Origin of the sequence: Pseudoduganella namucuonensis (genome assembly GCF_900116645.1) — a bacterium.
Classification (GTDB): Bacteria; Pseudomonadota; Gammaproteobacteria; order Burkholderiales; family Burkholderiaceae_D; genus Rugamonas; species Rugamonas namucuonensis.
Genome location: NZ_FPBO01000005.1, coordinates 230687 through 288225, shown reverse-complemented (window position 1 = coordinate 288225; position 57539 = coordinate 230687). Strand labels below are relative to the sequence as shown.

Here is a 57539-nt window from a genome sequence, read left to right as displayed (position 1 = left end):
AGGCGGACCCCGGCCAAAGCCAGGGACGGCGGATGTTCTGCGGCGTGGCCGCCGGCGCGTCGCCATCGACGGCCGGCGTCAGGCGCAGGCGGCGCGGCACGTACAGGCGCGGGTCCAGCGCGGTGGCGTAGACAGGCTTGCGCGGCGGCGCGGCGGGTGGCGCCGAGAACACCCGCAGCGACCAGCGCGCGTCGCCGCCCGCCAGCGCCAGTTCGAAGCGCTTGCGCAGCAAGCCCTCGTGGCGCAGCGCGTGGCGCGCAGCGCCGTGCGGCTCGAACTGCCGGTCTATCTCGTAGGGACCGAGCTTTTCCAGCACCGCCCACCAGGGCCCGTTGGCCGGCGCGCGCGTGAGCGCGTCCAGCCAGGCCAGGCCCAGCGCGAGCCGGTGGCGCAGGCGCGCCACCTCGACCGTGTCGGCCGGCTCCAGCGCGCGCGGCAGCGGTGCGTTCACGCGGTCACCCGCAATGGAATCTGCGCGTCGGTGACCGGTGGCACCGGGCGGCTTTCGCGGCTGTCGATGCGCACCACGCGCGCCACATAGGGGACGGACAGGCGGTAGTCGGTGGGCAGCGAATCGAAGGTGCGCATCAGCGCCTCGGTGGAGATCTCCTCCATCACCACCTGCACCGACTCGGTCGGCGCGCTTTCCGGCTCGTCCGGATACGGCAGCGAGGGCTGGTACAGCAAGGGGCCGGACAGGATGGGGGTGTAATCGAGCGCCTGCATGGCGCGGCCCAGGATCATGTGTTCGTGTTCGGCGTTGTCCGCCCACGGGGTGAGCAGGAAATGCAGGTCCAGCGGCAAATGTCCCTGGCCGTCGACCGAACCCACGGCGGACCAGGCGGCGCGCATGGTCTTGTTGAAATCCACCCGGTACAGCAGCAGCGACAGCGCGTAGGGGCCGATGGCGGTGGGCACGTTGCTCGACTTGAGGTCGTCGGTCTTGATCAGCACGGCGCGCGTCACCTTGGTGGGCACCGGCTGGCGCTCGTTGAACGCCATGGTCAGCAGGCGCTCCAGGCTTTTTCCAACCGCGGCGATTCCAGCATATCCGGACATATGATTGGGCCATTTCATGTCGCCGGCGGCGCCGGCGCAAAACCTTCAATACCGGCCCAGGCGCGGACCGACGGCGGAGTTGCTCTGACTTCATAGCCCCATAGCAAGATGGGCAAGATTGTGTGGCGATTATAGTTGTCGAAAAAACCCCAATTCTCTCCCATTGTCACTTTGCGTACATTGCGCAACATTTTTTTTCCACCCAAGACACAATTCCCGGCCAGCCGCGCAAACAATTGACAAATAAACATCGGTGTCAGGCGCGACATTCGGACATTTACTCCGACTTGTCCGAATGTCGCGCCTGACACCGATGTTTATTTGACATCTTTGCTGATAGCTAGAAAAGCAACACTATCCCCAGCGCAATATGGGCCTTCTTTCTTTTTTTTGTGTAACATTGCATCGGGCGGATAAACTCCTTCCCAGCACGTGCAGTAGCTTCATCCCGGACACTGCGGCCGCCCACACAAGACACGCCAGATTTGAACTCTAGTTACCGCAGAAAGCTCGTCGTCCTGCTCCCCTCGCTCAGCGCCGTCGTCTGCGCCGGGGGCTGGTGCGCGTCCGCGGCGGCGGCCAGCCCGGAGGCGCTGGCGGTGATCTTTCCGGACATCGGCCAGCCCTACCGCAAGGTGTTCACCGAGATCATCGAGGGCATCGAGGAACAGTCCAAGCTGCGCGTGCGCGGCTATCCGGTGGCGCAGAACGCCGATTTCGGGGAACTGCAGGCCACGCTCAAGCGCAACGGCGGCAAGGTGGTGATCGCGCTGGGCCGCCAGGGCCTGCAGGCGGCCTCCGCCTTCGACGCCTCGACCAGCGTGGTGGTGGGCGGCGTCAGCTCGGTGCCGGACGGCGACAAGCTGCGCGGCATCAGCCTGACGCCCGACCCCGCGCTGTTGTTCTCGCATCTGAAGACGCTGGTGCCGGGCGTGCGCCGGGTGTATGTGGTGTACAGCCCACAGTACAGCCAGCCGATGCTGAAGCTGGCGCGCGAGGCGGCCCGCGGCCAGAACCTGGAATTGCTGGCGATGGACGCGCCGGACCTGGCCACCGCCGTGCGCCGCTACGAGAGCGCCTTCGCCAGCGCGGACGGCCGCACCGACGCGCTCTGGCTGCCGCAGGACCCGGTGACCGTGGACGAGGGAACCATCCTGCCGCTGGTGCTGAAGGAGTCGTGGAACCGCAACGTCGCCATCTTCTCCACCAGCATCCTGCACGTGAAAAAAGGCGTGCTGTTCTCGCTGTATCCGAACAACTTTGAACTGGGCAAGGACCTGGCCAGCCTGGCCATGGGACTGCTCAACGGCGACAATCCCCGCGCCGGCGTGACGCCGCTGCGCGCCGTGCGCACCGCCTTCAACACCCGCACCGCCGGCCACATCGGCTTGAACGTCAGCGCGTCGCAGCAACGGGCCTTCGATTTCATCTATCCGGAGCCATAACAAATTGTTAATTGTTACCGCACGGAAGTAAATTTCTTTCTATTAAGCCAAGCGACAGCATATACTACCGCCTGTATTCAGGCCCCTGCATATCGCCAGTTGGATATATGTCCGCTCTCGGGGCCGCAACGGACAGTATAATGATTAATTTGACAACGAATGCCGGCCGCCGCACGCGCGCCGGCGTCGCCCTGCTTACCGCTTTGGCCACCGCCACCACACCGGCGGCCGCAAGCTCCGGACTGGCGGCAAACCGCGGCATCGATCTGCCCGGCGCGGGCGCCACGGCGCGCTCGACCGTGGGCGCCATCATGGACCGCATCGAATCGGGCGCCGCCCCCGCGCGTCCCGACTTCGTGCGTCCCATCACCCTGGCGCAGCTGGAGGACCAGCTGCGCCGGCCGGAAATGCAGGCCTCCATCGGCAAGGGCACCATCGCGGTGCTGTACCCGAACGTGGACGCGCCCTTCCGCGCCGCCTTCACCAGCATCATCCAGGGCATCGAGGAGCGCACCAGGCTGCGCGTGCGCAGCTATCCGGTCGATCCCAAGGTCGACACGGCCGAACTGAACGCCACCCTCAAGCACAACGGCACCAAGGTGGTGATCGCGCTGGGCCGCCAGGGCCTGAACGCCACGGCCGGCCTGGACCGCGAGATCACGGTGCTGGCCGGCGGCGTGCTGCTGCTGTCGGAGGCGGAAAACGTGGCCGGCATCAGCCTCACGCCCGACCCGGCCATGCTGTTTTCCCGCCTGCGCGCCCTGCTGCCCGACCTGCGCCGCGTGGTCGTGGTGTACGATCCGCAGAAAAGCGACTGGCTGATCAAGCTGGCGCGCGAGGCCGCCCGCTCCCAGGGCCTGGAATTGCAGGCCCACGTCGCCACCGACATGTCCAGGGCGGCGCAGATGTATCCGCAGTTGATCGCCGCCGCCGACAACCGCCGCGACGCGGTCTGGCTGCCACACGACAGCACGACGGTCGAGGAGTCGACCATCCTGCCGCTGGTGCTGCGCGAATCGTGGAACAGCGGCGTGCCGCTGTTCTCCAGCAATGTGCTGCACGTCAAGAAGGGGGCGCTGTTCGCCATGGCGCCCAACAACGTGGAGCTGGGCCGCACCCTGGCCAGTTCGGCCCTGGGGGTCATCGCCGGCGACGGCAAGCGCCGCGGCCTGACGCCGCTGCGCGAGCTGCAGACGGCGATCAACCTGCGCACCGCCAGCCACATGGGCCTGAACCTGGGCCACCAGCAGCAACGCAGTTTCGATTTCGTGTTCCCGCAGCCCTGATCGCGGCCTGGATGGCAGGCCTGAATTACAGTCACCAATTGCAGCTTAAACTCGGTCACTATGTTTCGTAACTACTTGCGTCGCACCGGCTTCCGCCGTCAACTGACAGTCATCGTGTCCGCCGCCATCCTGGGGCTGGCGCTGTTCTCCTCGCTGATGAATTCCTGGGAGGCGCGCGGCCGCATGCGCGACCACTTCAGCGAGCAGGGCCAGCGCATCGCCGACAACCTGGCGCGCCAGAGCACGCTCGCGCTGCTGTTCCACTCGGCCGAGAACGCGCGCGACGTGGTCAGCACCACCCTCGCCTTCCCCGACGTGACCGGCCTGCAGATCAGCGACGCCAAGCACAAGGTGCTGCTGCTGCAGGAAAACCACCGCGGCGGCAAGCTGTCCGCCATGCCCGGCGCCCAGGCCAGCCCGACCCACGCCAGCATGGTCGGCGAGTCGCAGGAGGCCTGGCTGTTCGCCGCCCCCGTGTACGGCGGCCAGAGCGAGGCCTCGCCGTTCGACATGCAGGAGCAGCAGCCACAACTGCTGGGCTATGTGCACGTGCAGGTCGGCAAGGACACGCTGGACCGCCTGACCTGGTCCCTGCTGGTGGGCAACCTGGCGCTGACGGTGTCGTTCGCCTTCATCCTGCTGGGCCTGGTGCGCGTGCTGACCCGCCACATGATCAACCCGCTCAACGCCCTGTCCGACCTGATGCGCCGCGCCGAGGCGGGCGAATCGGGCATGCGCGCCGCGCCGGCCGGCCCGCGCGACCTGATCGACATGGCGCTGGCCTTCAACAAGATGATGAACGTGCTGGAGCAGCGCGAGGCCGAACTGAAGGAGTCGCGCGACGCCGCCGTCAACATGGCCGAGATGAAGGCGCAGTTCGCCGCCACCGTCAGCCACGAGGTGCGCACGCCGCTCAACGGCGTGGTCGGCATGCTGGACATGCTGAAGGAGATGCGCCTGACCCAGCGCCAGCAGGAATGCGTGGAGGTGGCGTGGAACTCCTCGCGCACCTTGATCGACCTGATCAACAACGTGCTGGACTTCTCCAAGATGGACGCCGGCAAGCTGGCGCTGGAGGAGGCCGACTTCGACCTGCGCAAGCTGCTCGAGGAAGTCATCGAGCTGGTCGGCCGTCCGGCCCAGCAAAAGGGCCTGGACGTGGCCTACCTGCTGGAGCCCGGCGTGCCCGAGCGCATCACCGGCGACGCGCTGCGCCTGCGCCAGATCCTGATCAACCTGCTGGGCAACGCCGTCAAGTTCACCGAGAAGGGCGAGGTGTCGCTGCACGTGGCGCGCGCCGAGGGGCCCGTGTTCGGCCTGGCCTTCGAGGTGCGCGACAGCGGCATCGGCATGAGCCGCGAAATCCAGGCGCACCTGTTCGAATCCTATGTGCAGCCGGACCCGTCGACCACGCGCCGCTACGGCGGCACCGGCCTGGGCCTGGCCATCTGCAAGCAGCTGGTCGGCCTGATGAGCGGCGAGATCCGCGTCGACAGCCAGCCCGGCAGCGGCACCACCTTCCACTTCACCATCGTCTGCAGGCCGGCGCCCGACCAGCTCAGCTTCGAGGCCGACCCGGCGCTGGCCCATGTGCGCCTGCTGGCCATCGACGGCAGCGCGACGGTGCGCGCCTTCATCCGCCAAGCCCTGACCCAGCAGGCCATGACCTGCTACCTGGCCGAGGGCGGCCGCGAGGCCATGGTGGAGCTGAAGGCCGCCTCCGAGGCGGGCCAGCCCTACCACGTGGTGCTGATGAACATCGGCGCCGCCGACGACCAGGGCAAGGACATCGCCGAGCGCATCGCCGCCGCCGGGCTGTCGCCGCACCTGCTGCTGATGGACCGCCACGGCCAGGGCGGCGCCGGCGCCGGCGGCGCCACCCACGCCACGGTGGCCAAGCCGCTGCGCCTGGGCCGCCTGCTCAAGGCCCTGCACGAGCTGCTGGCCGGACGGCGTGAAACCGACGACCAGCAGGCCGCCCACGGGGCGGCCGCCTCGGCGCGCCAGTTCCGCGTGCTGGTGGCCGAGGACAACCGCACCAACCAGATGGTGGCGGCCGGCATGCTGGCCATGAACAACTGCGTGTGCGAGTTCGCCTCCAACGGCCGCGAGGCGGTGGAGGCGGCCCAGCGCGGCCGCTTCGACCTGATCCTGATGGATTGCAGCATGCCCGAGATGGACGGCTACGAGGCCACCGCCCACATCCGCACGGCCGAGGACGCGCTGGGCCGCCGCACCCCGCTGGTGGCGATGACCGCCAACACCCAGCGCGGCGACGCCGAGAAATGCATGGCCGCCGGCATGGACGACTACCTGGCCAAGCCCATCACCCTGGTCGAGCTGCGCCACAAGCTGCAGAAGTGGCTGCCGCACGGCCTGGGCGGCGCGACGGGCGCCCTGGCGCTGGCGCAGGCCGTCCCCGGCGAGGCCGCGCAGGAGCCGTCCGACGCCGGCCCGCTGGACCGCGCCGTGTTCGACAAGCTGCGCGAAATCCTCGGCTCGGCGCTGCCGCACGCGGTCTCGCCCTTCCTGGAGGACTCGCCGGTCTACCTGAGCGAGCTGGAACAGGCGGTGCAGGCCGGCGATTGCGAAACCGCGCGCGCCCGCTCGCACGCGCTGAAGGGCTCGTCCGGCAACCTGGGCGCCACCATGCTGGCGCAGCTGGCGCAAAAGATCGAGGAACTGGCCATCAACCGCCGCCTGGACCAGATCGCCCCGCTGCTGCCCGGCCTGCGCGCCGAGTACAACGGCGTGGCCGGCTTCCTCAGCGCCGAGATGAACGGCGACTCGCAGGAACCCCACGTGCCGCTGGAGGAACTGGCGCAGGTGCTGGTGGTCGACGACGACCGCAGCACCCGCAGCACGCTGCGCTACACGCTGCAGCGCGACGGCTTCCAGGTCGAGGAGGCCTCCGACGGCGAGCAGGCGCTGGCCATGCTCAAGCGCTTCCAGCCGGACGTGATCCTGATGGACGCCGTGATGCCCGTGATGGACGGTTTCACCGCCTGCGCCAAGCTGCAGGAAATGCCGGGCGGCAGCACCATCCCGGTGCTGATGATCACCGCGCTGCAGGACAACTCCTCGGTCGAGCGCGCCTTCGCCGCCGGCGCCAGCGACTACATCCCGAAACCGATCCACTACGCCGTGCTGTCGCAGCGGGTGCGCCGCATCATCGAGGCCAACCGGGCCGAGAAGCGCATCCGCCACCTGGCCTACAACGACCTGCTGACCGGCCTGCCCAACCGCACCCTGTTCTTCGAACTGCTGGCGCAGGGCATCGAACAGGCGCGCGCCGCCGACAACCTGCTGGCCGTGCTGTTCATGGACCTGGACCGCTTCAAGTACGTCAACGACAACCTGGGCCACGACGTCGGCGACCGCCTGCTGGTGGCGGTGGCCCAGCGCGTGCGCCACAGCGTGCGCAACGTCGACACCGTGGCGCGCCTGGGCGGCGACGAGTTCACCGTGGTGCTGGGCGAGCTGGACGGCCCGGCGGCGGCGGCCAACGCCGCCCACAACATCTGCCGCGTGCTGGCCGCGCCGTTCCAGATCGACGGCCACGACATCTTCGTCACCAGCAGCGTCGGCATCGCCATGTACCCGCACGACGGCGGCGACGTCGCCACTCTGGTCAAGCACGCCGACAGCGCCATGTACCGCGCCAAGAAGACCAACACCGGTTTCCAGTTCTACGAGGCCTCGATGGAGCACTCGATCTCGGAGCACGTGCGCCTCGAAAGCGACCTGCGGCGCGCGCTGGAACAGCAGCAGCTGGAGGTGTACTACCAGCCGCAGGCGCAGCTGGAGAACGGCCACATCGTGGCGATGGAGGCGCTGGTGCGCTGGCGCCACCCGACCCGCGGCATGGTGTCGCCGGCCGAGTTCATCCCGCTGGCCGAGGAAACCGGCCTGATCAACCCGCTGGGCGACTGGGTGCTGCGCACCGCCTGCGCCCAGTTGAACGAGTGGCTCAAGCAGGGCCTGCCGCCGCTGCGGGTGGCGGTCAACCTGTCGGTGCGCCAGCTGCTGCAGAAGGACTTCATCGAGACCGTCGAGGCGGCGCTGGCCGACACCGGCCTGCCGCCCCACCTGCTGGAGCTGGAGATCACCGAGAGCACGCTGATGGAGAACGCGCAGGACACGCTGAAGGCGCTGCACCGCCTGCACGGCCTGGGCGTGCGCCTGTCGATCGACGACTTCGGCACCGGCTACTCCTCGCTGTCCTACCTGAAGCGCTTCCCGGTCGACATCATCAAGATCGACCGCTCCTTCGTGCGCGACGTGCCGCAGGACGCGGACGACGTGGCCATCGTCACCGCCATCATCGCGCTGGCGCACAGCCTGCGGCTGGAGGTGGTGGCCGAGGGCGTGGAGACGGAGGCCCAGCTGAACTTCCTCAAGGCCCGCGGCTGCGACCTGATGCAGGGCTACCACCTCAGCCCGGCCATTCCGCCCGAGCAGTTCGCGCAATCGATACGACAGCGCGAGGCGGCCTTGCTCAAGCTATAGCGTTCGTCCACGACAGCATCATCGTTGCCTGAGACGCTGGAGCAGGGCTGGCAATTTGCCATAGGAGCGCGTGACCGCCGCCCAGTGCAGTTCGTAGACGGTTCATGCATGCTGCCATGGGCGGCGGCGTGGGCGGATCGACCGCCACCGCTTCGCTGAGCGCCACGCTGTCGGTGGCGCCGACCGCAGCGGCGACGCGCGGGGTGTTCGACGTGATGAGCAGGTGGCTCCGCTGCGGACCCGACCTGGCCGCTTGGCGCCACCACAACACGGCCACCGCCCGCGAACCGATGAGGTGTGGCCCGGCCCCCATGTGCCCAGCTTCACTCCGAACGGCGCCAGCCCCCCGCTGGCGATGCGCCAGTCACTGGCCACGTTGGTCGACATGGATAAGGCCGGCGCCAGGCCGGCGGTGACTTGGCCGCACCAACAGATGGAGCGTGCGCGCGTTCGAGGTTGAGAGTGTTGCTTTTTCACTACCCGCAGCTGCGGGTGAACCACGCGGCGCTGCAAGCGGCCCTGACCACCGACATGGGCCTGTCCGCGTGTGGGCAACAATTGCTGAGCATTGCAGTGCGCCACACCCTGCAGCGGCATCGTCTATGCCGGCCAGGCATCGCGCGCATGGCCGCACTCCTGACTGCTCTCCCGGCGTGCCTTCGCTGTGTTTTTCTGGTCGCGCCATATCAGACATGGTCGCTCTTAGAAATATTATTTCTATCTATAGAATTATTTTTGATAAGACTTGCGCAATTTTCATTGATTTTGGGATAGTATTTCCAACAACATATTTATTAATATTAAGCAAACAATGATCCCATAATGCCGTAACAATCCAAGGAGCCTTGCATGTTGGAGAACGCCCAGATTGAGCAACAAGAACACGCAGTCCACCCCGCGACTGGCTTGCAACCACCGGCCACGGAGCGCGACGAGGACACAGCCGATCTTTTGATCTCGTATCTTGAACAGATGGGTGTTGAGTACGTATTCGGCGTGCCGGGCGGCGCCATCGAGCCGCTGTACAACGCCATCGCGCGCAACCTGCGGCACGGCGGCAATCTGAACCAGATCGTTGCCCGCCACGAGGCCGGCGCGGCCTTCATGGCCGACGGCTACGCCCGCGAAACCGGCAAGATCGGCGTCTGCGTCGCCACCTCCGGCCCGGGCGCCACCAATCTGCTGACCGCGGTTGCCACCGCCTATTCCAACAATATACCGATGCTGGTGATCACTGGGCAGCCGGCGCTGCCATCCTTCGGCAAGCAAACGCTGCAGGAATCGTCCTGCACCGGAATCGACGTGCTGGGAATGTTCCGCCACTGCACACGTTACAACTCGTTGGTATCCCATCCGCAACAGCTCGAATGCAAGCTGCTCGCGGCACTGCAGCACGCCACCCGCAGTCCGGCCGGTCCAGTGCACCTGAGTATCCCGGTCGACGTGTTTCGCGCCCCCGCCACCAAGCGAGCCCCCCCATACGACATGGGATCCCTGCTGCGCCCGGCCGCGCTCATCGACCCCGACGCAGTGGAGACGCTGCGCGGCATCTTGGCGTCAGCGCGCAAAATCCTTATCCTTGTGGGCAACGGCTGCGGCGACTCCATCCACTCCATCCTGCAATTCGCCCAAATCAAGGGCGCCACCTTCATCACCACCTCGGAAGGCAAGGGCTTGGTCAGCCCGCAACACCCGTTGTACCGTGGCGTGTTCGGCTTCGGCGGCCACGCGACGGCGGAGGAGGCATCGCACGCCCCCTCGGTGGACGTGATTCTGGCCGTCGGCACCAGCATGGGCGAATGGGACACCGGCGGCTGGAACGCCAGCCTGCTGAACGGCCGTCTGGTCCACATCGCCGACACTGAGGAGCACCTAGCGCGCACCCCGATGGCGCGCTTTCATCTGCGTGGCAACGTGCGCGCCATATTCGACCGCCTGGTCGAGCGCATTCCCGAACCGGACCAGCGCAACGTCCCATCGGTGATGGGGGCCCGCGCACCCGGCGACCGGCCAGCTCTGGGCTGGCACCCCTCCGACGCACTGGACTCTATGGACGCATATTGCAGCGACGCCACCCCGATCAAGCCACAGCGCCTGATGAAGGAACTGGGCGCGCTGTTCCCGCACGGCACCCGCTTCCTGGCCGATGCCGGCAACAGCATCGCCTGGGCCATCCATTGCCTGGAACCGCGCGATCGGCGCATGGGGGAACGCCGTATGAGTGGCGACCGTCCGCGCGGCCCGGGTAAGCGCCGTAGCGCAGGCGGTTGGCTGCGCCTGACCAGCCAATTCGCGCCGATGGGCTGGGCCATCGGCGCGGCCATCGGCACCGCCGCCGCCAATCCGGACGTGCCGGTGGTGTGCATCACCGGCGACGGCAGCATGCTGATGAACGGGCAGGAACTATCGGTCGCGGTGGCCGAGCAACAGTGCGTGATCTTCGTGGTGCTGAACGACGGCGCGCTGGGCATGGTCAAGCACGGTCAGCGCCTGTGCGGGGCCGAGCAGATCGGCTTCGCGCTGCCGCCGACCGACTTCGCCGCCATTTCGCGCGCGCTCGGCGGCCGCGGCTACACGATCCACTCTGCCGCGGACATACAGGCGCTGGACATCAAGTCCATCTGCACCTATCCCGGCCCGACCCTGCTGGACGTGTATATCGACCCCGAGGAAGTGCCGCCCATCGGCAGCCGCCTGCGCGTCCTGCAAGAGGGGGTCTGATCATGAGCGACAACTTCAGCGAAGTGATCCACACCCGCATCTGGCAGGAGCAAGCCGAGCCGGACAATCCGTTCGCGGCGGCGCTGTGCCGCTGCCATGGCTACGACGTGTACGGGCAGTTGCTGGGCAAGGCCAGCTACATCGAATACCTCTACCTGCTGCTGAAAGGCGAGCGGCCAGGCGCCGCGGCGGCGAGCTCCTTCGAGATCTTGGCGGTGGCCCTGGCCAACCCGGGCCCGCGCGATCCATCGGTGCACGCGGCGATGGCCACCGGCGCCACCGGCACGCCGGCCTCCTCCTCGCTGATGGCCGCCATCGCCGCCGGCGCGGGCGGCGCAGGCGGCGCGCGCGAGGTGCTGCTGGCCATGCAAACCTGGGCCGATTGTGGCACCGACTTGGAGGCTTGGCTGGCACGCCTGGCCGCGCCGGTGCCAAACCATCCGCTGTTCTGGCCGCAGGCGGAGCACGCCCCGGGCTTCGATCCGCACGGCGTGCGCTGCGCCACGCCCGTGCTGCAGTTGCTCGCGGCCCTGAGCGCCATCCTGCCGGAAGGCCGGCTGGCTTGGCTCGCCGAGAACCGCGCCGCGCTGGAACAGGCCAGCGGCACGCCGCTGGCGCAAAATGGCGTGGTCGCCGCCGCGTTCGCGGACCTGGGATTGACGCCGGCCCAAGGGGAAATGTTCACGCTGCTGTGGCGCCTGCCCGGTGCCGCCGTGCATGCGCTGGAACAGACCGAGCGCGGCTTCAAGCAATTCCCCTTCTTCGAGCTTGCGCTCGAGAACGATCCCGGCCCGCAGCGGTCTCCACAACAACAGCGTGAGGCCGCATGAACAAGGGCTGTGTACTCGAGCAATTCGATGGACCGATGCTCACCCGCGCCGGGCGGGTGTTTCCGGGCGAACGCGCCGTCTTCGGCGGCCACGATCTGCACAGCGCCTTCGCGGATGCCGGCTGGGTTGATTTGTATGTGTTCGGCATCAGCGGCCTGCGCCTGCAACCGGCCCAGCTCAAGGTATTGGAAAGCGTATGGGTCTACACCAGCTATCCGGATGCGCGCCTATGGTGCAACCGCGTCAGCGCACTCACGGCCAGCAGCCGCGGCACGGGCGCGCAGGCCCTCGCCGCCGGCATCGTCGCCTCCGAAGCAAGCTTGTACGGCCTGGGGCCGGAGACCACCATCGGCGATTTCCTGGTGCGCGCGCTGGCCGCGAAGTGCGGCGGCGCCGATCTTGACCAGTTGGTGCGCGCCGAGCTCAAGCAGCACCGACACATGATGGGCTATGGGCGTCCGGTGGGCGCCGACTTCGTCGACGAGCGCATCCCGGTTTCGCTGGCCAGGATGGAAGAGCTGGGAGTGGCCATGGGTCCCCACCTGCGTCTGGCCTTCGAACTTGAAGAGGCGCTGGGCCGCGTGACCGGCAAACGTCTGCCGATGACCATGGCCACCATGATGGTCGCGCTCCCGCTCGACTTCGGCCTCTCGGTGCGCCAAGCCTACCTGTGCATTCTGCCGCAGTTCGTGGCCGGCATGCTGCCGTGCTACGCCGAGGCGCTGGCGCGGCCGTCCGGCGCCACTTTCGCCTTGCGCTGCGAACGCATCGCCTACGACGGCGCCCCGCCGCGCGCATGGGATGCGTGTCCAACTTCGCCCCACAAACCAACCTGATGAGTATCCAACATGGATGACAAGCCAAGCAGCCATTACCACCCCCAGCAAGTGCAAGACGTCAATGCCGCATCTGACAGCGTCCGCTTGTCCGACCTGACCGCCGAGGCTCTGATGGCCGCCGCGCGCGAACAGACCGGCCTGGAACGCTTCGGCGACGAGTGCTTCCTGCCGGGCCTGCGCGCCCTGCTCGCCTCGCTCACCACGGAGGCGCCACTCAACGCCTTCGGCCGCCTGCATGTGCAGCAATCCACCATCGGATTCCTGAAAAACCGCCTGTGGGCCAATGCATGCTTCGAGGCGCATCCGGAAATCCTGGAGCGCGAGATCACCGCGCCCATCATCATCGTCGGCCCGCACCGTTCCGGCACCACTCGCATGCAGCGCATGATGTCGGCCGACAGCCGGCTGTCGCATCTGCGCACCTGGGAAGGATTCAACTTCGGCCCACGCCCGGAACTGCCCGAACTGGGCCGCGCCGAACGGCGCCAGGAGGTGAAGGATTTTCTGGGCGCGGCCGACCTGCTCTATCCGGGCGCCCTGGTGGGCCATCCGATGGACGCCGACTGGGCCGAGGAGGAGCTGCACCTGCTCGACAGCTCGTGGTGCGGCTTCTCTCCCCTTGGGCTCTACAGCGGTATCGACAGCTACTATGAATGGTTCATGAAGGCCGACAAGACCGCCGCCTACGAGTACATGGTTCAGCTGATTAAACTGATCTCCTGGTCACGCGGCGAGCCGGAGGGCAAGCGCTGGGTGCTGAAAAACCCGCAGCACATGCTGAACCTGGACACCCTGCTGAAGGTGTTCCCGGACGCGAAAATCGTGTTCACCCATCGCGATCCGCTCAAGACCGTGGCCTCCGTGATGTCGCTGATGTGGCACTTCGCGGTCCAACACACCGATGCCAACTGCCGCGGCCCGGTGCGCGACCTGTGGCTGGATTTCTGCGAACAAGCGGCGCGCCGCTGCATCCAGCAGCGCGAGCTGGTGCCCGCCGGGCAGCAGCTCGATATCTATTATGAGGAAATGAACGCGGACTGGCGCACGGCCATGCGACGCGTCTACGATTTCGCAGGCCTGCCGTGGAGCGCCGAAGCAGAGCAGGCTATGGCGGCGTGGCTGGCGCGAAGCGAAAGCGACAATCTCCACGGCGGCCATCGTTATTCGCTGGAAGACTTTGGCATCACCGAGCAGGAGGTTGACGCGCGCATGCTGTTCGCAAGAAGTCGTCATGGCATTCCCTATGAGTCAAAACGGAGCTAAGGCCATGGACCAATCCACCGAGTTATCCGAGCAGTACCTGATCGCGGCAGCGCGCGCGGCCACCGGACTGGAGCGTTTCGGCGACGAAAGCTTTCTACCTGGCTTGCGCGTAATGCTCGCCGGATTGGCGTCCGAAGCCAGACTGAACCACTCAGGCCGCCTGCGCGCCCAGAGCGCGATCCTGATGTCGCTGAAGAACCGGCTGTGGGCCAACGCCTGCTTTGAAGCCCATCCCGAAATCCTGAACCGCCGCATCGTCGCGCCCGTCGTTATCGTCGGCCCGATGCGGTCCGGTACTACCCGGCTACAGCGTGTCCTCGCTGTCGATGATCGCCTGCAGCACTTGACAGCCTGGGAGGGCTTCAATCCTGCGCCGCGTCCGGGCCTGCCAGACCATGGCCGTCACGAACGCCATTTGGAGGTCAAAACTTTCCTGGACAGGCGGCGTGAAGTCAATCCGGCGGCCTACGCCGCGCATCCCATGGATGCCGATTGGGCCGAGGAGGAAACCTTGCTTTTGAATCACTCATTCTCCGGCTTTGCCTTCCTGGGCACGTACGACATGCCTAGTTACCGCAACTGGTACTTGGCTAGCGATCGTAGCGACAGCTATCGCTACATGGTAAAGCTTCTCAAACTCATCTCGTGGTCGCGCGGGGAGCCCGAGGACAAGCCATGGCTGCTCAAAGCGCCACCGCATATGCTGGCGCTCGACGTGCTGGTCAAGGAATTCCCGGACGCGCGACTGCTGTTTACGCACCGCGATCCGATCAAGACGACCTGCTCAACCATGTCACTGATGTGGGCCTTCTACCACCAGAACACCGAGACGCCCTCGCGCGAGGCGCTCCGCGATATCTGGCTGGACATGTGCGAACGAATGGGCGTCGCCTGTATGCGCGCACGCGACGCCCTCCCGCGCGCGCAGCAGTTCGATGTCTACTATGAGGAAATGGACAGCGACTGGCGGTCCGTCATGCGGCGCATCTACGCTTTCCTTGGCCTGGGCTACGATGCGAGCATCGAAAGGCTGCTCGCCGCCTGGATCGAGGACAGCGCCAGAAGCAATCATCACGGCCAGCACCGCTACAGTCTGGAGGAATTTGGCACCACGGCCACCGAAGTCGATGCCCGTATGATGGCGTACCGGCAGCGCTACGCGATTCCCTACGAAAGCCACGGCCCAGCATAACCTCGTTGCGTTTGGTAGCCAGCCCCGCCAAAGCGGGGTTTTTTTTTGAGTGAATCACTTCGTCTAGGACAATACAAAGCTCCTAAGCTGCAAGGAAAACATTTCTTATAAGAATATAACTTTTCTCTATAGAATATTTCGTCAAATTCTCACACATTGTCACTTTTTATCTTGTTTTTGAGATATGATCTCGCATCGCAACATTTATTGCATATGCACAAACAATATTGCACATATGACAAATAATATTAAGGAGCTTTGCATGTTTGAGAACGTCGAGTTTGAACAGCGGCACGAGCAGTCAAGTCAACCCCGCGCCACCGCGCCCATGCCTCCAGAACACGAGATGGACATGGCCGATCTGTTGGTCGCCTACCTGGAGCAGATGGGCGTCGAATACGTCTTCGGCGTTCCCGGCGGCGCCATCGAGCCGCTTTACAACGCGATCGCCCGCAACCAGCGCAAGGGCGGCAACCTCAGCCACATCCTCGCCCGCCACGAGGCCGGCGCGGCGTTCATGGCCGACGGTTACGCGCGCGAGACGGGCAAGATCGGCGTCTGCATCTCGACCTCGGGGCCTGGCGCCACCAACATGCTGACCGCCGTGGCCACCGCCTACAGCAACGACGTGCCGATGCTGGTGATCACCGGCCAGCCGGCGCTGCCCTCCTTCGGCAAGCACTCGCTGCAGGAATCGGCCTGCACCGGCGTGGATGTGCTGGGCATGTTCCGCCACTGCACCCGCTACAACTCGCTGGTATCCCACCCGCAACAGCTGGAGTGGAAACTAATTACCGCATTGCAACACGCGACCCGCAGCCCGGCCGGCCCGGTGCACCTGAGCGTGCCGATGGACGTGTTCCGCGCCCCAAGCTCCCAGCAGGCGCCGAGCTACGACATGAGCAACCTCTTGCGTCCGGCCGCCCTGGTCGACCACGGCGCCATCGAGACGCTGCGCGGCATGCTGTCGATGGCGCGCAACGTGGTCATCCTGGTTGGCGGCGGCTGCGGCAACTCCATCCACTCCATCCTGCAGTTCGCCTCCCTGAAGGGCGCCACCTTCGTCACCACGCCGGACGGCAAGGGACTGGTCAGCCCGCAGCACCCGCTGTACCGCGGCGTGTTCGGCTTCGGCGGCCACGCCACGGCCGAGGCGGCGCTGAACGACCCGTCGGTGGACCTGATCGTCGCCGTCGGCACCAGCATGGGGGAATGGAACACCGGCGGCTGGAACGCCAGCCTGCTGAACGAACGCCTGGTGCACATCGACGAGTCCGAGGAACACCTGGCGCGCACGCCGATGGCGCGCTACCACCTGCGGGGCAGCCTGAGCGCCATCTTCGACCGCCTGGTCGAGCGCATGCACGAGCTGGGCCAGCACACCGACCCCATCGTCGAACGCCGCCGCGCCGCGCGCGACGAGGCGGCCCGCACCTGGCTGCCCAGCGACACGCTGGAAGCGCCGGACACCTTCCACAGCGACGCCACCCCGATCAAACCCCAGCGCCTGATGAAGGAACTGGGCGAGCTGTTCCCGCCCAGCACCCGCTTCCTGGCCGACACCGGCAACAGCATCGCCTGGGCCACCCACTACCTGCAGCCGCGCGACCGCCGCATGGGCGAGCGCCGCTTCGGCGGCGGCGAGCGCAGCCGCGACCTGGGCAAGCGCCAGAGCACCGGCGGCTGGCTGCGCCTGACCACCCACTTCGCCGCCATGGGCTGGGCCATCGGCGCGGCCATCGGCACCGCCGCCGCCAATCCGGACGTGCCGGTGGTGTGCATCACCGGCGACGGCAGCATGCTGATGAGCGGGCAGGAACTGTCGGTCGCCGTGGCCGAGCAGCAATGCGTGATCTTCGTGGTGCTGAACGACCGCGCGCTGGGCATGATCAAGCACGGCCAGCGCCTGTGCGGCGCCGAGCAGATCGGCTTCGCGCTGCCGCCGACCGACTTCGCCGCCATTTCGCGCGCGCTCGGCGGCCGCGGCTACACGATCCGCTCGGCCGCCGACATGCAGGCGCTGGACATCAAGTCCATCTGCACCTATCCCGGTCCGACCCTGTTGGACGTCTACATCGACCCCGAGGAGGTGCCGCCCATGGGCAGCCGCCTGCGCGTCCTGCAAGAGGGGGTCTGATCATGAGCGACAACTTCAGCGAGGTGGTCCACACCCGCATCTGGCAGGAACAGGCCGAGCCGGACAACCCGTTCGCGGCGGCGCTGTGCCGCTGCCACGGCTACGACGTGTACGGCCAGTTGCTTGGCAAGGCCAGCTACATCGAATACCTCTACCTGCTGCTCAAAGGCGAGCGGCCAAGCGCCGCGGCGGCAGGCGCTTTCGAGATCCTGGCGGTGGCGCTGGCCAACCCGGGCCCGCGCGATCCATCGGTGCACGCGGCGATGGCCACGGGCGCCACCGGCACGCCGGCCTCCTCCTCGCTGATGGCCGCCATCGCCGCCGGCGCGGGCGGCGCCGGCGGCGCGCGCGAGGTGCTGTTGGCCATGCAAAGCTGGGCCGATTGCGGCACCGACCTGGACCTTTGGCTGGCGCGCCTGGCCGCGCCGGTGGAAAACCGGCCGCTGTTCTGGCCGCAGGCCGGGCATCCCCCCGGCTTCGATCCGCACGGGGCAAGCTGCGCCACACCCGTGCTGCAGTTGATGGCCGCCCTGCGCGCCAAGCTACCCGCCGGCCAACTGGCTTGGCTCGACGCCCAACGCTCCACGCTGGAACAAGCATGCGGATTGCCACTCGCGCAAACCGGAGTCGTCGCCGCCGCGTTCGCCGACCTCGGCCTCACGCCCGCCGAGGGCGAGATGTTCACACTGCTGTGGCGCTTGCCCGGCGCGGCGGTTCACGCCCTCGAGCAGACGCAACGCGGCTTTCGTCAATTCCCATTTTTCGAGATGGCACTGGAGAACGATCCCGGTCCCGTCCAACGCAAGGAAACGCCATGAGCAAGGACAATGTACTGCAGCAGTTCGAGGGAACCATGCCCACTCGCGTCGGGAAGGCCTTTCCCGGAGAGCGCGCCGTGTTTCGCGGTCTGGACCTGCACACCGCCTTTGAACAGGCCGACTGGATCGACCTGTATATCTTCAGCATCACCGGGCGCCGGCTCAGCGCGCCGGAGTTGAAGGTCCTGCAAACAATCTGGGTGTACACGAGCTATCCCGACGCGCGCCTGTGGTGCAACCGGGTCGTGGCGCTGACCGGCAGCAGCCGCGGCACGGCGGCTCAGGGTCTGGGGGCCGGGCTGGCGGCATCGGAGGCGGCCATTTTCGGGCGCCAGCCGGAAGCCGGCGCCGCCGACTTCCTGGTGCGCGCGCTGGCGCGCAGGAACAGCGGCGAGGATCTCGAACAGATCGTTCGCGAGGAGTTGGCCCGCCATCCTCGCCTGATGGGTTATGGCCGCCCGGTCGCGGTGAATTTTGTCGACGAACGCACCCCGGTCACACTCGCGGCGATGGAGCGGGAAGGCATTCCCATGGGCCCGCACCTCCAACTCGCCTTCGACATCGAAATTGTGCTCGAACGCATCCTGGGCCGGCGCCTGCCCATGACCTATTCATCTGTCGTTGTGGCCATTCCGCTTGATATGGGCTTGTCGCCGATGGAATGCTACCTCTACATGCAGCCCTCTTTCGTGGCCGGCATGGTCCCGTGCTATCTGGAAGCGCTTGAGCGGCCGACCGGCGCCACCTTTCCGCTGCGCTGCGCCTCGATCGAATACGACGGTGCGGCCAGCCGCGAATGGAAATAAGACCCCTCGTCCACGCCACTCCTCTTCCTTTCCAGAATACCCCATATGGACAACAAGCCAAGTTCCACCTATCACCCGCCTGAGGTACAGGCGATTAACGCCGCAACCCCGGGCGTGCAGCCGGGTGACCTGACGGTTGAGGCCCTGATGGCCGCCGCGCGCGAGCAAACCGGCTTGGAACGCTTCGGCGACGACTGCTTCCTGCCGGGCTTGAGCGCGCTGCTCGCCTCCGTGAAGACCGACGCCTCGCTCAATGCCTTCGGCCGCCTCAGCGTCCAGCAAAACGCCATCGGTTTTCTGAAGAACCGGCTGTGGGCCAACGCCTGCTTCGAGGCCCACCCCGAGATCCTGCAGCGCGAGATCTCGGCGCCGATCATCATCGTCGGCCCGCACCGCTCCGGCACCACACGCCTGCAACGCATGATGGCGACCGACAGCCGGCTATCGCACCTGCGGACGTGGGAAGGTCTCAACCCCGCTCCCCGTATCGGCCAGCCAGACCTGGGCAAGTCCGAGCGCCACGCCGAGGTCAAGCAGGCATTGGCCACTGCGGACATCCTGTATCCCGGCGCGTTTCTTGGCCACCCCATGGACGCCGACTGGGCCGAGGAAGAAATGCACCTGCTCGACAGCTCATGGTGCGGCTTCTCGCCCCTGGGCCTGTACAGCGGCATCGACAGCTATTACCAATGGTTTCTGACCTTTGACAAAACGGCCGCCTATCGCTACATGGCGGACTTGCTCAAGCTGATTTCATGGTCGCGCGGCGAGCCGGAGGGCAAGCGCTGGGTGTTGAAAAACCCGCAGCACATGCTCAACCTCGACACCCTCCTGGCGGTGTTCCCGGATGCGAAGCTGGTTTTTACCCATCGTGACCCCATCAAGACGGTCGCCTCGACCATGTCCCTGATGTGGCACTTCGCGGTCCAGCACACGGACGCCAACTGCCGCCGTCAAGTACGCGACCTGTGGCTGGACTTCTGCGAGCAGGCCGCGGGCCGCTGCGTCGCGCAGCGCGCAACCATGCCGCACGCGCAGCAACTGGACGTCCATTATGAAGCGATAAACCGCGACTGGCGGGCCGCGATGCGCAGTATCTACGACTTCGCCGGCATGGACTTGAGCGCCGAAGCCGAGCAAGCCATGGCGGACTGGCTGACGCATAGCGAAGGCCACCATGGCGGTCATCGCTACAGTCTGGATGACTTCGGTCTCACCGCCCAGGAAGTCGATGCGCGCATGATGTTCGCCAGGGAGCACCATGGGATCGCCTATGAATCGGGGCGAGGCTGACAGGGGCGGGTAGAGGATGCGCCCCACGGCGGCCGAGGTCCGGCCGCCCCCCACACTAGCTCCGCAATCCGCGCCGCGTCAACCCGCCCTGGCTGGCATGTTGTTTTGTCACCGCGTTTACCTATGCACCAGCTTCCTTGTATGCGAGAATCCACGACGCAAGCAGAGGGTGGCTGGACGACTGATCGAGGCGTCTCGCCTTTCTTCGTGCAAAAACTAAAACGATGCCAGCCCTATAAAGCGGAAGCACAACATGCGATTGATCTATTGCGTACCTATCCTCTTCGTTACAACCCTCCCTCTGCAATCGGCTGTCGGCGCACCGACTGATCTCAGCGAAGAAGATGAACTGGCCATGATTTATGGCGACAAGTCATCCGTCAGTATCGCCACCGGCACCGCCCAGCCTCTTCGCCGCGCTCCGGCTGTCGCCACCGTGATCACCGCCGAGGAAATCGCAACGATGGGGGCGACCGACCTGGATCAGGTCTTGGAAACGGTGCCAGGCATGCATGTAGCCCGAGCGGCCCTCAACTACGAACCGCTTTATGTCACGCGGGGCATCTACAGCGCCACCAACGCGCAAATCCTGGTGCTGCAAAACGGAGTGCCAATGACCACGCTGCTGACCGGTAGCCGCGGCCCGTTGTGGGGGGGCTATCCACTCGAGCATATCGCGCGCATTGAAATCATTCGAGGCCCGGGCTCGGCCTTGTACGGGGCCGACGCCTACAGCGGCGTGATCAACATCATCACCAAAGGCGCGGCGGAGACGCAGGGTACCCAGTTCGCCGTCGGTAGCGGCTCGTTCAAGACACGCGACGCCTGGCTGCAGCATGGCGGCAAGCTGGGTTCGGTCGACGTCGCCGCCTATCTGCGCGTTGGCGGCACGGACGGCTTCCGTGAAATCATCACGGCGGATGCACAAACCGCGCGCGACAAGATCTTCGGCACCAATGCCTCGCTTGCGCCGGGTCCTGTCAATGTCGGATATGACTCCATCGATGGCAATCTTGACCTGGGGTTGGACAAATGGCGTCTCAGAGCTGGCTACAAACTCCGGTCCGATATGGGAACGGGTGCCGGCGTCGCCTCCGCCCTCGATCCGGTGGGCAAGGAGCGCAGCGAACGCATCACCACTGACATCGGCTGGACCGACGCCGAGTTCGCCGACGACTGGAGCGTCGGCGTCACCGCCAGCGCGCTGCAATACAAGCAGCGCATCACGACCGACCTGCGCCTTTCGCCGCCGGGCACCCGCTTCCCGACCGGTCTGTTCCCCGATGGATTCATTGGCCACCCGGACACTTCCGAGCGACAGATCCGTGTGTCGGCGTTCGCCATGTATTCCGGTTTCGGCGGCCACAAGGTGCGGATCGGAGTCGGCCACGACAACCTGAACATGTATCACACGGCGACCTTCAAGAACTATATCTTCAATGCCGCCGGTGTCCCGGTCCCGACGGGGCCGGTGATCGACTACTCGCAGATCCAGCCCTTTCTGCTGCCACAACGACGCAAGATCAGCTACATCAACGCCCAGGACGAATGGCGCTTCGCACGCGACTGGACACTGACCGCGGGCGTGCGCCATGACCGCTATTCCGATTTCGGCGGCACCACCAACCCGCGCCTCGCCGTGGTTTGGGATGCGGCGTTGGATCTGACCGCCAAGCTGCTGTATGGCCGCGCCTTCCGGGCTCCATCGTTCAACGAGGAATTCGGCATTAACAATCCGGTCAATCGCGGCAATCCGAACTTGCAGCCTGAAACCATCGGCACGCTGGAAGCGGCGTTCGCCTGGCAGGCAAGCAAAGACCTGCAATTGAACTTAAATGTCTTCAAGTATTCGATGCAAGACATTATCCGCGCCATCGCCAACGCCAACTCGGCCGGTCCTGGAACCACCTTTAGCAATACAGGCAACCAGGACGGCAAGGGCCTCGAGCTTGAAGCCGTATGGGAAGCCTCGCGCTCCGTGCACGTGGCGGCCAGTTACGCCTACCAGCGCTCGATCGACACTGTCACGAACCACGACGCCGGTTACGCGCCGCGCCACCATTTCAACGGCCGTGTCGATATCCGGATTCCTGGCATAGGTGTCCTCAGTCCGCAGCTCAACCGGGTGGCGGATCGTTACCGCTCCGCCGGCGACATGCGTCCCAAAGTACCCAATTACACCACGTTTGACCTGTCGCTCAGTTCCGGCCGGAACATCGCCAACTGGGACTTCTCGATCGCGATTCGCAATATGTTCAACGCGGATGTGCGTGAGCCAAGCGTGGCGCCGGCCGTGATTCCAAACGACCTGCCGATGGCGCCGCGCTCTATTTACGTGCGCGCCATCTACAGGCTTTAATTTGAAACGAAAGAGGCCTCATGAAAAAACTGGAAGGTAAAATCGCTCTGATCACCGGCGGCACCAGCGGCATCGGGCTGGCGGCCGCGCGCCTGTTCCGTGAACAGGGTGCGCAACTGGTCCTCACCGGCCGCGATCCTGGCCGAATCGCTGAAGCCGCCGAGGAATTCGGCGGCGGCGCCTTGGTCCTGCGCAGCGAAGCAGGCAATCTGAAGGATATCGACGACTTGATGACGCGGGTTAGGGAGCATTACGGCCGCCTCGACGTGCTGTTCCTGAACGCCGCCGTGACCAACCCCGCTCCAATCGAGCTTGTCACCGAGGCCATGTTTGACGAGGTCGTCGATGTCAATTTCAAGGGTGAGTTCTTCACCATCCAGAAGGCCCTGCCACTGATGGGCGCCGGCAGCACCATTGTCGTCACCACCTCGATCACCAACCAGACCGGTTCGCCCGCCTTCAGCGTCTACGGCGCCAGCAAAGCCGCGCTGCGCTCGCTGGTGCAGTCACTGTCACTGGCCCTGATCCCACAGGGTATTCGGATCAACGCTATCTGCCCCGGCCCGATCGATACCGGTGGCTTCCAGCGCCTCCCGCTGCCGGCCGAAGTGCACAGCGCCGTCAAGGCCGACATCAGCGGCCGCTCGCCGATCAAGCGCTTCGGCACGCCGGACGAAGTGGCCAAGGTCGCTCTGTTCCTGGCCTCGGAGGACTCAGCCTACGTGGTCGGCGAAGAGATCGTGATCGACGGCGGCATCAGCCACGTCTGCCTGCCCTGACTTCCACGTAGCGGTGCCGACCGGACGGTGTAGCCGCGCAACAAGTCACTATTCAGATGATAGCTTATTGCCATATTGCTTACGCATCACGCTACAATGGCAAAAACATCATCTGGAGATGGAACGTTGAAGTCCTCCCGCGCACTGCGCCTCTACGTCGCGGCCTTGTTCGCCCTGCCCTCCGCCGCGGCGCTCGCCGAGCCTTCCGGCGACGAGGAGGATCTGACCCTGGTGTACGGCGGGGCCTCCAGCGTCAGCATCGCCACCGGCAACGCGCTGTCGCTGCGGCGCGCCCCGGCCGTCGCCGCCGTGGTGACCGCCGCCGACATCGCCAACATGGGCGCGACGGACCTGGACCACGTGCTGGAAACCGTGGCCGGCATCCACGTCGGCCGCAGCGCCAACACCCACGCGCCGCTGTATGTGGTGCGCGGCGTCTACAGCACGCAGGCGCCCCAGGTGCTGGTGCTGCAGAACGGCGTGCCCATCACGATCCTGTTCACCGGCAACAAGGGCAATCTGTGGGGCGGCTATCCGGTGGAACTGATCTCCCGCATCGAGATCATCCGCGGCCCCGGCTCGGCCCTGTACGGCTCGGACGCGTACGCCGGCGTCATCAACATCATCACCAAGGGCCCGGCGGAGGCGGCCGGCACCGAGTTCGGCGCGCGCCTCGGCTCGTTCCGCACGCGCGACGCCTGGGTGCAGCATGGCGGCAACAGCGGCCCGGTCGAGGTGCAAGCGTATGTGCGCGTGGGCGGGACGGACGGTTTCCGCGGCGTCGTGGCGGCGGACGCCCAGACCCGCAACGACGCCCTGTTCGGCACCAGGGCCAGCCTGGCTCCCGGCCCGGTCGACACCGGCAACCGCGCGGTGGACGCCAACCTGGAACTGGCCTACGGCGACATCCGCGCGCGCCTCAACTACAAGCTGCGCGACGACGTGGGTCCCGGCGCCGGCATCGCGTCCGCGCTCGACCCTTCCGGCCATGGCCGGAGCGAACGCTTCATCACCAACCTGGCCTGGACGGCCCCGGAGTTCGGGCCGGACTGGGGCGTGGGGCTCAGCCTCAACACGCAGCAGTACGCGCAGGAGATCCCCACCCCCTACGTGTTGCTGCCGCCGGGCGCGCGGCTGCCGACCGGCCTGTTCCCGAACGGCATGCTGGGCGCGCCCGAAGTGTGGGAGCGCCACGTGCGCCTGGGCGCCTACGCCGACTACAGCGGCTTCGCCGGCCACCACGTGCGCATCGGCGCCGGCCACGACGACCTGCACATGTACCGCACGCGCGAACGCCGCAACTTCAGCTACGCACCGAACGGCACGCCCATCCCGCAGGCGGCGCTGACCGACTTTTACGGCCCCGCCATGTTCCTGGAGCCGCAGCGCCGCCGCATCGACTACCTGTACGCGCAGGACGAGTGGCAGCTGGCCAAGGACTGGAACCTGACGGCGGGCGTGCGCCACGACCGCTATTCCGATTTCGGCGGCACCACCAACCCGCGCCTGGCGCTGGTGTGGGACGCCAGTTTCGACCTCACCGCCAAGCTGCTGTACGGCCGCGCCTTCCGCGCGCCGTCGTTCAACGAGGCCTACAGCGGCGCCAATCCGGTCGCGCTGGGCAACGCCAACCTGAAGCCGGAAACCGACGGCACGCTGGAGGCGGTGTTCGCGTGGCAGGCGCAATCGGAACTGCAGGCCAACCTCACGCTGTACCGCTATTCCATGGGCAACATCATCCGCCTGGTGCCGCGCGCCGTCGCGGGCACCGGCGCCGTCTACCAGAACACGGGCAGCCAGAGCGGGCGCGGGGTGGAGTTGGAAGGCGCGTGGCGCGCCAGCCCCGACCTGCGCGTCACCGCCAACTACGCGTGGCAGCGCTCGATCGACAAGGCCACCAACACCGACGCCGGCTACGCGCCGCGCAACCACCTCCATGGCCGCGCCGAATGGCGGTTCAGCCGCGGCTACATGCTGAGCCCGCAATTGAACTGGGTGGCCGGCAGGCGCCGTCCCGCCGGCGACGCGCGCGCGCCCGTCGCCGACTACAAGACGGTGGACCTGTCGCTGTCCAGCCCGCACGGCAAACGGCACTGGAATGTCACGGTCGCGGTGCGCAACCTGTTCAACGCGGACGCGCGCGAACCGAGCGCCGCCCCGGGCCTGGCGCTGCCGTTCGACCTGCCGACGGCGGGCCGCGCCGTTTCCGTGCAGGCCAGCTACGGCTTGTAGCCGGCCCCGGCGCACGGGCCCGCGCCCGGCGCGCGCCTAGTTGATGGTCAGCTTGCGCGCGCTCTTGTTCGGCAGTTTCGGCAGCGTCAGTTCCAGCACACCGTCGCGGTAGGACGCCTGCGCGCCGTTCTCGTCGACCGGCTGGTCCAGCGCGAAGCTGCGGTACAACTGGCCCACGTAGCGCTCGCTGCGCACCACCGTGTTGCCTTGCTTCTGTTCGTGTTCGCGCCGCGTCTCGGCCGCGATCACCACGCGGTTGCCGTCGATGTCGACCTTGATGTCCTCCTTCTTCAGGCCGGGCATCTCGGCCTTCACGGTATAGGCCTTGTCGTCCTCCTCCACGTCCAGCCGGATCAGGCTGTGCGCGCCGGTGTCGCGCGCCGCGGGATGGCGCATTTCGCGGAAGAACTCGTCCATGCCCCGGAACGGGTCGAGCCGGGCCAGGTCGCTGAAGGATTCAAAGGGGGTCAGATGATGTGCCATGGTGTCACTCCTTTCCCTAAGGCTAAAGTTAAGGGCCGGGAAGAAACAACGGGGCGCCCGGCCGTGGCGCCGGTGTCAAGCTAATTATTAGCTTAGCACATCGCGCGGAAGATGGTGGCACGTTAAAAAAGTTTCAATTGTTCAATTAAATTCAATGTATTTTTTTTACCTGTTATGATCGACGTCTAAAATCACCACCGGAGCGCGCATGAGCAGCCATACCACGGGTCACCTGGCCCAAGTCCTGACCCAGCACCACGACGGCCTGCTGGACGCCTGGATCAGCAGCATGCTGTCGCGCTCGGTGCGGCGCGACAAGGCCGGCGAGGCCGACGTGCGCCACCAGGCGGCGCGCCTGCTGCCGCTGCTGGTGCAGGCCGTCGACAAGGGTCAAAGCTACGACACCGACGCGCCCTCGTGGGCCGAGGTGCGCCAGTTGCTGGTCGAGATCTCCTCCAGCCGCGTGCGCCAGGGCTACACGCCCACCGAAACGGCCACCTTCGTGTTTTCGCTGAAGGAGCCGCTGTTCGCGCTGCTGCGCAAAAACATGGAGGGCGACCCGGGCGCGCTGGCGACGGAACTGATCGACACCGGCGCCCTGTTCGACCGCCTCGGCCTGTTCACCGTGGAGCAGTACCAGAAGAGCCGCGAAAGCGTGATCCTGCGCCAGCAGCAGGAGCTGATGGAACTGTCCACGCCGGTGGTGCAGCTATGGCGCGACGTGCTCGCGCTGCCGCTGATCGGCACCCTGGACAGCGCCCGCACCCAGGTGGTGATGGAGAACCTGCTGCAGAAGATCATCGAGACCGGCGCCTCGATCGCCATCATCGACATCACCGGCGTGCCCACCGTGGACACGCTGGTGGCCCAGCACTTGCTCAAGACCGTGGCGGCGGCGCGCCTGATGGGGGCCGATTGCATCATCTCCGGCATCCGCCCGCAAATCGCGCAGACCATCGTGCACCTGGGCGTGAACCTGGAGGACGTGACCACCAAGGCCTCGCTGGCGGACGCGTTCCAGACCGCGCTGAAACGCCTGGGCGCCTCGGTCGCCTACAACCAAGCCGCCTGAGCCACGCATGGAACGCATTCCGATTCTGAAGATGGGTCCGCTGCTGCTGGTCACGATCCAGGTGGACATGCATGACCGCCTGGCCATGACCCTGCAGGACGACCTGACCGAGCGCATCGTCAAGGACCGCGCGCGCGGCGTGCTGATCGACATCTCCACGCTGGACATCGTCGACTCCTTCATCGGCCGCATGATCAGCAACACGGCCGCCATGGCGCGCGTGCTGGACGCGCACACGGTGCTGGTCGGCATGCAGCCGGCCGTCGCCATCACCCTGGTCGAGCTGGGCCTGACCCTGCACGGCGTGCAGACCGCGCTGAACGTGGAGAAAGGCGTGCAACTGCTGCAGCGCCAAATCGAATGAGCGTGGCCGACGAAGGCGCCCTGGTCCTGCCGCTGCGGGCCGACGAGGACGTCGTGCGCCTGCGCAAGACGGTGCGCGAGCACCTGGTGAACCTCGGTTTCAGCCTGATCGACCAGACCAAGATGGTCACCGCCGCCAGCGAACTGGCGCGCAACACCCTGCGCTACGGCGGTGGCGGCGACGCGCGCCTCGAACGCCTCCAGAACGGCATCCGCGCCGGCCTTGCCCTGTCCTTCATCGACCAGGGCCCCGGCATCGCGGACCTGGCGCTGGCGCTCAAGGACGGCTACACCACCGGCGGCGGCATGGGCCTGGGACTGTCGGGCGCGAAGCGCCTGGCCGACGAATTCGATATCGCTTCCGCCCCTGGCGCCGGCACCACTGTCAGGATCGCCAAATGGAAACCATACTGAACCCCTCGACCGGCCAGCCGCGCTGCCTGGTCTCCGACAACAGCCACGTGGCGGCCGCCCGGCGCGCCGCCGGCGACCTCGCCGCGCGGCTGGGCTTCGACCCGGTGCGCTCGGGCGAACTGGCCATTGTCGTCACCGAGGCCGCCAGCAACATCCTCAAGCACGCCGGCCACGGCGAGATCCTGCTGCGGCCGCTGCGGGTGGGCGGCCACGCCGGCGTCGAGGTGCTGGCCATCGACCACGGCCCCGGCATGGCCAACCTGCCGGCCAGCATGGAGGACGGCCGCTCCACGGCCGGCAGCTACGGCGTGGGCCTGGGCGCCATGCTGCGCCTGTCCTCCACCATGGACGTGTTCTGCGCGCCGGGCCAGGGCTGCGTGATCGCGCTGACCCTGTGGCCGCGCGGCGCCGCCGAGCGCGAGGCGCTGGACGCGCCGCTGCGGCTGGGCGTGGTGTGCCAGCCGATGGCCGGCGAGACCGAGTGCGGCGACGGCTGGGCGCTGGCCCACGACGCCACCTGGGCCACGGTGCTGGTGGCCGACGGCCTCGGGCACGGTCCGCTGGCGGCGGACGCCGCGCGCGCGGCCTTGCACTCGGCGATGGAGCGCCCCGAGCGCACCGCCACGGCGCTGATGGAGGACGCGCACGCCGCGCTGCGCGCCACCCGCGGCGCGGCGCTGGCCATCGTCCGCATCGACATGCTGGCCGAACAGCTGCGGATGGCCGGCATCGGCAACATCGCCGTCCAGGCCTGGCACGACGGCGAGCGGCGCCAGCTGGTGTCGCACAACGGCATCGTCGGCAGCAACATGCGCAAGGTGCAGGAATTCGGCGCCGGCTGGGGCGGGAACGGCATGCTGATCCTGCACTCGGACGGCTTGAACACGCGCTGGAACCTGGACGATTACCGCGGCCTGGCGGATTGCCACCCGGCCGTGGTGGCGGCCGTGCTGTACCGCGATTTCACCCGCGGGCGCGACGACGTCACCGTGCTGGTGCTGCGCGACCGGAGGGGGATGCATTCATGAGCCTGCGCGTCCTCAGCCTGAGCGTGGCCGCCGAGGTGGACGTCGTGGCCTCGCGCCAGCGCGCGCGGCAGATCGCCGCCCTGTGCGGCTTCGGCACCCAGGACCAGGCCAGGATCGCCACCGCCGTCTCGGAGCTGGCGCGCAACGTCTACAACTACGCCAACAGCGGGCGCATCGAGTTCGCCGTCGAGGGCGTCACGGCGCCGCAGGTGCTGGTCATCACCATCGAGGACCGGGGGCCCGGCATCGCCGACCTGGACCTGGTGCTGTCCGGACGCTACCAGTCGCGCACCGGCATGGGGCTGGGCCTGATCGGCGCGCGCCGCCTGATGGACCAGTTCGACATCCGCAGCGCGCCCGGCCAGGGCGTGACCGTGACGCTGAAAAAGCTGCTGCCGCCGGAGGCGCCGCTGCTGTCGCCGGCGGCGGTGGGCGCCATGGGCGCGCAGTTGCACGCCCTGCCCGCCGACGTGGCGCTGTCGGAGATGCGGCAGCAGAACAAGGAACTGCTGGCCACCCTGGCCGAGCTGAAGGCGCGCCAGGACGAGCTGGTGCAGCTGACGCGCGAGCTGGAGGACACCAACCGCGGCGTGGTGGCGCTGTACGCGGAACTGGACCAGCAGGCCGACCACCTGCGCCGCGCCGACGAGATGAAGACGCGCTTCCTGTCCAACATGAGCCACGAGTTCCGCACCCCGCTCAGTTCCATCCGCGCGCTGTCCAAGCTGCTGCTGGGCCGCGCCGACGGCGACCTCGGGGCCGAGCAGGAAAGGCAGGTCGGCTACATCCTCAAGAGCGCGGACTCGCTGTCCGAGCTGGTGGATGACCTGCTGGACCTGGCCAAGATCGAGGCCGGCAAGATCGACGTGCACGCCGAGCACTTTGACGCGGCCGACATGTTCAGCGCGCTGCGCGGCATGCTGCGGCCGCTGCTGGTGAGCAGCCGCGTGGAGCTGCTGTTCGACATGCCGCCCGAGCCGCTGCGCATGAACAGCGACGAGGCCAAACTGTCGCAGATCCTGCGCAACTTCATCTCCAACGCCCTCAAGTTCACCGAGCAGGGGCAGGTGCGCGTGTGGGCCGAGGCGCATGGCGCCGAGGTGCGCTTCCTGGTGCGCGACAGCGGCATCGGCATCGCGCCCGAGCACCAGCACATCGTGTTCGAGGAGTTCAGCCAGTTGCCCAGCCACCTGCAACGGCATGTGAAAGGCACGGGACTGGGCCTGCCGCTGTGCCGCAAGCTGGCCGCGCTGCTGGGCGGCTCGGTCGGCGTGGTCAGCGCGCCGGGCGAGGGCTCGACCTTCCACGTGACGCTGCCGCGCCACCTCGCGCCGCATTCCGCCTCCCACGCCGAGCCGCACGCCGCCCCGTACGCGCAGGAGCGGGAGCGCGACGGCCTGCCCGTGCTCATCGTCGAGGACGACGCCACCACCATGGTGCTGTACCGCGGCTACCTGCGCGGCACGCCGTTCCGCGCGGTGTGCGCGCGCAGCCTGTGGGAGGCGGAACAGGCCTGGAACGACGAGGCGCCGGCGGCCGTCATCCTGGACCTGCGCCTGAACGGCAGCGACACCTGGCGCTGGCTGGCGCAGACCAAGAACGACGAGCGGCGCAAGCACGTGCCCATCCTCATCGCCTCCGAACTGGCCGACCGCCAGAAGGCCTTCGCGCTGGGCGCCGAGGCCTACCTGGTCAAGCCGCTGACGCGCGAGGACCTGCTGGTCCAGCTGCGCACCCTGTGCACTCCCCACCATCGACGCGAGGTCTTATGACGGCACGTTCCGAGGACCCGTTGATCCTGAATGTCGACGACACCGAGGCGGCGCGCTACGCCAAATCCCGCATCCTGCAGCGCGCCGGCTTCAATGTGATCGAGGCCGCCAGCGGCGCCGAGGCGCTGCTGCGCGCCGCGCGCGACAAGCCGTCGCTGGTGCTGCTGGACACCAAGCTGCCCGACATCAGCGGCTTCGACGTGTGCCGCCAGTTGAAGGAGGACCCGCACACCGCCATGGTGCTGGTGCTGCAGACCTCGGCCTCCTACCTGGCCACGCCGGACAAGGTGCGCGCCCTGGACAGCGGCGCCGACAACTACCTGTTCGAACCCATCGAGCCGGAGGAACTGGTGGCCAACGTGCGCGCGCTCTTGCGCCTGGGCCGCGCCGAGCAGGAGCTGCGCGAGGTGAACCAGCGCAAGGACGAGTTCCTGGCCATCCTGGCGCACGAGCTGCGCAATCCGCTGGGGCCGATCCGCAACGCGGTCGAGCTGCTGCGCCACTTCTCGCCGTCGGCGCCGCCGGCCGAGGAGAAGGCGCGCCAGATGATCATCCGCCAGACCGACCACATGGTGCGCCTGGTGGACGACCTGCTGGACGTGTCGCGCATCTCGCAGGGCAAGATCACGCTGCGCCTGGCGCCGGTGGAACTGGGCGAGATCCTGCGCGGGGTGGTCGAGACCGCGAAGTCCACCGTCGCCGCGCGCCGCCACACGCTGACCGCGCAACTGCCGTCCCAAGCGGTGTGGGTGGCGGGGGACGGCGTGCGGCTGGCGCAGATCGCCGGCAACCTGCTCAACAACGCCTGCAAGTTCACGCCGCCGGGCGGCCAGATCCACCTTAACGCCGAGACCGTGGGGGCGCAGGCGTTGATACGGGTGCGCGACAACGGCATCGGCATCCGTCCCGGCGACATCCACAATATCTTCAACCTGTTCTCGCAGGCCACCCACGCCGACGACCGGGTGCAGGACGGCCTGGGCATCGGCCTGTCGCTGGTCAAGACGCTGGTGGACCTGCATGGCGGCAGCATCCGCGTCGACAGCGCGGGCGAGGGCCATGGCAGCGTCTTCGAGGCGCGCCTGCCGCTGTGCGCGGCGCCCGCCGCGGAGCCGGACCAGGCCGACGAGGAGCGGCGGCGCGCGGCGGCGCAGCCGGCGCACCGCATCCTGGTGGTGGACGACAACCTGGACGCGGCCGAGATCGTCGCCTCGCTGCTGCGCTACGCGGGGCACGAGGTGACCGTGGCCCACACCGGCGGCGAGGCGCTCGATCAGGCGGCCGCCGGCGTTCCGGACGTGGTGTTCCTCGACATCGGCCTTCCCGGCATGAGCGGCATCGAGGTGGCGGCCGAGATGCGCCGGATGCCGCAGCTGGCCGCCACGCGGCTGGTGGCGCTGAGCGGCTACGGCCAGGCCAGCGACCGCAGCAAGTCGCTGGCGGCCGGATTCGACCTGCACCTGACCAAGCCCGCGACGTTCGAAGCCTTGTCCGACGCGCTGCGCGCGATCCGCTAGCGGGCCTCGTCCTCCCACACGGCGGCCGCCGCGCGCTCGATCACGGGCCGCCACGCGGCCTCCACCGGCAGCAGGAACACCTCGGCCAGCGCCCTTTCGATCTCGGGCGCGGACAGGAAGCGGCGCTCGTTGGCGCCGCCGGGGCGGCGTATCGTCAGGCGGTTGCGCAGCAGCGCGTAGCGCGCCTCGGGCGTGGAGCGCGCCACGATCAGGTCGTGGCGGAAATGCGATTGCGGATAGGTGGAGGTGTAGTAGTTGGCCATCTCGTAGTCGCCGTCGCGGCACAGCGCCGGCGAGACCTGGTAGACCGGCATCCAGTCGTCCCCCAGCAGGATCTCCAGCAGATGCTCGTTGCCCACCGGCGTCAAGCGATAGTGCTCGTGCGGCGTGGGCTGGGGCGTGTCCAGGCCGAAGCGGATGGGCGCGGTCGGCACGCCGCCGCCGAAACCCACGTCGCACAGCCAGGGCGTCCCCTCCACCGTCACGCGCAGCACCATGTGGGAGCGGGGCCGTTGCAGCGCCTCCTCGCCCGCCATCCAGCGCACCTGCGCGATCAGGGATTCGACCCGGTAGCCCAGCGCGGCCAGCACGCGCCGGAACAGGCTGTTCTGCTCGAAGCAATAGCCGCCGCGGCGCGCGTGTATCAGCTTGGCGTCCACCGCCTCCGGCGCAAGCGACACCGGCCGGTCCAGCAGCACGTCGATCGCCTCGAAGGGAATCGCGGCGGGATGCAGCCGCTGCAGGCCGCGCAACGTTTCCAGCGTGGGCGCGCGCGGGCCCGTGTAGCCGATGCGCGCGAAATATGCGTCCAGTGAGTCCATGGTCCCGCCTTCTTCGAAAGGTTAGCGAAAGGGCATCATCATGCCACATGGCCACACAGTTGAGCGCCTCACTTCACGCGCTGCTTTTCCAGCTTGCGCGCCAGCGTGCGACGGTGCATGCCGAGCCGGCGGGCGGCCTCGGAGATGTTGAAGTCGGTCTCGGCCAGCACCTCGTGGATGCGCTCCCACTCCAGCGTCTTGATCGACGTGGAACGGTTGGTCATTTCGATGTCGGCCGCGCCGGCCACGTGGTTGAAGGCGGCCTCGATGTCGTCCGTGTTGGACGGCTTGGCCAGGTACTGGCAGGCGCCCAGCTTGATCGCCTCCACCGCCGTGTTGATGCTGGCGAAGCCGGTCAGCACCACGATCAGCATCTCGGGGTCGTGCTTGTGCAGCATCTGCACGCACAGCAGGCCGGAGGTGTTGTTCTTCAGCTTGAGGTCGACCACGGCGTAGCCGGGCGAGTGCTCCTCCAGCAGGGCCTCGGCCTCCTCCAGCCCGGTCGCGTGCAGCACCTGGTAGCCGCGCCGTTCGAACGAGCGGGTCAGCGTGCGGCCGAAGGCCTCGTCGTCCTCGATGATCAGGAGCAGGCGCTCCTCCGCGTCCAGTCCGTCGTTCAGTTCTTCACTCATGGCTTTCTTCCTCGTCCGCCGCGATCGCGGCCAGCGGCAGCGACAGCAGCACCGCGGCGCCGCCTTGCTCCAGGTTGCTGGCGGCCACCGTGCCGCCCATGGTGCGGGCCACGTTCACCACCAGGAACAGCCCCAGTCCCCTGCCCGGCTTGTCCTTGCTGGACTGGTAGGGCTTGCCCAGGTGCGCCAGCATCGCGGGCAGGAAGCCCGGACCGCGATCGGTGACCCGCAGTTTCAGCTCGTCCGCCTCGCGCCACGCCTCCAGCCGCACCCAGGCCGGCGAGGCCTCCAGCGCATTATCGAGCACATTGCAGATGGTTTGCTTGAGCGTGGAATCGAACACCACCGGCAAATCGCCTTCGATGCGGTTTTCGTACTCCAGTTCCACCACCGGACGGCTGCCGCGCCACTCGGCCATCAGCCCATCCAGGAAGGTGTTGATGGTGGTTTTCACGGACGATTCGCCGCGCGCCTCGCCGGCCGACAGCAGGATGCCGCTGACGATGGACTTGCAGCGGGCCAGCTGGGTCTGCATTTCGGTGAGCTCCTCCAGCAGTTCGGGATTGCTGCGGAACTCGGGCATGCGGCGCCAGTCGCCCAGGATCACGGACAGGGTGGCCAGCGGCGTGCCCAGCTCGTGCGCGGCACCGGAGGCGAGCAGGCCCATGCGCACGATGTGCTCCTCCTCGGCGGCGCGCTGGCGCAGCTTGGCCAGCTGGGCGTCCGCCGCCCGCATATTGTCGGAAATACGGGTGATGAACACCACCAGCAGCGCGGCGTTGATGGCGAAGCAGATCAGCATGCCCTGGATATAAAGGCTGAAGTAGCCGCGCTCGTGGAACAGCGGCAGCGCCAGCGGCTTGGAGACCACGGCCAGCCCCGCCAGGCAGGCGCTGGTGATGGCGACGATGGTCCAGGTGGACCAGGCCTCCAGCAGCACGGCGCTCAGGATCACCTGCAGCAGGTAGAGGAAGATGAAGGGATTCGAGGTGCCGCCGCTGAGGTAGAGCTGGGCCGTCAGGCTGGCCACGTCGACCAGCATGGACAGGAACAGCTCGCCGTTTGTGACGGCCCATTTCTCGTGCCAGCGCAACTGGCTGGCGATGTTGAAGGCGATCAGGCAGGCCAGCACCTCGAGCATGTAGACCAGCGGCAGCTGGATGCCGAAGCCGCCGGCCACGACGGCGATGGTCGTGACCTGGCCCACCACGGCGATCCAGCGCAGCTGGATCAGGTGTTGCATGTTCTGGTGGCCGGCGGCGCGGCCCACGTTGGCGGCGGCGGCCGCCGGTTCCTTCAAGACTGCAAGAATTTCGCTGTTCCCCGACATTGATCCCCGCCCGGTTTATGCTTTTTTCGAACGCCGACGCTCGTCGCGCGCCACCCACAGGAAGGCGCCGGCGGTCATCAGCGCCAATGCGTACCAGGTGAGAGCATAAACCAAGTGGTTGTTGTGGAAGGAAATAACGGTGAGGCCGCCGGTCGGGCGCGGCGCGGCGTCGCCGCCTTGCGCCCCGTTGTCCGGCTCTTGACCGGCGTCCGCGTCGACGAAGTACGGCGCGACGCGCGCCAGGCCGCGCGCGGCGGCGATGGCGCCGATCTGGCGCGCGTACCAGCGGTCGTTGGCGGGGTCGTTCTCTTGCAGGAAGCCGGAACTGCCCTCGCCGATGCGCAGCAGGCCGGTGATGGTGGCCGGCGCGCGGCCGCGCGCCGCGGCGCAGGCGTCGCCCTTCGCGGTCGCGGGAGCCGGTATCCTGGCGGCGTCCGGCGGCGCGACGAAGCCGCGGTTGACGAACACGATGGCGCCGTCTTCGCGGCACATCGGCGTGAGCAGCCAGAAGCCGCCGCCCAGGTCGGACAGCGCCTTGACCTTGGTGGTGTATTCGGTGAGGAGGACGCCCGTGAGGGCCACGTGGCGGTATTCATGTTCGGCGGCGGTCACGCCGGCCCAGGCGTCGGGGCCCGGGGCCGGCGTGGGCCGGGCGTGGACGCGGGCGTCCACGCGGTCTATCAGGTCCAGTTTCCACTGGAGGCGCTTGACCTGCCAGGTCCCCAGCGCCACGAACACGGCGACCAGGACGACCGCGCAGACGGCCAGCGCCCGCCGCGCGCCCGCCGAGCGGGGGCGCTGGCCGGCGTCGGCGTCGTCGCGCGGCGCGTCCATTACGGACGGATCCGCATGTCGTGCGCGTCGGGCATGCCCGGCATCATGTTGTGGTTCATGTGGTACATGACCCAGATCGAGCCGGACAGCACGATGACGACCACCACGGCCGAGAAGATCATGGCCAGCATGTTCCAGCCGCCCTCGGACTTGGCGTTCATGTGCAGGAAGTACACCATGTGCACCACGATCTGCACCGCGCCCAGGCCCAGCAGGATCAGCGCGGTGGTGCTCGAGTCGCTGAACACCTTGCCCATCACCAGCCAGAACGGGACCGCCGTCAGGATCACCGCCAGCACGAAGCCGATGGTGTAGCTCTTCAGGCTGCCGTGGTCGTGGCCGTCGTCGTGGCCGTGGTGGCCGTGGTCGTCATGGCCATGGCCGTGGCCATGGTCGTGGTTGTGGTCATGGCCGGCCATTACAGGACTCCCATCAGGTAGACAAAGGTGAACACGCCGATCCAGACCACGTCCAGGAAGTGCCAGAACATCGACAGGCACATCAGGCGGCGCTTGTTTTCCACGGTCAGGCCGTGTTTTTTCAGCTGGAACAGCAGCACCACCAGCCACACGCAGCCGAAGGTCACGTGCAGGCCGTGGGTGCCGACCAGCGCGAAGAACGAGGTCAGGAAGGCGGAGCGCTGCGGACCGGCGCCCTCGTGGATCAGGTGCTGGAACTCGTACAGTTCCAGGCCCAGGAAGGCCAGGCCGAACAGGCCGGTGACGATCAGCCAGAACAGCGTCAGGCCCAGTTTCTTCTTCTGCGATTCCAGCATCGCGAAGCCGTAGGTGATCGACGACAGCAGCAGGAAGGCCGTGTTCAGGGCCACCAGCTTCAGGTCGAACAGTTCGGCGCCGGTCGGGCCGCCCGCGTAGTTGCGGCCCAGCACGGCGTAGCTGGCGAACAGGATGGCGAAGATGAAGCAATCGCTCATCAGGTAGATCCAGAAGCCCAGCAGGGTGCCGTTCTCCGGATGGTGCTCGCGCGTGAAATAGCGCGAGCTCACGTCGGCGGTGGGGATATGTGCGTTAGACATGGGCTTCCAGCAGTCGGGTGTGCGCATCTTCGGAACGAGTGACTTCCTCGGCCGGGATGTAGTAATCGCGTTTGTAATTGAACGTGTGGACGATGATGGTGGCCATCATGATGGCGAAGGTCACGCCGGCGAGCAGCCACATGTGCCAGATCAGGCAGAAGCCGACCACGCCGCTGATGCCGGCGATGACGATGCCGGCCCAGGTGTTCTTGGGCATGTGGATGGACACGAAGTCCTTCAGCGGACGCTGGTAGCCGTTCTTTTTCATGTCGGCCCAGGTGTCGTTGTCGTGCACCACCGGGGTGAAGGCGAAGTTGTAGTCCGGCGGTGGCGACGAGGTCGACCATTCCAGGGTGCGGCCGCCCCACGGGTCGCCGGTCACGTCGCGCAGCTTGGCGCGGTCGCGGAAGGAGACGTAGAACTGCAGCAGCATGGCGCCGATGCCGCCGGCGATCATCACCGCGCCCACGGCGGCGATCTGGAACCAGATCTGCAGCGAGCTGTCCTCGAAGTGGCTCATGCGGCGGGTCACGCCCATCAGGCCCAGCACGTACAGCGGCATGAAGGCGAAATAGAAGCCGACGGTCCACAGCCAGAACGACCACTTGCCCCAGTAGGTGTCCAGCTTGTAGCCGAAGGCCTTGGGCCACCAGTAGTTGATGCCGGCGAACACGCCGAACACCACGCCGCCGATGATGACGTTGTGGAAGTGGGCGATCAGGAACAGCGAGTTGTGCAGCACGAAGTCGGCCGGTGGCACGGCCAGCAGCACGCCGGTCATGCCGCCGATCACGAAGGTGATGATGAAGCTGATGGTCCACATCATCGGCAGCTCGAAGCGGATGCGGCCGCGGTACATGGTGAACAGCCAGTTGAAGATCTTGGCGCCGGTCGGGATCGAGATGATCATCGTGGTGATGCCGAAGAACGAGTTCACCGACGCGCCGGAGCCCATCGTGAAGAAGTGGTGCAGCCACACCAGGTAGGACAGGATGGTGATCACGACGGTCGCGTACACCATGGAGGTGTAGCCGAACAGGCGCTTGCTGCTGTAGGTGGAGACGATCTCGGAGAACACGCCGAACAGCGGCAGGATCAGGATGTAGACCTCGGGGTGGCCCCAGATCCAGATCAGGTTCACGTACAGCATGGGGTTGCCGCCCAGCTCGTTGGTGAAGAAGTTGGTGTCGAAGGTGCGGTCCAGCGACAGCATGGCCAGCACGGCGGTCAGCACGGGGAACACGGCCACGATCAGCACGTTGGTGCACAGCGCGGTCCAGGTGAACACGGGCATCTTCATCATGTCCATGCCGGGGGCGCGCATCTTGACGATGGTGACCACCAGGTTCACGCCGGACAGCAAGGTGCCGACCCCGGCCACCTGCAGCGACCAGATGTAATAGTCGACCCCGACCCCGGAACTGGCCAGGATGCCCGACAGCGGCGGATACGCCAGCCAGCCGGTGCGGGCGAACTCGCCCACGAACAGCGAGGCCATCACCAGCATGGCGCCGAAGGCCGTCATCCAGAAGGAGAAGTTGTTCAGGAACGGGAAGGCCACGTCGCGCGCGCCGATCTGCAGCGGCACCACGTAGTTCATCAGGCCGGTCACGAAGGGCATCGCCACGAAGAAGATCATGATCACGCCGTGGGCGGTGAAGACCTGGTCGTAGTGGTGCGGCGGCAGGAAGCCGGCCTGGTCGCCGAAGGCGATGGCTTGCTGGGCGCGCATCATCAGCGCGTCGGCGAAGCCGCGCAGCAGCATGATCAGGCCCAGGATCATGTACATGATGCCGATTTTCTTGTGGTCGATACTGGTGAACCAGTTGCGCCACAGCGGTCCCCACAGGCGGAAGTAGGTCAGCGCGCCGAACAGGCCGAGGCCGCCCAGCACCACGCCGGCGAAGGTCACCAGCAGGATGGGCTCGTGGAACGGAATCGCGTCCCAGCTCAGCCTGCCTAAGATGAGGTCAGTTTGCGTTTGCGCTTGCATTTTCAGTCTTCATGGAAAAGGTTTTTGCTTGGGGCGTGAAGCACAGCTCGGCCGCGGTGCGGGCGCGGACGATGTCGTCGGCCACCATCTTGTTGATGCAGGTCTTGCCGTCGCCGACGCAGCGGTTCAGGATCGCCTCGTACAGGTCGGCGGACACGCCGGCGTAGTGGCGCACGGGCTCGCGCTCGCTCGGCTTTTCCAGTTCCAGGTAGCTCACGCGGTCCAGCGTGTTGCCGGCGCCCTTGGCCTTTTGCACCCACTGGTCGAAATCGCCCTGGCTCACGCCGTGGTACTTGAAGCGCATGTGCGAGAAGCCGTCGCCGCTGAAGTTGGCGGAGAAGCCGTCGTACACGCCGACCTTGTTGATCACCGCGTTCAGTTCGGTCTCCATCGACGGCATGGCGTAGATCTGGCCGGCCAGCGCGGGGATGTAGAACGAGTTCATCACGGAGGAGGCGGTGATCTTGAAGCGCACCGGCACGTCGACCGGGGTCACCAGTTCGTTCACGGTGGCGATGCCCTGCTCCGGATAGATGAACAGCCACTTCCAGTCCAGCGCCACCACCTGGATCTCGATCGGCTTGACGCCGGCGGCCAGGGGACGGTTCTCGTCGATGCGCGACAGCGGACGGTAGGGGTCCAGCTTGTGCGTGCTGATCCAGGTCAGCAGGCCCAGCACGATGATGATCAGCAGCGGCGCGCCCCAGATCACGAGTTCGAGCTTGGTGGAGTGATCCCAGTCTGGATCGTAAGTGGCGGAAGTGTTGCTGGCGCGATAACGCCACGCAAAGAACAGAGTCAATGCGATGACGGGCACGACAATCAGCAACATCAGCAGAGTGGACACAACGACAAGGTTGGCCTGCTGAGCGGCGATATCACCGGACGGGTTCATGACCACCGTATTGCAGCCGGCAAGCCACAAAAGGGGAAGAAGCGACAGTCCGCGACGAGCTATTGAAGGAATCATGCGGTAATGTACGTTACATAAAATGAATAACATGCTACTGTAACGCCAACGGCGGACGCTGGACATTGGACACTTTGTCCTACCCCCCAGCGCCTTCAGATTCAGTGCGCCGTTGTAAAAATTATTACGCGAGACAAGGAAAAAGCCATGACGACAACATTCAACGGCGATTTTCCCGCCGATCACCCAACGCGCCAAACCAGCCAGGGCGCACGCAACATCAATGCCAGGGACGGGCATATCGCTCCCGGTGAAATAGCCATCGGGGTGGTGATAGGTCGAGCTTCCGAGTACTTTGACTTCTTTGTCTACGCCATCGCCTCCGTGCTGGTGTTCCCCCAAGTGTTCTTCCCCTTTGAAAGCCGGCTCGAGGGCACGCTGTACTCCTTCACCATCTTCGCCTTCGCCTTCATCGCCCGCCCCATCGGCACCGTCATCTTCATGGCCCTGCAGGAACGCTTCGGGCGCGAAACCAAACTCACCGCCGCCCTCTTCCTGATGGGCATCTCCACCGCCGGCATCGCCTTCCTGCCCGAATACGCGCACCTGGGCACCGCCTCCATCGTCATCCTGTCGCTACTGCGCATCGGCCAGGGCGTGGCCCAGGGCGGCTCGTGGGACGGGCTGCCGTCGCTGCTGGCGCTGAACGCGCCGGCCAACAAGCGCGGCTGGTACGCCATGCTGGGCCAGCTGGGCGCGCCGGTGGGCTTCATCATCGCCGCCGGCCTGTTCGCCTACCTGCTCGCCGAACTGGAGCCGGTGGACTTCCTGTCGTGGGGCTGGCGCTACCCGTTCTACGTGGCCTTCGCCATCAACGTGGTCGCGCTGTTCGCCCGGCTGCGCCTGGTGTCCACGTCCGAGTACTCCAAGCTGCTGGACGAGCACCAGCTGGACCCGGTCAACGTGGTGGAACTGGCGCAAAACCAGGGCCGCAACGTGCTGATCGGCGCGCTGGCCGCGCTGGGCAGCTACGCGCTGTTCCACCTGGTGACGGTGTTCCCGCTGTCCTGGATCAACCTGTACTCGACCCGCTCGCTGAGCGAATTCCTCGAGCTGCAGATCCTTGGCGCCTTCATCGCCGCCGGCGGCATCATCGTCTCCGGCCTGCTGGCGGACCGCGTCGGCCGCCGCACCACGCTGGGCGCGCTGGCGACCATGATCGCCGTCTTCAGCGGCTTCGTGCCGATGCTGATGGATGGCGGAGACTTGGGCCAGAACATCTTCCTGCTGGTGGGCTTCGCGCTGCTGGGCCTGTCCTACGGCCAGGCCGCCGGCGCCGTGACCGCCAACTTCCAGACCAAGTACCGCTACACCGGCGCCGCGCTGACGTCCGACCTGGCGTGGCTGGTGGGCGCGGGCTTCGCGCCACTGGTGGCGCTGGGGCTGTCGGCCAACTTCGGCCTGGCCTATGTCAGCCTGTACCTGCTGTCCGGCGCGGTCGGCTCGCTGGCCGCGCTGAGCCTGAACCGCGCGCTGGAAATCAAAGACTGACGCACCATATATAGATCGTCCCGAGCCCGGCCAAGCGCCGGGCTTTTTTTTCAACTAAAGCGCCCAGGGCTATTTTATCCACGCGGAAAAATAGGCCCTGGGCGCTTTTTGCTGTCAGGAACGGATGGGGGCGGGCCGGGAGGCGCCGTGGAGCCAGGCGAAGACGAGGCTGGCCAAGGCGGCGCCGGCCAGTTGGGAGAGGATGAAACCGGGGGCGTCCGCCGGCCGGATGCCGCCGCCGGCGCTGCCGATCGCGCGCGCCAGCGTCAGCGCGGGATTCATGAAGGCGCTGGACGAACTGAACCAGCAGGCCGCCATCACGTAGGCCGCCACCGCGAACGGCGCGGCCACCGGCCGGCTGCGGCCGCATCCGATGAACACGCTCAGCAGGCCGAAGGTGGCGACGAATTCGCCCAGCCACAGCCCCGCGCCGGTGCGCACCTCGCTGGCGGCCACCAGCAGCTCCAGCCCGAACATGCCGTGCGTGGCGGCCACGCCCGTCACCGCGCCGGCCAGCTGGGCGGCGATGTATGGCGCGACGTACCCCGCCGGCAGCTTGCCGCGCCAGGCCTCGGACAGCGTCAGCACCGGATTGAAGTGCCCGCCCGAGATCCCGCCGAAGGTGAGGATCAGCACGGCCAGCCCGGCGCTCGACACCACGGAACCGACCAGCAGCGCCAGCGCCGCGTCGCCACCGGCCAGCCGCGCGGCGACCACGCCGCATCCGCCGGAGATCGTCAACAGCAGCGCCGTGCCCAATCCCTCCGCTACCAGCCGCTTGGCAATTCCCATGGCCACACCTTCCCATTGTGATGGTTGAAAGGCGTCACTGTAGGCACCGGCGGGCCCGCCGTGATCTGTCCGGCGCAATATCCACTATGCCCGCGCCGTGAGCGTGGCCGGCCCATCCTTGACTTTGCCCGGCGTTATTGCTCCAATCGCAAGATGCTCCTCAATAAACTCATCCACCTGATCCTGCTGCCACCGCTCAGCCTGCTTCTGCTGTACGCGACCGGCCTGCTGCTGCGCCGCCGCCATCCCCGCCTGGGGATCATCGCGCGCCGCGGCGCCGTGGGGCTGCTGCTGGTACTGAGCACGAACATCGCCGCCACCGCCCTGCTACGGCCGCTCGAACGCATGGAACCGCCGTTGCTGGCGCCAGCGGCCAGGGGCGCCCAGGCCATCGTGATCCTGGCCGCCGGCAGCATGCTGCGCGCGCCCGAGTACGGCAACCAGGACGTGCCGGACTACATCACCCTGGCCCGCCTGCGCTACGGCGCCAGGCTGCAGCAAGAGACCGGCCTGCCCATCCTCGTCAGCGGCGGCAACGCCGATCCGGTGCGCGGGCTGCAGCCCAAGGCTGAGGGCATGGCCAGGGCGCTGCGCGAGGACTTCCGCACCCCGGTGAAGTGGGTGGAGGCCGGTTCGGAGACGACGGCGGAAAACGCCGCCAACTCGGCCCGCATGCTGGCCCCGGCCGGCGTGCGCCGCGTGCTGCTGGTGACGGACGCGATGCACATGGCGCGGGCCAGGCTGGTGTTCGAGCGCGCCGGCCTCGAAGTCGTGTCCGCGCCCACCGCCTATTTCACCACGCACGCCTTCTCGCCGCTGCAACTGCTGCCCAGCGCGTCCGGCCTGTCCGGCTCCTATTACGCGGTGTATGAATGGCTGGGCTTGTTCTGGTACAAGCTGCGTTACTGACCGGGGCCAAGGCGCACCGCGATGGTGCATGCTCTCTGGCACGTTTCTTGATAGGTAATATTTATCGAAGCCAGGGACACTGAAGATGCCGAACTTTTTCAATGAAATGCGCGCCGATACCGACGGCGGCGTCCGTGAACATTACCGCGAGTTTTGCCGCTGGCTGGAACAGCAGCCACCGGAAACGATAGAACGCAAGCGCGCCGAGGCGGACCTGATGTTCCGCCGCGTGGGCATCACCTTCGCCGTCTACGGCGACGACGCGGGCACCGAACGCCTGATCCCGTTCGACATCATCCCGCGCATCATCCCCGCCGGGGAATGGACGCAGTTGCAGACCGGGCTGGTGCAGCGGGTCAAGGCGCTGAACATGTTCATCCACGACATCTACCACGACCAGAACATTATCAAGGCCGGCATCATCCCGGCCGAGCAGATCTACCGCAACGCGCAGTACCGGCCCGAGATGCAGGGCATCTCCGTGGCCTCCGACATCTACGCCCATATCGCGGGGGTGGACATCGTGCGGGCCGGCGCCGGCGAGTTCTACGTGCTGGAGGACAATCTGCGGGTGCCGTCCGGCGTGTCCTACATGCTGGAGGACCGCAAGATGATGATGCGGCTGTTCCCGGAACTGTTCGCCCGCAACAAGATCGCCCCGGTCGACCACTACCCCGACCTGCTGCTCGACAACCTGCGCTCGGTGGCCCCGATGGGCGTGGACGATCCCACCATCGTGGTGATGACGCCGGGCATGTACAACTCGGCCTATTTCGAGCACGCCTTCCTGGCCCAGCAAATGGGCGTGGAACTGGTGGAGGGCAAGGACTTGTTCGTGGCCGACAACTCGGTGTACATGCGCACCACGCACGGCCCGCGCCGGGTGGACGTGATCTACCGCCGCCTGGACGACGACTTCCTCGACCCGCTGGCCTTCCGCCCCGACTCCGCGCTGGGCGTGCCCGGCCTGCTGTCCGTGTACCGCGCGGGCCGCGTGACCCTGGCCAACGCCATCGGCACCGGCGTGGCCGACGACAAGTCCATCTACCCCTACGTGCCGGACATGATCCGCTTCTACCTGTCCGAGGAGCCGGTGCTGAACAACGTGCCGACCTACCAGTGCCGGAAGAAGGAGGATCTGGCCTTCACCCTGGCCCACCTGCCCGACCTGGTGGTCAAGGAGGTGCACGGCGCGGGCGGCTACGGCATGCTGGTCGGCCCCGCGTCCACCAAGGAACAGATCGAGGACTTCCGCAAGCGCCTGCTGGCGCGGCCGGACGGCTACATCGCCCAGCCCACGCTGGCGCTGTCGAACTGCCCGACCTTCGTGGAAAGCGGCGTCGCGCCGCGCCACATCGACCTGCGCCCCTTCGTCCTGTCCGGCAAGACCATCTCCATGGTGCCGGGCGGCCTGACCCGCGTGGCGCTGCAGGAGGGGTCGCTGGTGGTGAACTCGTCGCAGGGCGGCGGCACCAAGGACACCTGGATACTCGAACGCTAAGGAGATAAACATGCTGAGCCGCACCGCCGACCATCTGTTCTGGATGGCCCGCTACACCGAACGCGCCGAGAACACGGCCCGCATGCTGGACGTGAACGTGCAGACCTCGATGCTGCCCCAGTCCGAACAGGACGCCGAACAAGGCTGGCGCGCCATGCTGGGCATCTCGGAACTGCAGTCCGCCTACGACAAGAAGCACAGCAAACTCGACGCGCGCAGCGTGATCGACTTCATGGTGCGCGACCCGTCCAACCCCTCGTCGATCGCGGCCTGCCTGACCGAGGCGCGCGAAAACGCCCGCGCCGTGCGCGGCACCCTGACCACCGAGGTGTGGGAGATCCAGAACCAGACCTGGCTGGACTTGCAGAAGCGCCTGAACAACGGCGTGCTGGAGAACGACCCCAGCCTGTTCTTCGAATGGGTGAAATACCGCTCCCACCTGTCGCGCGGCGTGACCCTGGGCACGATGTTGAAGGACGACGCGGTGCATTTCATCCGCCTCGGCACCTTCCTGGAGCGGGCCGACAACACGGCGCGCATCCTGGACGTGAAATTCCACGGCGCCCGCGCCAGCGAACAGGGCGACGAGCAGGCCCAGCGGGACTTCTACTACTGGGCGGCGCTGCTGCGCTCGGTGTCCGGCTTCGAGATCTACCGCAAGGTCTACCGCGACGTCATCACGCCGGCGCGCATCGCCGAGTTGCTGATGCTGCGCGCGGACATGCCGCGTTCGCTGCTGGCCTGCATGGACGAGGTGGTGCAAAACCTGGCGCTGGTGCGCAACGACCTGTCGCGCGACACCGAGCGCTTCGCCGGCAAGCTGCACGCGGAACTGCGCTTCGGCCACCTCGCCGACATCCTGGACGCGGGGCTACACGACACGCTGACGGAGTTCCTGCGCCGCGTCAACGAACTGGGCAACCGCATCAGCCGCGATTTCCTGGTGCCGATGGCCGCCTAGGCCGATTTTGGAGACGAGATGCAATTATCGATACGGCACGAAACCAGCTACCACTACAGCACGCCGCCCGCCTACACCATCCAGCAGCTGCACCTGACGCCGCGCGCGGAGGCGCACCAGCATGTGCTGAGCTGGCAGTTGTCGACCGCGGGCCAGTTGCACGGCTACACGGACGCCTACGGCAACCTGTCGCACATGCTGACCCTCACCCAGCCGCACAACAGCCTGTCCATCGTGGCCACCGGCGTGGTCGAGACCACCCAGCCGGTGCAGGGGCGGATCGCCAACGGCGATTCGCTGTCGCCGCTGATCTACACGGTGCCGACCCGCTTCACGGGCGCCACCCCGGGCGTGCTGGAACTGGCGGCCGCCTGCCTGCCGGACGGCAAGGCGCAGACGCGCCACCTGATGCTGCTGGCGCAGCACATCTTTGGTGCGGTGAAGTATCAAAGCGGTGCGACCGAGGTGAGCACGACGGCCAGCGCCGCGCTCCGGATGGGCATAGGCGTGTGCCAGGACCACGCCCACATCTTCCTGGCCTGCTGCCACGCGCACGGCATCCCGGCGCGCTACGTGTCCGGCTACATCGACCCCGGCAACACCGGCCACGCCGCCAGCCACGCCTGGGTGGACGCCTGGGCCGAGGACCGCGACTACACCGGCTGGGTCAGCATCGACGTGACCCACGCGCGGCTGATGACGGACGCCTATTGCCGCCTCGCCATCGGCCGCGACTACGACGCGGCCGCCCCGGTGCGCGGCGTGCGCCGCGGCGGCGGCGACGAGGCCATGTCCGTCAACGTCCAGATCGTGCCGCAGTGAGGCCGCCCGGCCCGGAGAGTGCTAGAATTATCTTTTGCCTTAAATAAACACAAGATGACTTACTGCGTAGCGATGCGTCTGGACGCGGGCCTGGTTTTCCTCTCCGATTCACGCACCAACGCGGGCGTGGACCAGGTCAGCACCGCCCGCAAGATGAATGTGTTCGAACTGCCCGGCGAACGCATGATGGTGCTGATGACCGCCGGGAACCTGTCGATTTCGCAGTCGGTGCGGCAGCTGCTGTCGGACCACGTGAACGCCGCCGGCCACACCATCTGGACCGCGCCCAATATGTACGAGGCGGCCCGCATCGTGGGCGAGGTGGTGCGCCAGGTGCACGAGCGCGACGCCAAGGCGCTGGCCGATTTCGGCATCGAATTCAACGTCAGCATGCTGTTCGGCGGCCAGATCAAGGGCGAGCGCTGCCGCCTGTTCCAGATCTACTCGGCGGGCAACTTCATCGAGTCGCACAACGAGAACACCTATTTCCAGATCGGCGAGGCCAAGTACGGCAAGCCCATCATCGACCGCGTGGTGACGCCGGCAACTCCGCTGGACGAGGCCGCCAAGTGCGCGCTGATCTCGATGGATTCGACGCTGCGCTCCAACATCTCGGTCGGCCTGCCGCTGGATCTGCTGGTGTATGACAACAACTCGCTGGCGGTGACGCGCTTCGTCACCATCGACGAGAAGAACCAGTACTTCCAGATGATACGCAGCACCTGGGGCGAGCAGTTGAAGACCATTTTCGAGGGCATCGCCGCGCCGGTGTGGAACGCGGCGCCGGAGACGACCGGCAATGTGCTGTCGTCGGCCGGCAAGGCCAGCATGCCGGTCCGGGTGGCGCTGCCGCCGGGCATCGAGCCCACCACCCTGCCGGCCGCGCCGCTGCAGTCGCTTGCGCAACAGTTCCACAACAAGCAGCAGTAGCCATTCCCCGGGGGCGGTGCAGGCCGATCAACATTCCCCGTCGCCCCGCTTGATTTGCCGTGATGATCGTTGATACTGAGGGCAGGAGGGGATATGAATAATCTGGACCGCATCACGATCAACCCCGCTGTCATGCGGGGACAACCTTGCGTAAGGGGAATGCGCGTAACCGTGGGCATGATCATCGCGCAGCTTCAGGCCGGCCAGAGCATACCCGAACTGTTGGACGACTTTCCCTACCTCGAATACGAAGACATACGACAAGCCCTTGAGTTTGCCTCTGCAAAGGAAACCCAGCAGAGCGCCCTATGAGGCTGCTCCTGGACATGAACATTTCGCCCCGCTGGGTGAGTACCTTTATGGCCGCTGGCCACCTGGCTGTCCATTGGACGAACGTCGGGCCAGGCAACGCGAGCGACACAGACATTCTGGACTATGCCCGACGGCACGACTACATCGTCATCACTCAAGATCTGGACTTTGGGGCGCTTCTTGCCGAATCGCGAGCTACCAGGCCCAGCGTTGTACAACTCCGCTTCCATGCCGCGCGTAGCGCCCAAGTCGCGGCCAGGGTTGCCGATGAATTGGATCGCGCGTCGTCGGCTTTGCTGGCTGGCGCATTGCTGGTGATCGAGCCACCTCGCGCGCGTCTGACGCCACTGCCCCTACTTTGATTGCGTGCTTCCCGCCTGGCCGGGCAGCGTCAGGACGAAGCGGGTGCCTTTCCCCAGCTCGCTTTCGACCTCGATCTTGCCGTCCAGGACGCCGTACACGATGTTGTAGACGATGTTCAGCCCCAGTCCCGAGCCGCCGCGCCCCAGCTTGGTGGTGAAGAAGGGGTCGTAGATGCGGCCCATGTTTTCCGGCGCGATGCCGCCGCCGTTGTCGCTGACGACCACTTCGACGGCGCCGTCGCCGGCGGCGCGGGCCGAGATCATCACGACGCCCCCCTCCCGCCCCTCGAAGCCATGGCTGAGGGCGTTGGTGATCAGGTTGATCAGCACCTGCCCGAACGGCCCCGGATAGCTGTCCATCTCGATATCGCCCGGCACCTCCTGGCGCACCTTGATGCCGGACTTCTTGAAGGTCGGCATCAGCACCAGCAGGATCTCGTTGGCCAGGTCCGCCAGCAGGAAGGCGCGGCGCTGCGAGGTGGCGCGGTCCACCGCCACCTGCTTGAAGCTGGCCACCAGGTCCACCGCCCGGTGCAGATTGCGCAGCACGATCTCGCCGCCGCCCTGGATGTCCGCGACGTAGGCCTGCAAGGTCGAGCGCTTCAGCCCCTCGGCCAGCTGCTTCTGGAAACCGCGGGTCTGGTCGATCAGCGTGCTGACCGCCAGCAGGCTGTTGCCGATGGGCGTGTTCAGCTCGTGGGCGACGCCGGCCACCAGCGAACCCAGCGCGGCCAGCTTTTCACTGCGCACCAGCTCGTCCTGCGCCAGGCGCAGCGTTTCCAGCGATTCGGCCAGCTCCTTGTTGGTCTCCACCATCTGCGCCGTGCGCACGGCGACCTGTTCCTCCAGCTTGTCGCGGTATTGCATCAGCTCGATCTCGCCGCGCTTGCGCTCGGTGATGTCGGTCGAGACGCCGCCCAGCGCCCAGGTGTGGCCGTATTCGTCCTTCAGTGGGAACTTCTCGGACAGGTAGATGCGCATCTCGCCGGTGCTGTCCGGCACCGATTCCTCATAGGCGTTCGAATGGCCGCTCTCCAGCACGGCGCGGTCGTTGGCCTGGATGGTGGCGATGGTGGCCGGCGGGAACACCTCGGTGTCGTCGTGCCCCAGCGGGTCGACCGTGCCGGGAGGCAGGATCTGGCGGAAACGCTCGTTGACCAGCAGGTAGCGCCCGCTCAAATCCTTGATGTAGATGACGGCGGAGGATTTCGCCACGATGTTCTCCAGCAGCGACTGGCTGCGGCGCAGCGCTGCGTCGCGCTCGGCGATGGTGCTGAGCATGTCGTTGATGGCCCCGGCCAGCTGGCCCACCTCGTCGCGGCCCTCGGCCTCGGCCCGCAGGTCGTAGCGCTGCTCGCGCGTGACGCGGTGCGCCATCGACGACAGCGCCAGCAGCGGCCGCGTCACCAGCTTGCGCACGCTGAGGGCGTGCAGGATGCCGCCCACCAGCAGCGTCATCATCACCATCGCCAGCACCAGGCCGTACTGCCGCAGCCGGTCGGCCAGCGGCGGCAGCGCGTAATCGACCTGCAGGTAGCCGACCACCTCCTGGCCATAGCGCACCGGCGCCAGCATGGCCAGGAAATCGCCGTGGAAGCGGTGGCCGGCACCGTCGAGTTCGGCCGGCCAGTCGCACTCCAGCTTGCCATCCCGGACATAGCGCGCGAAAAACCCGCGCCGCGCGTCGAACAGGCAGGCGCCGTGGATGTCGGCGCTGCCCCTGAGCGCTTCCAGCGTGCGCGCGGCGGCCGGCCGGTCGCCGAAGTTCAGGTCCACGTCCAGGTTGAGCGACACCAGTTGCATGCGGCCGGCCAGGTCCGACACCAGTTTCGGCCGGGCGACGATGAAATCGTAGGACACCAGCGCCACCAGCGCGGCCAGCATCGCGGCCCCGGCGGTGAGGATGGAGACCAGCACCAGCTTGCGCTGCAGCGCGACGTCGCGCAGGGGCTGCCGCAGGCCCGGGCGCGCCGCGCTCATTTGGCGGCCCCGCCGACGACGCGCTCGGCCAGCGCCAGCACCCGCGGGTTCAGGCTCATGCCCGATTGCTTGGCGGCGGCCAGGTTGACTTCGAAGCGGATGTTGCCCTCGACCAGCATCATGTTGATCATGCCGCCATCGGCCAGGAAGGAGGCGGAATCGCCTATGGTCAGCACCGCCTGGTCGCGCAGCCTGGCCAGCAGCGCGGCCTGGCGCGGCCGCTCGGAGGGGCTGATGTAGAGCGCGTGGCAGGGCGCGGCGTCCTCGCCGCGGGTGATGGTGCGCAAATCCAGCGGATGGCTGCCGGCCGCGCGGCTGTGCAGCTGGCGGGCGATGTCGCCGCTGCCCTGGCCCATCACGCACACCACCAGCGGCGCGCGCGCGTCGGCCAGCACCGAGGCGGGCCAGCTGGCGTAGCGGGTGAAGTTGAGGATGTAGGCGGCCTTGATCTGCTGTTCCGGGGCGGGCGGCGTTTCCTGGGCGCCGACCACCAGGCACATGGCCGCGACCGCGGTTGCCAGACTGCCGGCGCGACCGTGCCCGCTCCGCCGGCGGCCCTGTGCCATGGTCATGCCGGTGTGGCCCCGGTTCGCCTTGCGTCCCTGCGCATGCTGTGCCCTCGTATCACTAGGAAACTAGTTTGATTCTAGCGTAAGCGATCGCGGCCGGGCCAGCAATTTGGGTCGTGACGAAAAGACCACAACCGCCGCCGCGGGACGCTTGTGGCGCGGTGGAAGATGGGGAATACTGGTCGCCACACCGCACTCCTGCCAAGGGCCATGCATGAAGGATGTCTCCGCGCGACGCCGCCATTTGCTGACAGCCCTTTGCCTCGCGTGCGCCGGGGCGCGCGGGGCCGACCAGGAGGACGCGGTTTTCGAGCTGAGCCTGGAGCAGCTGCGCCAGGTGAAAGTGCTGACGGCCACCAAGACCGCCACGCCGCTGTACGCCACGCCCGCCGTGGTGACCCTGATCACGGCCGACGACTTCGCCCGCTACGGCTACCTCAGCCTGGCCGAGGCGCTGGCGCACAAGGCCGGATTCGTCGAGAGCGACGACGGGCTCAACCACCATTTCGGCGTGCGCGGGCTGAACGCCGGCGCCCAGTCCGCCAGCCGCGGCATCAAGATCCTGCTCGACGGCCGGCCGATCGCCTTCCGCGGCACGCAGCAGCAATTCATCGGCCTGGAGTTCATCCCGGTGGGCATGATAGAGCGCGTCGAGATCGTGCGCGGCCCGGTGTCCGTGCTGTACGGCGCCGACGCCCTGCTGGGGGCGATCAATGTCATCACGCGGCGCGACGGCGCCGGGCAACGCGTGGTTGTCGGCTACGAACGCGGCGGTGGCGGGCGCGACAGCGCGCTGCTGTCCGGCAGCGGCGCTCTGCGGTCGGGGCCGTACTGGCTGGCCTGGGGCGTGCAGGCGGCGCGCGCGGACCGCGCCGGCCTGGCCCTGCCCCGCGTGTCGCCGGACTACCAGCGTTACGGCCGCGCGCCGTCCTCCCCGGTGGACGACGCCGACCCGCGCAGCCTCTATCTGCGCGGCGGCTGGCGGGACGGGGACGACGAGCTGGGCGGCAGCGTGTTCTGGCAAAAGCAGGACGGCGACCACGTGTTCGCCAGCCCCAATCCCCTGCTGCGCCCGCCCACCCATGTGGCGCTGCGACAGGGCACGGCGCACGTCAACTACAGCCGCGCCTTCGGCGCGCGGCACAGCGTGCGCGCGGCCCTGGGCTACGGCGAAGGCGGACCGGCGTCCGGCGACCTGGTGCGGACCGGCGCGCCCGACTACCACCTGCTGCGCGACCTGGGCTACCGCGCCATCGACGGCAGCGCGGAGTGGCTGTGGCAGCCGGAAGCGGGGGGCAGCCTGCTGCTGGGGCTGGACGTGCTGCGCGACCGCGAGACGCTGGAATCGTTCCGCCGCCACAACGTGGCCGACGGCACGGACTTCCAGCTCAGCCAGCCCGGCGAGAAGACCTTGCGCAACACCGGCGTCTACGTCCAATGGCAATTCCCGCTGCCGTGGCGGCTGCGGGGGATCGCGGCGGGCCGCGGCGACCGGCATTCGGTCTATGGACGGCAGCAATCCTACCGCGCCGGCGTGGTGGGCGCCCTGCCCGGCGCGTGGCAGTTGAAGCTGCTGGGCGGCACCGCCTTCCAGGCGCCCTCCACCTCGCTGCTGTACCGCACCGCCGTGCAGCCGGGCGACATCCGGGGCAATCCCGCGCTGGCGCCGCAAAAGTCGCGCACGGTGGAATTGCAGCTGGCCAGCCCGCCATCGGCGCACTGGAGCGCCGCGCTGACGCTGTATCACACCCGGGTGCGGGACCTGGTGACGCTGGAACAGGAGTTCTTCAACCTGGTGGCGCGCAACAGCAGCGACAGCACGGTGCGCGGCGCGGAACTGGAGGCGCGCTACCGGCGCGACTGGTTCAACGCCTACCTGAACGCGAGCCGCGCCAACAGCGCGCGGGGCGTGAACCGCTACACGCTGGCGCCGCTGGCGCAGCGTCCCGAGGGCGAACTGTTCCCGCGCGACAGCGCCAATCTGGGCGCCAGCGCGACCTTGCTGGACCAGCGCCTGGTGCTGAGCGTGGACAACCGCTACGTGGGCCCGCGCCCGGCCGCCACCGCGAACGTGCTGCTGGCGAACCAGCGCTACACGCTGCGCGGCTACGTCGACACCACGCTGACGGCGCGCTGGGCCCTGGGCGGCCACGCCCATGTGCGGCTGCAGGTGCGGGACCTGGCCAACGGCCGCCATGTCGATCCGGGCGTGGGCGGCATCGACTATCCATCGCCGGGGCGGCGCTACGGGGTGCAGTATGAATACCGGTTCTAGGCGAAGGACACTGGCCGCGCTGGCCGCGCCGGCGCTGGCGCTCGGGCTGGGCGCCTGCGGCGGCGGTGGACGGGACGCATCGACGCCCCTGCCGGCCAACCCGATCCAGGCCATGTTCGACCCCGCCGCCATCAATATCGGCTCGGTCGGCTGGCGCACCTCGACCCGCGACGCCTTCCTGCTGGCGGCGCGCCAGGTCAACGACGCCGGCGGCGTGCTGGGCAAGCGTGTCAACGCCATCGCGCTGGTGGCGCGGGACAACGCCGAGGCGCAGGAAATGGGCCGGCAACTGCTGGACGGCGGCGTCTCCATCCTGAACGTGTCGACCTCGACCCGCGTGCTGAACCTGCTGCCGCTGGCGCAGGCCAGGGGCGTGCCCATCCTGACGGAGTCCGGTTCCTCGCCCGCGCTGACCACACTGGCCGACGGCGACCTGGTGTTCCGCGTCGGCGTCTCCGACGTGGACGCCACGCCGGTGCTGGCGAGGGTCGCGTTCGACGCCGGCAAGCGGCGCGCGGTGGTGCTGGTCAACGAGGGGGACGCGTTCGGCGCCGGCCTGGACAGCCTGTTTTCGCCGGCCTTCCAGGCCATCGGCGGCCAGGTGGTGCGCACGGTGGCCATTCCGTTCGGGCTCAAGAGCGGCTTCGCGCCCTACCTGAAGCAGGTGTTCGACGCCAATCCGGACGTGATCCTGAACGGCATCCTGGCGGCCGACATCTCGGCCAATGTGCTGAACGAGTCGCTGTCCAGCCAGTACGCGGGCCTGTGGCTGCTGCCGGGCACGGCGGCGGGCAACCAGACCTTCGCCGACAACCTCGCCGATCCGGGCCAGATCAAGGGCGGCGCCAGCGGGGCGGCCGCCACCTTCGGCCTGTACGACAGCGCCTCGTACCGCTATTTCCGCGACAGCTACGTGGCGCAGTACGCCAGCGAGCCGCAGGACTTCACCGCGCCCACCTACGACATCGTGATGGCCATGGCGCTGGCCATCGAGCGCGCCGGCCGGGTCAACGGCACCGCGTCGCCCACGCCGGCCATGATACGGGACAGCCTGCGGCCGGTGATGAACGCGCCGGGCGCGGCGGTCCGTCCCGAGGCCATCGGGGCGGCGCTGGCGCTGGTGCGGCAAGGCGCGGACGTCGACTACGGCGGCGCCTACGCCGACATCGCCTGGGACGCGCGCGGCGACATCGCCGGCGCCATCCCCTTCACGGTGTTCCGGCTGGACGCCCAGGCGCGGCGCTGGGACGGGTCGCGGCAGATCGTCATCGACATTCCACGCTCCGCACCGTAGAGTTTCCTAAATTCATTATTTGTAAATTAAACTTGAATTTATCTCATCATCATTCATAATTAGAAACACCGCGCGGTCCGCATTCCTGCTGTGCGGGCTGGTTTCTAACGAATGGTTACAATTGTTACCCTGCTCCGCTGGCAACGCTGCCTTTCCGGCAAAATGAGCATGCTAATATCCCTTGCACTGCACAAAACGCCCTCCAGCGAGGCGCGCGCTGTGCAGTGCACCAAATAGTAAAAAAATAAAAGTTCTGTTGTTTTTAAGAAATAAGTGGTAGGATAGCATCTCGCGTGGCGACTGCTATTTTCGAATAAAGGCAAACTCCAAGATGGAATTATTCAACAAATCCGGCGTTTTGGTAGCAACGGTGCTGGTCGCCGTGGGCGTACTGATCGGAGCGCAGGCGAAAGAGGACATGGTTCCTCCGGCGCCGGTGATCGAGGCGACGGCACTGAAAATGAATAGGTCCGGGGATTTTGCTGCAGAGCGGCGACTGCGCGAGTGGGCCGAACAGGGCTCCGCCGTGGCCCGCCGCGAGCTGGCGCTGCGATACCAGGCCGACAGCGGCCGCCGCGTCGAGGCCATGAAATTGCTGGAACAGGCCGCCCGCGCCGGCGACGCGCTGGCCACCGACCGCCTGTCCGAACTCCACCGTGAAATCCGCGAAGCAGAGCTGGGCAACCTGAAGGAAGCCGCCGCCACCCACACCGCCGCCAACAGCTGGAACCGCTACTAGGCGGCGGCCAGTCCGATGGACCGCCTGCGCGCGCTGGAAGTCTTTGTCGAAGTGGTCCGCAAGGAGGGCTTCGCCCGCGCCGCCGAGGCGCTGGACACCTCCCCCGCCAATGTCACCCGCTACATCAGCGATCTCGAAAGCCATCTCCACACCCGCTTGCTGAACCGCAGTTCGCGCCGCATGTCGCTCACCTCCAGCGGCGAGGCGCTGTTCGAGCGCGCCAAGTCCATCCTGGACGAGGTGGCCGAGGCCGAGGCCATCGTCTCGTCGGCCGCCATGCAGCCGCGCGGCCTGCTGCGCATCAACGCGCCGCTCAGTTTCGGCGTGCAGCACCTGGCGCCGCTGTGGCCCCGCTTCATGGAGCGCTATCCCGATGTGCAACTGGAGATCGCGCTGATCGACCGCGTGGTCGACATCGTCGAGGAGGGCTACGACATGGCGGTGCGCATTTCGCGCGCCGGCTCCACCGCCCACGTGGCGCGCAAACTGGCCAGCTCGCGCCACGTGCTGTGCGCGTCGCCGGACTACCTGGCGCGGCGCGGCACGCCGCGGACGCCGTCCGACCTGCTGGGGCACGACTGCATAGGCTACAGCTACATGGCCAGCGACGACTGGGTGGTGTTCGATCCGGCGGGCAAGGAGCACACCGTCCGCGTGCCCTTCATCCTGCGCACCAACAACGGCGACACCGCGCGCGCCGTGGCGCTGGGCGGCCAGGGCGTGATCCTGCAGCCGACCTTCCTGGTCGGCGCGGACCTGCGCGAGGGGCGGCTGCTGCGGGTGCTGCCCGACCACCGGCTGCCCGACATCGACATCCAGGCGGTCTACCCCAGCCGCCGCCACCTGAGCGCCAAGGTGCGGGTGATGATCGATTTCCTGGCCGAGTCCTTCCAGGACACCCCCTCATGGGATCTCGCCGCTAGGGCTTAAGGGAGAATCGGTCCGGTCCGGCCCGCGTTAGAGTGGCTGCTTTCAATCGAGGAGGCGGCATACATGACGGACGGCACAGCGGAAAACACGGCGGCGCGGCAGGCGACCACACTGGGCTTCATCGCCGGCTACGTCGACACCCTGGGCTTTGTCGCCCTGTTCGGCCTGTTCACCGCCCACGTGACGGGCAACTTCGTGCTGATCGGCGCCGAGCTGGCCGGCTCCGGCCGCGGCGGCGTGTTGATCAAGCTGCTGGCGTTCGCCGCCTTCGTCGTCGCCGTGGCCTGCACCCGGCTCTACATCCTGCGCCTGGAACGCGGCGGCCACGCGCCGCTGCGCTCCGTGCTGGGCCTGCAGTTGCTGCTGCTGGGCGCGTTCATGGCGCTGGGCCTGCTGGCGGACCCGCTGCGCGCGCCGGACGCGCCGCTGGCCCTGCTGGCCGGCGCGGCGGGCGCCGCCGCCATGGGCGTGCAGAACGCCTACGCCCGCCTGCTACTGCAGAACCTGACCCCCACCACCGTCATGACCGGCAACGTCACCCAGCTCGTGCTCGACCTGGTGGACGTGGGGCGCGGCGCGGCCGACGGCACCGTGCGCCAGCGCTGCGTCAAATTCATGTGGCCGGTGGCCGCCTTCGGCCTGGGCGCGATCGGCGGCGCGTTTGCATATATTTACGCCGGGTTTTACGGCCTGCTGCCGCCGATGGCGCTGCTGGCCTGGCTGATGGCCGCGCAGGCGCCCGGCGACCGTCCCCGAACCGTCCCCGTTAACCGCGTTTAACATCACTTAACTTGCCCTGCCTACGTTGCCCGGCGATCATAAATGCAACAGAAGCAACAGCTCCCGCTGCTGCGCCACGTAGGAGAAAGACCATGCAGCCATCCCCCACTTATGTCCACATCATGCATGAAGACGCGGTCATGACGGCCGGCTTGCGCGCCATCCTGGGCGAACACGCGGAGTTCGCCGTCTCCACCCACGCCGTTTGCCCGCACGCGCTGAGCATGGCCCATGTGATCGTGGCCGATTACCAGGGCGCCATCGCCGCCAGCCGCCAGATGCCGCAGGACCGCTACAGCCACGCCCCGCGCGTGCTGATCGTGACCCAGTTCGACAAGGAATGGGAGGTGCGCATGGCGATGGACAGCGGCGTGCACGGCTACCTGCTGCAAGGCTGCAGCGCCGAGGAGCTGGTCAAGGCGGTGCGCCAGCTGGGCCAGGGCCTGCGCTACCTGAGCGAGGCCGTCACCCGTTGCGTGGCCGACAGCCTGAGCCGCGAAACGCTGACCGGCCGCGAGACGGACGTGCTGCGCCTGCTGGCCCAGGGCTGCTGCAACAAATCCATCGCCCGCGAGCTGGGCATCGGCGTGGGCACGGTCAAGACCCATGTGAAGGGCCTGATGAGCAAGCTCGACGCCACGGCCCGCACCCACGCGGTGGTGGTGGCCACCCAGCGCGGCCTGATCAGCGCCGTGCAGCGCGCCGGCTCCCACCTGGGCCGCGCGCAAAACAACGGTTTCCACAACCCGTCGCTGCTTAGCCTTCACAGTTGAGGGCGATCAACAGCGGCGGCCCGGCCTACACCTACGCTGGGGGTCTACTTCTGTCGAGGAGAGCCCCATGCCCCCCCTGCCCCCGTCCCTGCGCGCCGCGCTGGCCGCCGCGCTGATCGCCTCCACCCTGCCCGCCTGCAAACACGGCGCCGATCCCGACCACCTGGTCGCCGGCGCCAGGGAATACCAGCGCAAGGGCGAGAGCAAGGCCGCCGTCATCGAACTGAAGAACGCCCTGCAACACGCGCCCGGCCATGGCGCGGCGCGCATGCTGCTGGGCGACGTG

51 protein-coding genes (2 of these 51 running past the window's edge) are annotated in these 57539 nt (G+C 67.1%); 36 read left to right on the top strand and 15 right to left on the bottom strand.

Annotated elements, in window-relative coordinates:
• The 3 genes in view from BM436_RS08100 to BM436_RS36030 are tightly spaced (at most 14 nt apart) and all read right to left on the bottom strand, a layout consistent with a single transcriptional unit that may run on beyond the window.
• Positions 1–451, bottom strand: partial view of a hypothetical protein gene (locus tag BM436_RS08100; protein WP_093555001.1) — the 5' end (the start) only. Its footprint begins 452 nt before the window's first position; 451 of the gene's 903 nt are visible here — the first part of the coding sequence; it begins with the start codon at positions 449–451; the stop codon falls past the left edge of the window.
• Entirely contained in the window at positions 448–1059 is a 612-nt protein-coding gene (locus BM436_RS08095) for a Pvc16 family protein (protein WP_093555019.1), read from the bottom strand. The genes BM436_RS08100 and BM436_RS08095 overlap by 4 nt, the downstream gene beginning before the upstream one ends.
• Before the next feature lie 14 nt (positions 1060–1073).
• Positions 1074–1328, bottom strand: coding sequence for a hypothetical protein (locus BM436_RS36030; RefSeq protein WP_143133007.1), 255 nt, complete (start codon positions 1326–1328; stop codon positions 1074–1076).
• Positions 1329–1544: 216 nt separating this feature from the next.
• On the opposite strand from BM436_RS36030, the gene BM436_RS08090 reads away from it, so the two are divergent.
• From BM436_RS08090 to BM436_RS08020, 15 genes are all read left to right on the top strand, one after another.
• Positions 1545–2504: an ABC transporter substrate-binding protein gene (locus tag BM436_RS08090; RefSeq protein WP_229489608.1), complete on the top strand. Its 960-nt coding sequence runs from the start codon at positions 1545–1547 to the stop codon at positions 2502–2504.
• Between the two features lie 140 nt (positions 2505–2644).
• On the top strand, positions 2645–3790 hold the full coding sequence (locus tag BM436_RS08085; RefSeq protein ID WP_093555000.1) for an ABC transporter substrate-binding protein: 1146 nt from the start codon (positions 2645–2647) through the stop codon (positions 3788–3790).
• Between the two features lie 60 nt (positions 3791–3850).
• Entirely contained in the window at positions 3851–8299 is a 4449-nt protein-coding gene (locus tag BM436_RS08080) for an EAL domain-containing protein (RefSeq protein WP_093554999.1), read from the top strand.
• 951 nt (positions 8300–9250) lie between these two features.
• Complete coding sequence (locus tag BM436_RS08075) at positions 9251–11020, top strand: thiamine pyrophosphate-binding protein (RefSeq protein ID WP_229489597.1); 1770 nt, start codon at positions 9251–9253, stop codon at positions 11018–11020.
• A gap of 2 nt (positions 11021–11022) precedes the next feature.
• The gene (locus tag BM436_RS08070) at positions 11023–11850 is read left to right on the top strand and encodes a citrate synthase family protein (protein ID WP_093554997.1); all 828 of its coding nucleotides are present in this window, start codon (positions 11023–11025) and stop codon (positions 11848–11850) included.
• Positions 11847–12686, top strand: coding sequence for a citrate synthase family protein (locus BM436_RS08065; RefSeq protein ID WP_143133006.1), 840 nt, complete (start codon positions 11847–11849; stop codon positions 12684–12686). The genes BM436_RS08070 and BM436_RS08065 overlap by 4 nt, the downstream gene beginning before the upstream one ends.
• Before the next feature lie 12 nt (positions 12687–12698).
• The gene (locus BM436_RS08060) at positions 12699–13952 is read left to right on the top strand and encodes a sulfotransferase family protein (protein ID WP_093554995.1); all 1254 of its coding nucleotides are present in this window, start codon (positions 12699–12701) and stop codon (positions 13950–13952) included.
• Positions 13953–13956: 4 nt separating this feature from the next.
• Complete coding sequence (locus BM436_RS08055) at positions 13957–15144, top strand: sulfotransferase family protein (protein WP_177307051.1); 1188 nt, start codon at positions 13957–13959, stop codon at positions 15142–15144.
• Positions 15145–15406: 262 nt separating this feature from the next.
• Complete coding sequence (locus BM436_RS08050; protein WP_229489589.1) at positions 15407–17281, top strand: thiamine pyrophosphate-binding protein; 1875 nt, start codon at positions 15407–15409, stop codon at positions 17279–17281.
• Positions 17282–17283: 2 nt separating this feature from the next.
• Positions 17284–18099 carry a citrate synthase family protein gene (locus BM436_RS08045; protein WP_093554993.1) on the top strand — a complete coding sequence of 272 codons (816 nt, stop codon included), beginning with the start codon at positions 17284–17286 and terminating at the stop codon, positions 18097–18099.
• Positions 18096–18905, top strand: coding sequence for a citrate synthase family protein (locus tag BM436_RS08040; protein WP_093554992.1), 810 nt, complete (start codon positions 18096–18098; stop codon positions 18903–18905). Before BM436_RS08045 ends, BM436_RS08040 begins: the two co-directional genes overlap by 4 nt.
• 45 nt (positions 18906–18950) lie before the next feature.
• Positions 18951–20198 (top strand): sulfotransferase family protein, encoded by a 1248-nt coding sequence (locus BM436_RS08035; protein ID WP_093554991.1) that lies wholly within the window; start codon positions 18951–18953, stop codon positions 20196–20198.
• Between the two features lie 253 nt (positions 20199–20451).
• A complete protein-coding gene (locus BM436_RS08030; protein ID WP_093554990.1) occupies positions 20452–22557 on the top strand; it encodes a TonB-dependent receptor plug domain-containing protein in 2106 nt (701 codons plus the stop codon).
• A gap of 20 nt (positions 22558–22577) precedes the next feature.
• Positions 22578–23336 (top strand): SDR family oxidoreductase, encoded by a 759-nt coding sequence (locus BM436_RS08025; RefSeq protein WP_093554989.1) that lies wholly within the window; start codon positions 22578–22580, stop codon positions 23334–23336.
• 126 nt (positions 23337–23462) lie between these two features.
• The gene (locus BM436_RS08020) at positions 23463–25568 is read left to right on the top strand and encodes a TonB-dependent receptor plug domain-containing protein (RefSeq protein ID WP_229489587.1); all 2106 of its coding nucleotides are present in this window, start codon (positions 23463–23465) and stop codon (positions 25566–25568) included.
• Positions 25569–25604: 36 nt separating this feature from the next.
• Here BM436_RS08020 and BM436_RS08015 read toward each other — a convergent pair whose 3' ends face one another.
• On the bottom strand, positions 25605–26051 hold the full coding sequence (locus tag BM436_RS08015) for an Hsp20/alpha crystallin family protein (RefSeq protein ID WP_093554987.1): 447 nt from the start codon (positions 26049–26051) through the stop codon (positions 25605–25607).
• A gap of 208 nt (positions 26052–26259) precedes the next feature.
• On the opposite strand from BM436_RS08015, the gene BM436_RS08010 reads away from it, so the two are divergent.
• From BM436_RS08010 to BM436_RS07985, 6 genes are read left to right on the top strand one after another with little or no spacing between them, the layout of a single operon-like run.
• The gene (locus BM436_RS08010; protein ID WP_093554986.1) at positions 26260–27123 is read left to right on the top strand and encodes an STAS domain-containing protein; all 864 of its coding nucleotides are present in this window, start codon (positions 26260–26262) and stop codon (positions 27121–27123) included.
• Positions 27124–27130: 7 nt separating this feature from the next.
• Entirely contained in the window at positions 27131–27487 is a 357-nt protein-coding gene (locus BM436_RS08005) for an STAS domain-containing protein (RefSeq protein WP_093554985.1), read from the top strand.
• Complete coding sequence (locus BM436_RS08000) at positions 27484–27900, top strand: ATP-binding protein (protein WP_093554984.1); 417 nt, start codon at positions 27484–27486, stop codon at positions 27898–27900. Before BM436_RS08005 ends, BM436_RS08000 begins: the two co-directional genes overlap by 4 nt.
• On the top strand, positions 27885–28928 hold the full coding sequence (locus BM436_RS07995; protein ID WP_093554983.1) for an ATP-binding SpoIIE family protein phosphatase: 1044 nt from the start codon (positions 27885–27887) through the stop codon (positions 28926–28928). Before BM436_RS08000 ends, BM436_RS07995 begins: the two co-directional genes overlap by 16 nt.
• Positions 28925–30700 carry an ATP-binding protein gene (locus BM436_RS07990; RefSeq protein WP_093554982.1) on the top strand — a complete coding sequence of 592 codons (1776 nt, stop codon included), beginning with the start codon at positions 28925–28927 and terminating at the stop codon, positions 30698–30700. Before BM436_RS07995 ends, BM436_RS07990 begins: the two co-directional genes overlap by 4 nt.
• Positions 30697–32217 carry an ATP-binding response regulator gene (locus BM436_RS07985; RefSeq protein WP_093554981.1) on the top strand — a complete coding sequence of 507 codons (1521 nt, stop codon included), beginning with the start codon at positions 30697–30699 and terminating at the stop codon, positions 32215–32217. Before BM436_RS07990 ends, BM436_RS07985 begins: the two co-directional genes overlap by 4 nt.
• Here BM436_RS07985 and BM436_RS07980 read toward each other — a convergent pair.
• The 8 genes from BM436_RS07980 to cyoA all read right to left on the bottom strand — a co-directional run bounded on the left by BM436_RS07980 (position 32214) and on the right by cyoA (position 39833).
• On the bottom strand, positions 32214–33038 hold the full coding sequence (locus BM436_RS07980; RefSeq protein WP_093554980.1) for an arylamine N-acetyltransferase family protein: 825 nt from the start codon (positions 33036–33038) through the stop codon (positions 32214–32216). The genes BM436_RS07985 and BM436_RS07980 overlap by 4 nt on opposite strands.
• Positions 33039–33106: 68 nt before the next feature.
• Positions 33107–33670, bottom strand: a complete 564-nt coding sequence (locus tag BM436_RS07975) for a response regulator transcription factor (RefSeq protein WP_093554979.1) — start codon at positions 33668–33670, stop codon at positions 33107–33109.
• A complete protein-coding gene (locus BM436_RS07970) occupies positions 33663–35000 on the bottom strand; it encodes an ATP-binding protein (protein ID WP_093554978.1) in 1338 nt (445 codons plus the stop codon). Before BM436_RS07970 ends, BM436_RS07975 begins: the two co-directional genes overlap by 8 nt.
• Before the next feature lie 15 nt (positions 35001–35015).
• Positions 35016–35834 carry an SURF1 family protein gene (locus BM436_RS07965; protein ID WP_093554977.1) on the bottom strand — a complete coding sequence of 273 codons (819 nt, stop codon included), beginning with the start codon at positions 35832–35834 and terminating at the stop codon, positions 35016–35018.
• Positions 35834–36253 carry a cytochrome o ubiquinol oxidase subunit IV gene (gene cyoD, locus BM436_RS07960; RefSeq protein ID WP_093554976.1) on the bottom strand — a complete coding sequence of 140 codons (420 nt, stop codon included), beginning with the start codon at positions 36251–36253 and terminating at the stop codon, positions 35834–35836. Before cyoD ends, BM436_RS07965 begins: the two co-directional genes overlap by 1 nt.
• Positions 36253–36870 carry a cytochrome o ubiquinol oxidase subunit III gene (cyoC, locus tag BM436_RS07955; protein ID WP_093554975.1) on the bottom strand — a complete coding sequence of 206 codons (618 nt, stop codon included), beginning with the start codon at positions 36868–36870 and terminating at the stop codon, positions 36253–36255. The genes cyoD and cyoC overlap by 1 nt, the downstream gene beginning before the upstream one ends.
• A complete protein-coding gene (gene cyoB / locus BM436_RS07950) occupies positions 36863–38863 on the bottom strand; it encodes a cytochrome o ubiquinol oxidase subunit I (protein WP_093554974.1) in 2001 nt (666 codons plus the stop codon). Before cyoB ends, cyoC begins: the two co-directional genes overlap by 8 nt.
• Positions 38841–39833, bottom strand: a complete 993-nt coding sequence (gene cyoA, locus BM436_RS07945) for a ubiquinol oxidase subunit II (protein ID WP_093554973.1) — start codon at positions 39831–39833, stop codon at positions 38841–38843. The genes cyoB and cyoA overlap by 23 nt, the downstream gene beginning before the upstream one ends.
• Positions 39834–39980: 147 nt before the next feature.
• On the opposite strand from cyoA, the gene BM436_RS07940 reads away from it, so the two are divergent.
• On the top strand, positions 39981–41324 hold the full coding sequence (locus tag BM436_RS07940; protein WP_093554972.1) for an MFS transporter: 1344 nt from the start codon (positions 39981–39983) through the stop codon (positions 41322–41324).
• A 114-nt stretch (positions 41325–41438) separates the two neighbouring features.
• Here BM436_RS07940 and BM436_RS07935 read toward each other — a convergent pair whose 3' ends face one another.
• On the bottom strand, positions 41439–42116 hold the full coding sequence (locus tag BM436_RS07935) for an aquaporin (RefSeq protein ID WP_093554971.1): 678 nt from the start codon (positions 42114–42116) through the stop codon (positions 41439–41441).
• A 153-nt stretch (positions 42117–42269) separates the two neighbouring features.
• On the opposite strand from BM436_RS07935, the gene BM436_RS07930 reads away from it, so the two are divergent.
• From BM436_RS07930 to BM436_RS07900, 7 genes are all read left to right on the top strand, one after another.
• The gene (locus BM436_RS07930) at positions 42270–43025 is read left to right on the top strand and encodes a YdcF family protein (protein ID WP_093554970.1); all 756 of its coding nucleotides are present in this window, start codon (positions 42270–42272) and stop codon (positions 43023–43025) included.
• An 85-nt stretch (positions 43026–43110) separates the two neighbouring features.
• Positions 43111–44526: a circularly permuted type 2 ATP-grasp protein gene (locus BM436_RS07925; RefSeq protein ID WP_093554969.1), complete on the top strand. Its 1416-nt coding sequence runs from the start codon at positions 43111–43113 to the stop codon at positions 44524–44526.
• 10 nt (positions 44527–44536) lie between these two features.
• On the top strand, positions 44537–45487 hold the full coding sequence (locus BM436_RS07920) for an alpha-E domain-containing protein (protein ID WP_093554968.1): 951 nt from the start codon (positions 44537–44539) through the stop codon (positions 45485–45487).
• 18 nt (positions 45488–45505) lie between these two features.
• On the top strand, positions 45506–46309 hold the full coding sequence (locus BM436_RS07915) for a transglutaminase family protein (protein WP_093554967.1): 804 nt from the start codon (positions 45506–45508) through the stop codon (positions 46307–46309).
• A gap of 54 nt (positions 46310–46363) precedes the next feature.
• On the top strand, positions 46364–47239 hold the full coding sequence (locus BM436_RS07910) for a proteasome-type protease (RefSeq protein ID WP_093554966.1): 876 nt from the start codon (positions 46364–46366) through the stop codon (positions 47237–47239).
• Positions 47240–47332: 93 nt separating this feature from the next.
• A complete protein-coding gene (locus BM436_RS07905; RefSeq protein ID WP_093554965.1) occupies positions 47333–47551 on the top strand; it encodes a DUF433 domain-containing protein in 219 nt (72 codons plus the stop codon).
• Positions 47548–47913, top strand: a complete 366-nt coding sequence (locus tag BM436_RS07900; RefSeq protein WP_093554964.1) for a DUF5615 family PIN-like protein — start codon at positions 47548–47550, stop codon at positions 47911–47913. Before BM436_RS07905 ends, BM436_RS07900 begins: the two co-directional genes overlap by 4 nt.
• Here BM436_RS07900 and BM436_RS07895 read toward each other — a convergent pair.
• Both BM436_RS07895 and BM436_RS07890 read right to left on the bottom strand, forming a co-directional pair.
• On the bottom strand, positions 47905–49893 hold the full coding sequence (locus BM436_RS07895) for an ATP-binding protein (protein ID WP_093554963.1): 1989 nt from the start codon (positions 49891–49893) through the stop codon (positions 47905–47907). The genes BM436_RS07900 and BM436_RS07895 overlap by 9 nt on opposite strands.
• Positions 49890–50465, bottom strand: coding sequence for a TOL_0243 family YfiR-like periplasmic protein (locus BM436_RS07890; RefSeq protein WP_229489578.1), 576 nt, complete (start codon positions 50463–50465; stop codon positions 49890–49892). The genes BM436_RS07895 and BM436_RS07890 overlap by 4 nt, the downstream gene beginning before the upstream one ends.
• Before the next feature lie 241 nt (positions 50466–50706).
• Between BM436_RS07890 and BM436_RS07885 the strand changes: the two genes are divergently transcribed.
• The 7 genes from BM436_RS07885 to prsT all read left to right on the top strand — a co-directional run.
• Positions 50707–52737: a TonB-dependent receptor plug domain-containing protein gene (locus BM436_RS07885; RefSeq protein ID WP_229489576.1), complete on the top strand. Its 2031-nt coding sequence runs from the start codon at positions 50707–50709 to the stop codon at positions 52735–52737.
• Positions 52721–54031: an ABC transporter substrate-binding protein gene (locus BM436_RS07880; protein WP_093554960.1), complete on the top strand. Its 1311-nt coding sequence runs from the start codon at positions 52721–52723 to the stop codon at positions 54029–54031. The genes BM436_RS07885 and BM436_RS07880 overlap by 17 nt, the downstream gene beginning before the upstream one ends.
• 331 nt (positions 54032–54362) lie before the next feature.
• The gene (locus tag BM436_RS07875; RefSeq protein WP_177307047.1) at positions 54363–54770 is read left to right on the top strand and encodes a hypothetical protein; all 408 of its coding nucleotides are present in this window, start codon (positions 54363–54365) and stop codon (positions 54768–54770) included.
• Positions 54771–54785: 15 nt separating this feature from the next.
• Positions 54786–55700 (top strand): LysR family transcriptional regulator, encoded by a 915-nt coding sequence (locus BM436_RS07870; protein ID WP_093554959.1) that lies wholly within the window; start codon positions 54786–54788, stop codon positions 55698–55700.
• Between the two features lie 63 nt (positions 55701–55763).
• Positions 55764–56480: a YoaK family protein gene (locus BM436_RS07865; RefSeq protein ID WP_093554958.1), complete on the top strand. Its 717-nt coding sequence runs from the start codon at positions 55764–55766 to the stop codon at positions 56478–56480.
• Between the two features lie 92 nt (positions 56481–56572).
• Positions 56573–57253, top strand: coding sequence for a response regulator transcription factor (locus BM436_RS07860; RefSeq protein WP_229489572.1), 681 nt, complete (start codon positions 56573–56575; stop codon positions 57251–57253).
• A 67-nt stretch (positions 57254–57320) separates the two neighbouring features.
• Positions 57321–57539 carry the start of an XrtA/PEP-CTERM system TPR-repeat protein PrsT gene (prsT, locus tag BM436_RS07855; RefSeq protein ID WP_093554956.1) on the top strand. 2538 nt of this gene lie beyond the right edge of the window, so only the first 219 of its 2757 coding nucleotides appear in the window; it begins with the start codon at positions 57321–57323; its stop codon lies beyond the right edge, outside the window.

What these genes read in the sequence shown, in the direction of transcription:
- BM436_RS08095 (WP_093555019.1), bottom strand. Translation starts at nt 1,059, where the DNA reads ATGTCCGGATATGCTGGAATCGCCGCGGTTGGAAAAAGCCTGGAGCGC.
- BM436_RS36030 (WP_143133007.1), bottom strand. Translation starts at nt 1,328, where the DNA reads ATGTCGCGCCTGACACCGATGTTTATTTGTCAATTGTTTGCGCGGCTG.
- BM436_RS08085 (WP_093555000.1), top strand. Translation starts at nt 2,645, where the DNA reads ATGATTAATTTGACAACGAATGCCGGCCGCCGCACGCGCGCCGGCGTC.
- BM436_RS08080 (WP_093554999.1), top strand. Translation starts at nt 3,851, where the DNA reads ATGTTTCGTAACTACTTGCGTCGCACCGGCTTCCGCCGTCAACTGACA.
- BM436_RS08070 (WP_093554997.1), top strand. Translation starts at nt 11,023, where the DNA reads ATGAGCGACAACTTCAGCGAAGTGATCCACACCCGCATCTGGCAGGAG.
- BM436_RS08065 (WP_143133006.1), top strand. Translation starts at nt 11,847, where the DNA reads ATGAACAAGGGCTGTGTACTCGAGCAATTCGATGGACCGATGCTCACC.
- BM436_RS08060 (WP_093554995.1), top strand. Translation starts at nt 12,699, where the DNA reads ATGGATGACAAGCCAAGCAGCCATTACCACCCCCAGCAAGTGCAAGAC.
- BM436_RS08055 (WP_177307051.1), top strand. Translation starts at nt 13,957, where the DNA reads ATGGACCAATCCACCGAGTTATCCGAGCAGTACCTGATCGCGGCAGCG.
- BM436_RS08050 (WP_229489589.1), top strand. Translation starts at nt 15,407, where the DNA reads ATGTTTGAGAACGTCGAGTTTGAACAGCGGCACGAGCAGTCAAGTCAA.
- BM436_RS08045 (WP_093554993.1), top strand. Translation starts at nt 17,284, where the DNA reads ATGAGCGACAACTTCAGCGAGGTGGTCCACACCCGCATCTGGCAGGAA.
- BM436_RS08040 (WP_093554992.1), top strand. Translation starts at nt 18,096, where the DNA reads ATGAGCAAGGACAATGTACTGCAGCAGTTCGAGGGAACCATGCCCACT.
- BM436_RS08035 (WP_093554991.1), top strand. Translation starts at nt 18,951, where the DNA reads ATGGACAACAAGCCAAGTTCCACCTATCACCCGCCTGAGGTACAGGCG.
- BM436_RS08030 (WP_093554990.1), top strand. Translation starts at nt 20,452, where the DNA reads ATGCGATTGATCTATTGCGTACCTATCCTCTTCGTTACAACCCTCCCT.
- BM436_RS08025 (WP_093554989.1), top strand. Translation starts at nt 22,578, where the DNA reads ATGAAAAAACTGGAAGGTAAAATCGCTCTGATCACCGGCGGCACCAGC.
- BM436_RS08015 (WP_093554987.1), bottom strand. Translation starts at nt 26,051, where the DNA reads ATGGCACATCATCTGACCCCCTTTGAATCCTTCAGCGACCTGGCCCGG.
- BM436_RS08010 (WP_093554986.1), top strand. Translation starts at nt 26,260, where the DNA reads ATGAGCAGCCATACCACGGGTCACCTGGCCCAAGTCCTGACCCAGCAC.
- BM436_RS08005 (WP_093554985.1), top strand. Translation starts at nt 27,131, where the DNA reads ATGGAACGCATTCCGATTCTGAAGATGGGTCCGCTGCTGCTGGTCACG.
- BM436_RS08000 (WP_093554984.1), top strand. Translation starts at nt 27,484, where the DNA reads ATGAGCGTGGCCGACGAAGGCGCCCTGGTCCTGCCGCTGCGGGCCGAC.
- BM436_RS07995 (WP_093554983.1), top strand. Translation starts at nt 27,885, where the DNA reads ATGGAAACCATACTGAACCCCTCGACCGGCCAGCCGCGCTGCCTGGTC.
- BM436_RS07990 (WP_093554982.1), top strand. Translation starts at nt 28,925, where the DNA reads ATGAGCCTGCGCGTCCTCAGCCTGAGCGTGGCCGCCGAGGTGGACGTC.
- BM436_RS07985 (WP_093554981.1), top strand. Translation starts at nt 30,697, where the DNA reads ATGACGGCACGTTCCGAGGACCCGTTGATCCTGAATGTCGACGACACC.
- BM436_RS07980 (WP_093554980.1), bottom strand. Translation starts at nt 33,038, where the DNA reads ATGGACTCACTGGACGCATATTTCGCGCGCATCGGCTACACGGGCCCG.
- BM436_RS07975 (WP_093554979.1), bottom strand. Translation starts at nt 33,670, where the DNA reads ATGAGTGAAGAACTGAACGACGGACTGGACGCGGAGGAGCGCCTGCTC.
- BM436_RS07970 (WP_093554978.1), bottom strand. Translation starts at nt 35,000, where the DNA reads ATGTCGGGGAACAGCGAAATTCTTGCAGTCTTGAAGGAACCGGCGGCC.
- BM436_RS07965 (WP_093554977.1), bottom strand. Translation starts at nt 35,834, where the DNA reads ATGGACGCGCCGCGCGACGACGCCGACGCCGGCCAGCGCCCCCGCTCG.
- cyoD (WP_093554976.1), bottom strand. Translation starts at nt 36,253, where the DNA reads ATGGCCGGCCATGACCACAACCACGACCATGGCCACGGCCATGGCCAT.
- cyoC (WP_093554975.1), bottom strand. Translation starts at nt 36,870, where the DNA reads ATGTCTAACGCACATATCCCCACCGCCGACGTGAGCTCGCGCTATTTC.
- cyoB (WP_093554974.1), bottom strand. Translation starts at nt 38,863, where the DNA reads ATGCAAGCGCAAACGCAAACTGACCTCATCTTAGGCAGGCTGAGCTGG.
- cyoA (WP_093554973.1), bottom strand. Translation starts at nt 39,833, where the DNA reads ATGATTCCTTCAATAGCTCGTCGCGGACTGTCGCTTCTTCCCCTTTTG.
- BM436_RS07940 (WP_093554972.1), top strand. Translation starts at nt 39,981, where the DNA reads ATGACGACAACATTCAACGGCGATTTTCCCGCCGATCACCCAACGCGC.
- BM436_RS07935 (WP_093554971.1), bottom strand. Translation starts at nt 42,116, where the DNA reads ATGGGAATTGCCAAGCGGCTGGTAGCGGAGGGATTGGGCACGGCGCTG.
- BM436_RS07930 (WP_093554970.1), top strand. Translation starts at nt 42,270, where the DNA reads ATGCTCCTCAATAAACTCATCCACCTGATCCTGCTGCCACCGCTCAGC.
- BM436_RS07925 (WP_093554969.1), top strand. Translation starts at nt 43,111, where the DNA reads ATGCCGAACTTTTTCAATGAAATGCGCGCCGATACCGACGGCGGCGTC.
- BM436_RS07920 (WP_093554968.1), top strand. Translation starts at nt 44,537, where the DNA reads ATGCTGAGCCGCACCGCCGACCATCTGTTCTGGATGGCCCGCTACACC.
- BM436_RS07915 (WP_093554967.1), top strand. Translation starts at nt 45,506, where the DNA reads ATGCAATTATCGATACGGCACGAAACCAGCTACCACTACAGCACGCCG.
- BM436_RS07910 (WP_093554966.1), top strand. Translation starts at nt 46,364, where the DNA reads ATGACTTACTGCGTAGCGATGCGTCTGGACGCGGGCCTGGTTTTCCTC.
- BM436_RS07905 (WP_093554965.1), top strand. Translation starts at nt 47,333, where the DNA reads ATGAATAATCTGGACCGCATCACGATCAACCCCGCTGTCATGCGGGGA.
- BM436_RS07900 (WP_093554964.1), top strand. Translation starts at nt 47,548, where the DNA reads ATGAGGCTGCTCCTGGACATGAACATTTCGCCCCGCTGGGTGAGTACC.
- BM436_RS07895 (WP_093554963.1), bottom strand. Translation starts at nt 49,893, where the DNA reads ATGAGCGCGGCGCGCCCGGGCCTGCGGCAGCCCCTGCGCGACGTCGCG.
- BM436_RS07890 (WP_229489578.1), bottom strand. Translation starts at nt 50,465, where the DNA reads ATGACCATGGCACAGGGCCGCCGGCGGAGCGGGCACGGTCGCGCCGGC.
- BM436_RS07880 (WP_093554960.1), top strand. Translation starts at nt 52,721, where the DNA reads ATGAATACCGGTTCTAGGCGAAGGACACTGGCCGCGCTGGCCGCGCCG.
- BM436_RS07875 (WP_177307047.1), top strand. Translation starts at nt 54,363, where the DNA reads ATGGAATTATTCAACAAATCCGGCGTTTTGGTAGCAACGGTGCTGGTC.
- BM436_RS07870 (WP_093554959.1), top strand. Translation starts at nt 54,786, where the DNA reads ATGGACCGCCTGCGCGCGCTGGAAGTCTTTGTCGAAGTGGTCCGCAAG.
- BM436_RS07865 (WP_093554958.1), top strand. Translation starts at nt 55,764, where the DNA reads ATGACGGACGGCACAGCGGAAAACACGGCGGCGCGGCAGGCGACCACA.
- BM436_RS07860 (WP_229489572.1), top strand. Translation starts at nt 56,573, where the DNA reads ATGCAGCCATCCCCCACTTATGTCCACATCATGCATGAAGACGCGGTC.